The sequence below is a fragment of the Granulicella rosea genome (assembly GCF_900188085.1).
GTDB classification, from domain to species: Bacteria; Acidobacteriota; Terriglobia; order Terriglobales; family Acidobacteriaceae; genus Edaphobacter; species Edaphobacter rosea.
The window spans coordinates 1-57,671 of sequence record NZ_FZOU01000014.1 but is presented as its reverse complement, the minus strand read 5'-3'; the positions used below and the strand labels follow the sequence as shown (position 1 = coordinate 57,671).

Annotated in this window: 28 protein-coding genes and 1 pseudogene (1 of these 29 running past the window's edge); 9 read left to right on the top strand and 20 right to left on the bottom strand. The window is 63.3% G+C overall.

What is annotated here, in order from left to right; translation table 11 throughout:
* The 3 genes from CHB87_RS20955 to CHB87_RS20945 all read right to left on the bottom strand — a co-directional run.
* A protein-coding gene (locus CHB87_RS20955; RefSeq protein ID WP_089410409.1) for a glycoside hydrolase family 31 protein crosses the window boundary here: on the bottom strand, window positions 1–1,674 show its 5' portion. It extends 789 nt beyond the left edge of the window; the window shows 1,674 of its 2,463 coding nt (coding positions 1–1,674); its start codon is at window positions 1,672–1,674; its stop codon lies off the left edge, out of view.
* Window positions 1,675–1,694: 20 nt separating this feature from the next.
* The gene (locus CHB87_RS20950) at window positions 1,695–3,146 is read right to left on the bottom strand and encodes an alpha-amylase family glycosyl hydrolase (protein ID WP_089410408.1); all 1,452 of its coding nucleotides are present in this window, start codon (window positions 3,144–3,146) and stop codon (window positions 1,695–1,697) included.
* 106 nt (window positions 3,147–3,252) lie between these two features.
* Window positions 3,253–6,678, bottom strand: coding sequence for an outer membrane beta-barrel protein (locus tag CHB87_RS20945; protein WP_245818156.1), 3,426 nt, complete (start codon window positions 6,676–6,678; stop codon window positions 3,253–3,255).
* Between the two features lie 248 nt (window positions 6,679–6,926).
* On the opposite strand from CHB87_RS20945, the gene CHB87_RS20940 reads away from it, so the two are divergent.
* Together CHB87_RS20940 and edd are read left to right on the top strand one after the other, a co-directional pair.
* The gene (locus CHB87_RS20940) at window positions 6,927–9,140 is read left to right on the top strand and encodes a winged helix-turn-helix domain-containing protein (RefSeq protein ID WP_245818154.1); all 2,214 of its coding nucleotides are present in this window, start codon (window positions 6,927–6,929) and stop codon (window positions 9,138–9,140) included.
* Window positions 9,141–9,224: 84 nt separating this feature from the next.
* On the top strand, window positions 9,225–11,069 hold the full coding sequence (edd, locus tag CHB87_RS20935) for a phosphogluconate dehydratase (protein ID WP_245818152.1): 1,845 nt from the start codon (window positions 9,225–9,227) through the stop codon (window positions 11,067–11,069).
* Between the two features lie 59 nt (window positions 11,070–11,128).
* On the opposite strand, the gene CHB87_RS20930 is transcribed toward edd, so the two are convergent.
* The 4 genes from CHB87_RS20930 to CHB87_RS20915 all read right to left on the bottom strand — a co-directional run bounded on the left by CHB87_RS20930 (window position 11,129) and on the right by CHB87_RS20915 (window position 18,516).
* On the bottom strand, window positions 11,129–13,240 hold the full coding sequence (locus tag CHB87_RS20930; protein WP_089410405.1) for an RICIN domain-containing protein: 2,112 nt from the start codon (window positions 13,238–13,240) through the stop codon (window positions 11,129–11,131).
* Between the two features lie 521 nt (window positions 13,241–13,761).
* Window positions 13,762–15,267 carry a glycoside hydrolase family 27 protein gene (locus CHB87_RS20925; protein ID WP_245818150.1) on the bottom strand — a complete coding sequence of 502 codons (1,506 nt, stop codon included), beginning with the start codon at window positions 15,265–15,267 and terminating at the stop codon, window positions 13,762–13,764.
* Between the two features lie 209 nt (window positions 15,268–15,476).
* Entirely contained in the window at window positions 15,477–16,904 is a 1,428-nt protein-coding gene (locus CHB87_RS20920) for a PQQ-dependent sugar dehydrogenase (protein WP_089410404.1), read from the bottom strand.
* Window positions 16,905–17,094: 190 nt separating this feature from the next.
* A complete protein-coding gene (locus CHB87_RS20915) occupies window positions 17,095–18,516 on the bottom strand; it encodes a hypothetical protein (protein WP_142988468.1) in 1,422 nt (473 codons plus the stop codon).
* 316 nt (window positions 18,517–18,832) lie between these two features.
* On the opposite strand from CHB87_RS20915, the gene CHB87_RS20905 reads away from it, so the two are divergent.
* Both CHB87_RS20905 and CHB87_RS20900 read left to right on the top strand, forming a co-directional pair.
* Window positions 18,833–22,519: a TonB-dependent receptor gene (locus CHB87_RS20905; protein WP_176441904.1), complete on the top strand. Its 3,687-nt coding sequence runs from the start codon at window positions 18,833–18,835 to the stop codon at window positions 22,517–22,519.
* Window positions 22,520–22,675: 156 nt separating this feature from the next.
* Window positions 22,676–24,298 carry a glycoside hydrolase family 28 protein gene (locus tag CHB87_RS20900; protein ID WP_176441903.1) on the top strand — a complete coding sequence of 541 codons (1,623 nt, stop codon included), beginning with the start codon at window positions 22,676–22,678 and terminating at the stop codon, window positions 24,296–24,298.
* A 66-nt stretch (window positions 24,299–24,364) separates the two neighbouring features.
* On the opposite strand, the gene CHB87_RS20895 is transcribed toward CHB87_RS20900, so the two are convergent.
* The 7 genes from CHB87_RS20895 to CHB87_RS20865 all read right to left on the bottom strand — a co-directional run bounded on the left by CHB87_RS20895 (window position 24,365) and on the right by CHB87_RS20865 (window position 39,175).
* On the bottom strand, window positions 24,365–25,168 hold the full coding sequence (locus tag CHB87_RS20895) for a family 1 encapsulin nanocompartment shell protein (RefSeq protein WP_089410399.1): 804 nt from the start codon (window positions 25,166–25,168) through the stop codon (window positions 24,365–24,367).
* Window positions 25,161–26,249 (bottom strand): Dyp-type peroxidase, encoded by a 1,089-nt coding sequence (locus CHB87_RS20890; protein WP_089410398.1) that lies wholly within the window; start codon window positions 26,247–26,249, stop codon window positions 25,161–25,163. The genes CHB87_RS20895 and CHB87_RS20890 overlap by 8 nt, the downstream gene beginning before the upstream one ends.
* Before the next feature lie 345 nt (window positions 26,250–26,594).
* On the bottom strand, window positions 26,595–27,725 hold the full coding sequence (locus CHB87_RS20885; RefSeq protein ID WP_089410397.1) for an SIS domain-containing protein: 1,131 nt from the start codon (window positions 27,723–27,725) through the stop codon (window positions 26,595–26,597).
* 643 nt (window positions 27,726–28,368) lie between these two features.
* Complete coding sequence (locus CHB87_RS20880) at window positions 28,369–29,838, bottom strand: GH1 family beta-glucosidase (RefSeq protein WP_089410420.1); 1,470 nt, start codon at window positions 29,836–29,838, stop codon at window positions 28,369–28,371.
* A gap of 99 nt (window positions 29,839–29,937) precedes the next feature.
* Window positions 29,938–33,342 (bottom strand): Ig-like domain repeat protein, encoded by a 3,405-nt coding sequence (locus tag CHB87_RS20875; RefSeq protein WP_089410396.1) that lies wholly within the window; start codon window positions 33,340–33,342, stop codon window positions 29,938–29,940.
* A gap of 30 nt (window positions 33,343–33,372) precedes the next feature.
* Window positions 33,373–37,014, bottom strand: coding sequence for a TonB-dependent receptor (locus CHB87_RS20870; protein WP_176441902.1), 3,642 nt, complete (start codon window positions 37,012–37,014; stop codon window positions 33,373–33,375).
* 205 nt (window positions 37,015–37,219) lie between these two features.
* Complete coding sequence (locus tag CHB87_RS20865) at window positions 37,220–39,175, bottom strand: family 16 glycosylhydrolase (RefSeq protein WP_089410419.1); 1,956 nt, start codon at window positions 39,173–39,175, stop codon at window positions 37,220–37,222.
* A gap of 211 nt (window positions 39,176–39,386) precedes the next feature.
* On the opposite strand from CHB87_RS20865, the gene CHB87_RS20860 reads away from it, so the two are divergent.
* Window positions 39,387–40,637 (top strand): hypothetical protein, encoded by a 1,251-nt coding sequence (locus CHB87_RS20860; RefSeq protein ID WP_089410394.1) that lies wholly within the window; start codon window positions 39,387–39,389, stop codon window positions 40,635–40,637.
* A 109-nt stretch (window positions 40,638–40,746) separates the two neighbouring features.
* On the opposite strand, the gene wecB is transcribed toward CHB87_RS20860, so the two are convergent.
* The 3 genes from wecB to gnd all read right to left on the bottom strand — a co-directional run bounded on the left by wecB (window position 40,747) and on the right by gnd (window position 46,593).
* Complete coding sequence (wecB, locus tag CHB87_RS20855; RefSeq protein WP_089410393.1) at window positions 40,747–44,091, bottom strand: non-hydrolyzing UDP-N-acetylglucosamine 2-epimerase; 3,345 nt, start codon at window positions 44,089–44,091, stop codon at window positions 40,747–40,749.
* Window positions 44,088–45,377, bottom strand: a complete 1,290-nt coding sequence (locus CHB87_RS20850) for a tetratricopeptide repeat protein (protein WP_089410392.1) — start codon at window positions 45,375–45,377, stop codon at window positions 44,088–44,090. The genes wecB and CHB87_RS20850 overlap by 4 nt, the downstream gene beginning before the upstream one ends.
* A 193-nt stretch (window positions 45,378–45,570) precedes the next feature.
* Window positions 45,571–46,593 carry a phosphogluconate dehydrogenase (NAD(+)-dependent, decarboxylating) gene (gene gnd, locus CHB87_RS20845; RefSeq protein WP_089410391.1) on the bottom strand — a complete coding sequence of 341 codons (1,023 nt, stop codon included), beginning with the start codon at window positions 46,591–46,593 and terminating at the stop codon, window positions 45,571–45,573.
* A 291-nt stretch (window positions 46,594–46,884) separates the two neighbouring features.
* Between gnd and CHB87_RS20840 the strand changes: the two genes are divergently transcribed.
* From CHB87_RS20840 to CHB87_RS20825, 4 genes are read left to right on the top strand one after another with little or no spacing between them, the layout of a single operon-like run.
* Complete coding sequence (locus CHB87_RS20840; protein ID WP_176441901.1) at window positions 46,885–48,198, top strand: HlyD family secretion protein; 1,314 nt, start codon at window positions 46,885–46,887, stop codon at window positions 48,196–48,198.
* A 35-nt stretch (window positions 48,199–48,233) separates the two neighbouring features.
* Window positions 48,234–49,916: a glycosyltransferase family 2 protein gene (locus CHB87_RS20835; protein WP_089410389.1), complete on the top strand. Its 1,683-nt coding sequence runs from the start codon at window positions 48,234–48,236 to the stop codon at window positions 49,914–49,916.
* Window positions 49,913–51,853: a TolC family protein gene (locus CHB87_RS20830; RefSeq protein ID WP_089410388.1), complete on the top strand. Its 1,941-nt coding sequence runs from the start codon at window positions 49,913–49,915 to the stop codon at window positions 51,851–51,853. The genes CHB87_RS20835 and CHB87_RS20830 overlap by 4 nt, the downstream gene beginning before the upstream one ends.
* On the top strand, window positions 51,854–52,837 hold the full coding sequence (locus CHB87_RS20825) for a hypothetical protein (RefSeq protein ID WP_089410387.1): 984 nt from the start codon (window positions 51,854–51,856) through the stop codon (window positions 52,835–52,837).
* A gap of 201 nt (window positions 52,838–53,038) precedes the next feature.
* Here the strand turns inward: CHB87_RS20825 and CHB87_RS20820 are convergent, their stop codons facing one another.
* The 3 genes and pseudogenes from CHB87_RS20820 to CHB87_RS22395 form a co-directional block, all read right to left on the bottom strand.
* Window positions 53,039–55,366 (bottom strand): glycosyl hydrolase, encoded by a 2,328-nt coding sequence (locus CHB87_RS20820; protein WP_089410386.1) that lies wholly within the window; start codon window positions 55,364–55,366, stop codon window positions 53,039–53,041.
* Window positions 55,367–55,449: 83 nt separating this feature from the next.
* Complete coding sequence (locus CHB87_RS20815) at window positions 55,450–56,496, bottom strand: PDDEXK nuclease domain-containing protein (protein ID WP_089410385.1); 1,047 nt, start codon at window positions 56,494–56,496, stop codon at window positions 55,450–55,452.
* Window positions 56,497–56,684: 188 nt separating this feature from the next.
* Window positions 56,685–57,671, bottom strand: a pseudogene (locus tag CHB87_RS22395) (hypothetical protein); the annotation flags it as partial.

The following is a 57,671-nucleotide window of genomic DNA, read 5'->3' as shown; positions in this document are numbered from 1 at the left end:
GGCTTCTTCCTCGGGTCCGTCGACCCAGGGCTCATGATCGCGCGTGCCCTTGGCGGCGTGGTCGCGGTCGATCGGTTGGAAGGCGGCAAGCATGAGCCAGCGTGTCAGCAACGCGGGCGACGGCGAGCCGGCAAAGCCGCCGACATCCGCGCCGGCCAGCGAGAAGCCGCTCAATCCGAGGTTGAGCAGTTGGGGCGTCGTCTGGCGCAGGTGGTTCCAGGTGGAGGAGTTGTCGCCGGTCCAGGTCGCGGCATAACGCTGACCACCGGCGTAGCTGGCGCGGGTCATCACAAAGGGCCGCAGATTCGGCCGCAGCGCGAGTTGACCGTCCCAGGTCGCGCGCGTGTTCTCCATGCCGTACAGGTTGTGGATCTCCGTGTGCAACGCTGTGCGCGACTGGAAGCCGGGCTCTTCGATGCGATGCTCAACATCATCGGGCATGGTCTTGGTCGGATAGCTGAAGACGGCGGGCTCGTTCATATCGTTCCAGAAACCGGCGACGCCATCGGCGACGAACTGCTTGTAGAGCGTGCCCCACCAGTCGCGAGTCGCCTTGCGGGTGAAGTCCGGAAACACCGAAGGACCGGGCCACACGGGACCGACGTAGTCCTTGCCGCCGCGTTTGACGAAGTGGTCGCCTGCCTTGCCGGAGTCGTAAGGAGCATAGCCCTGGCCGGGCTGCTCCGCGATGTGCAGATCGGTGATGACGACTGTTTGGAAGTTCTCCGCCGTAAGTTTGTGGATGAGGCCGGGAAAGTCGGGGAAGGTTTCGGGGTCGACGGTGAAGGGCCGGTTTCTGTACTGGTAGTCGATGTCCAGCCAGATCACATCGGCGGGGATATGGTCCGCGCGCAGCTTCGCCGCAACCTCTTCCACGCGCGCGCGGGGGGTGTAGCTGTAGCGCGATTGCTGGTATCCCAACGCCCACATCGGCGGCAGAGGCGTCGGGCCGGTCAGCCAGGCATAGGTTTCAATCACCTGCTTCGGCTCCGGACCGTAGAGCAGGTAGTAGTCGAGCGGGCCGTCGGGAGCGGAGAAGGCGTAGCGGTCGGTGCGCTCGTGTCCAAAGTCGAAGTAAGACCGGAAGGTGTTGTCGAAGAGCACGCCGAGCGCACGGCCGGAGTGCATGTCGAGGAAGAAGGGAATCGACTTATAGATCGGGTCGGTGGACTCCTGCCAGCCGAAGTTATCGGTGTTCCACATGACGAAGGACTGCCCGGCGCGATCGAGCGGGCCCGGCTTATCGCCGAGGCCGAAGAAGTGGTCTTCGGGCGACTTCTGCTTGCTGACCTTGAAGCCCGCGCCGTCGAAGCTGACCGGCGCCGCGTCTTCTTGAAGAACATTGCCGGCGAGGTCGGTCACCTTGAGACGCAGGTCCGGGCCGACGATTACTCGCAGGGCGGAGGTGGTGAAGCCATCGCCGGTGGACGTCACCGCGGCATGCGCCGTGCGCGCGGCTTCGAGCACGGCCCAGGAGGCGTCCTCCTTCGGCTGGCCGAGCGGGAAGAGGCGAACACGCAGAACGTCGGGACGCAGTGCATCGACGCGGAGCGTCCTGGCGCCGGACGAAGCCTGAACGCCGGTGGCCGTATGGTCGAGCGCCTGCTGGGCGAATGCGGAGACCGTCAGGAAAAAGCCGCAGACGGCAAGAGTTGGAGCAATGCGAAAGGTCATGCCAAAGGCTCCTGAGTGCATCAATGGCTCGGTGCGGGCTGGGCGGCGCCGTGCAGCGAGCGATGAAAGATTCGAACCCCGAAAGAGTTCAAAGACAGTGCGGGCAGTGCCGGCGCCGGAACGCTGGCCTCTGGCGGCGCGGCTTCGTTCGTGTTTGGCCGCTGGCGTGTCGCGGGCGCAACGACCTCGTCCCACGCACCGGCGGCTTCAAGCGTTCCGCGAAACGGCGTGCCGGAGAGGTTGACCGCGACGAGCATCTCGTCCTCGTTCGTCCGTCGAATATAGCTGACGACATGGGCCTCGTCCGAGTTGTGAATCCACACGGTGGCGCCCTGCCGCAAGGCCGCTTCATGCGCTCGAAGCGCGATCAGGAAGTCGTAGTACCGGGGGAACTCTGGCCGCATCTCGCCAGCCTGCCACCAGATTTTGAGGTTTTCGAACAATGCCGGAGCGCCGGATTCGGTCGTGTCCGAGACCTCCATTCCGTTATAGATCATGGGTACGCCGTCGAGGGTGAAGATGAGCGCCGCCGCGGCGAGCGAGCCGGCCGCGCCGTAACGTCCGAGGGCGCGCTGCTCATCGTGGTCGTCGAACATGCGCATGTGAACGGACTGTTTGGGAAACGCGGCTGCCTCCTGCGCGAGCGTCGTCCGGAGCGAGCTGGCCGACTGGCCATGCTGGAGGATGTCGTTCAGCGCGGCCATCATCGGCCAGGAGTAATCGAGATCGAAGGCGCTGCGGAGCAGCTCCGGCTTCGAGGCCTCGGCAAGCATCAGGATGCCGGGATGTAGGTGGTCGAGCTCCCTGCGCGCGCTCTCCCAGAAGTCGGTCGGAACCTCGCCCGCCGCATCGCAGCGGAAGCCGTCAAGGTTGAAGTCCTTCGCCCAGTAGAGCAGCATGTCGATCATGTAGCGGCGCAGCTTCGGGTTCGTGTAGTCCAGCGCGGCGACGTCGGTCCAGTCGTAGGGCGAGAGGATTTTGCCCTGCGCATCGTGCTTGTAGAAGTCGGGGTGCGACATCATCACGCTGTCGAACGCGGTGTGGTTCGCCACGATGTCGATGATGACGCGCATGTGCCGGCGATGGGCTTCGTCGATCAGACGATGCAGATCGTCCTTCGTACCATAGCCGGGGTCGATCGCGTAGTAGTCGCGCACCGCGTAGGGACTGCCCTGTGGGCCTTTTTTCTGAAGCTGTCCCACCGGATGAAGAGGCATCAGCCAGAGCACGTTCACGCCGAGCTGCTGCAGTTGATCGAGCTTCGCCGTGACGCCGTTGAGATTGCCCGCGGGCGAGAACGAGCGGGGAAAGATCTCGTAGATCACAGCGGATTGCAGCCACGGCTGCGGGGTTCGCGCCGTGGCTGCGGAGGCGGTCGCCGGCGCGCCTACCGGGCCCGCTGGCATCTGTGCAAATGATGCAGCCGCCGTGGAGAGCAGGCAGCAGAGAATATGCGGCAAGAAAGTCTTCATTCCGATCCTGTCTTTGACGTTGTACGGTTGGCCTTCGTTCGATGCAACACGAAGAGCGATGCGACGTGGACCCGAGGCGCCGTGCTGGCGCCTCGGGTCCACGTCGTTAGAACACCAGGCGCGAGGAGAGCTGAATCTCGCGCGCGGAGTTCTGCCGCGTACCCAGCACCTTGCCGAAGTTGAACGTGTCGCTTACGTTGCTGTTGGGGCTGGTGAACTGCGGTGTGTTCAGGGCGTTGAAGGCGTCCCCGTGAAGCTCGAGCGAGATGCGATCCGTCATGTGCAGGTTCTTCTGCAGACCGAGGTTGATGGTGCGGAAGCCCGGCCCGAAGACCTGATTGCGGCCCAGCGTTCCCTCACGGGTGTAGACCGTCACCTGGTTCGCGCCCACGACCACCGGAATGTTGGCGCTCGAGAAGGCCGCCGGATTGAACCATCTGCCGGTGATCTGCTTCGGATACGTGATCGGCCCGACCTTGTCCGGGTAGTTGCCCATGTTGGTCAAGCCGGTGGAGACCTCGAAGGGCTGGCCGGTGGCGAAGAACCCGATGAGGTTCGTCTGCCAGCCGCCGACCACGAGATCCATCACGCGGCTCGCGGAGCCGAGGTACTTCTGATGCTTTCCGAAGGGCAGGCTGTAGACGGCCGAGCCGGAGAAGATATGCCGCTGATCCTCGCCCGAGTTGCCGTAGCTTGCGAGCGGGTTGTTCGGCAGAGCCACGGTCGACCCGATATACGCACCGCCGGAGTCGTCGAGCGCATGCGACCAGGTGTAAGAGCCGGTCAGCAAGGCGTTCCCCTGACGATGCTCGAAGTGCGTCTGCAGCCCGTTGTACCAGGAGATGCCGTTGTACTTGTTCAGCGTGACGCCGTACTGGGCCAGATTCGGGAACTTGAAGCCAGGAAAGTTGAAGGTCGGACTGTTGATCGGATAGTAGGTGGAGAGCCGGTCCGCATGCGCGCCCACATAGGCGACGCTGACGGTGTCGTTCTTCCCAAGCTGCTGCTGCACCTGCAGGTTGAACTGCTGCTGACGGCTGTGCTTGTTGTTCACATCGACCGCGACGCCGCCCAGGCCAGCCGGAGGATTCGCCGCGTTGAAGTTCGGGAAGCCGGGTAGCGGCAGAGCGCCGGTCGCGGCCGTTCCCACGGTATAGCCGGGGCAGGTGTAGGGCGCGCCCTGCGCCGTCTGTCCGGTGAAGGTGATGCAATAACCCTGGCTCGCGGAGTAGTTGGCGGTTCCACCGTAGGGCGGATTCTGGCCCAACTGGTTACTGATGCCGCCGTAGTCCGGGAAGTAGAAGATGCCGTATCCGCCATGAAGCGCGGTCTTGCCGGTGCCGAAGACGTCATAGGCAAAGCCGATACGCGGCGCGAAGAGCAGGTTGTCCTGGTTGACGATCGACCGGGGAACGCCGTTCTTGCCCGCGAGCAGAAGCGCGCCGGTGTTCGGATCGAAGGCGGCCTGCTGATCGTGTTTCTCATACGGCCAGGTGATGAGGTCGTAGCGGACGCCGAGGTTGAGCGTCAGCCGCCGGTTGACGCGCCAGTCGTCCTGGATGAAGAGCGCATCCTCCTGGCTCTCGTTGGCGAAGAAGCCGTTCTGGGCGCCGATGGCGTAGTTGCTGGTGCCGCCGACGAGCAGCTCGGAGGTCTCCCAGCCGGTGTAACCGGCGCCGTTGCCGGCGATGCTGAAGAAGCCTTTGCCGGAGATCGGCCGAAAGAACGCGACCTCGCGCCGCAGATACGTGCCGCCGACCTTGAGCGAATGGTTCTTTAACTGTAGGTTCAGGGTGTCGGTCAGCTCGTAGGTGTTCTGCGGCACGGCGAAGAGGCCGTAGTCGCCGGTGTATTCGAGCTGTCCGTTGTTGCCGCCGATCAGCGCGCCGCCCGAGGTCTCGATGGAGCGGTTGGCGTTGACGATGCCGAGATTCGCGGAGATGTTCTGACCGTAGAACGGCGGCTGGTACCCGTAGTCGTCGCGGTTGTAGGCGAGTCTCGCCTCGTTGACGATGTTCGTGTTGATGGTGCGGGTATATCCCAGGTCGTAGCCGCGGGCATGCACATACGAGGTGCCGGCGTCGTGGGGCAGCTTGGGGAACTTCGACGTGCTGCCGTTGACCGAGTTGTCGTAAGAGAAGCGGAAGAAGAAGAGATCCTTCGGCGACATCGCCCAGTCGGTGCGCGCGTTGAAGCGGTTGTACTTGATCGCCGACTGCTGCTGATAGGAGTAGTTCTGAAGCGCTTCGTTCGACCGCGTCGGCAGAGGATACGCGTTGAGGTAGTTGACCGCGGCCGGGTTCAGCCGGGCAGTTGGAATGATGTTGCCCGCGAACGGCTGGCAGGTCTGCGGATCGTAGATCTGCCCCTTGCTGTTGGCCGGGATGTTGGCGTTCAGGGTTCCTGCGTTCGGCAGGCAGACCGGGAAGGTGGTCTGAAACTGTCCGTTGGTGAAGGTGGGATTGAGCAGCTCGGAGAAGTCGCCCGTACGCATCTTTACCGTGGGAACCGAAGCCGTGCCGAGGTTGCCGGGCAGCGACTCACGCGTTCCCTCGTAGTCGCCGAAGAGGAAGAGGTGATCCTTCAGAATCGGCAGACCCATGGCGCCGCCGTACTGGTTGCGGTTGAAGGGCGGCTTCGGCACGAAGGTCGGCAGGCTCGGGAAGAGGTAGTTGTTATTGGCGGCGAACTTGCCGCTGCGATAGAAGTAAAAGGCCGAGCCGTGATACTGGTTCGTTCCGGATTTGTAGGAGGCGATGATGAGACCGCCGCCGCCGCGTCCGAACTGCGCCGGCGAGACGCTCGTGTTCACCTTGAACTCCTGCGTCGCCTCGACCGGCGGGAAGAAGAGGATGATGTTCTGCAGGCCGTCGTTGTTGTCCACGCCGTCCAGGATGAAGTTGTTGGCCTGCGAGCGCGAGCCGTTGACGGAGAGCTCCGTGCCGCCGTTCTCGCCGTTGCGGTTCGAGGGGTCGTTGCTGGCCTCGCCGACGACGCCGCCGGTGACGCCGGGAGCGAGCAGGGCGAGGTTCAGCGCATTCCGGCCGTTGAGCGGAAGCTCGGTGATCTGCTTGCCTTCGATCGTCTCGCCGAGCGTTGGGTCGGAGGTGTTGACCACCTGCGCGGCGCTCTCAACCTCGATGGTGGTGGTCGTCTCGCCGGGGGTCAGCTTGAAGCTGAGGCTCTGGACCTGCGTCACGACCAGGGTGAAGTTCAGCGATTGCGACTGGAAGCCGGTGGCTTCGATACGCGCCGAGTAGTTGCCCGCGGGCAGGGCGGCGATATTCAACTCTCCGCTGGCGCCCGATTTTTCGACGCGCACGGTTCCATTCGCGACGTTCGTCAGGGTGATCGTCGCGCCGGGGATCAGCGCGCCGGAGGTGTCGGTCACCGTGCCGACGACTCTTCCGGAGTCGGACTGCGCGAACGCGGAGGGATGAAATCCCGCTGCCAGCGACGTGACGAGGACGACGCCACACGCCATCCCGAGGGGCGATCCGTAGTTTAGAGTTCCTGTCTGGGTGCGTCTCATGTGGTCTCCATAGTGCATGAATCGGACGGATGCTTGGATTTGGAACTGTCGCGATCCGGCTGTTCGTTTGCGGAGATCACACTCGCTCCCGGCGCCATATTCCTGCAATGGAATTTGGCTTACATTTACGCGGTTTTGATATTGACTTCCAAGTGGTTCGTTTTCAATAGATTGCGAAAAGATGTCGATTCCGCTGGGCCTGGAAATCGGCGCGTGGAGTAGTATTCCAGTGCGGATGGTATCGCTGCATGTTGATGATCGAACAAACGGATCGCATCTCCTTCGGACTTTTCGAACTGGATCTGGCCGCCGGAGAGCTTTGGAGGGCGGGCCACAAGGTCCGGCTTGCGAGTCAGCCTTTCAAGGTGCTCACGACACTGGTCGCCAAACCCGGCGAGGTAGTGACGCGCGAAGAGCTGCAGGCGAAGGTGTGGGGCGACAACGTCAACATCGACTTCGAACGCGCGCTCGCCGGCGCCGTCAACAAGGTGCGGGAGGCGCTGGGCGACTCCGCCGAAAACCCCCGCTTCATCCAGACGCTCACCAAGCGAGGGTACCGCTTCATCGCGCCGGTCACGTTCGTACGATCCCCGCAGAAGACGGCGGTCGTCGCCCCACCGGGCGAATCCGAGGCGGAGACGCACGAGGCCGCTTACACGCATCCCGCTGTCGCCGAGCATCGGACCGATCCGTTCGTGGGCGAGGTAGCAAGCTCCCGATCCAAGCCGGACCGGCGCCGATTTCTGCCGCTGCTCCTTCCGATCGGACTTGCGGCGTTGGCGTTCGGACTGGCGCTGGTGGTGGTCTGGTTCTGGAAGTTGCGGCCCGATCCGGGACCGCTCGAGATCGATCAACTGACGCACACGGTGGCGATCTCCGCCGGACCGCCGAACCGCGAGAACCTGCTGAATCTGGCGACCGACGGCAACCGCATCCTGACGTCGGTGATGGAGGGCGGCCGGCCTCGCCTGTCGGCGATCTCGATCGGAACGGGCGAGGTGCAGAATCTTCCGCTTCCGCAGGAGCTCGCCTCCAGCGTCCTGACCGATATATCGCGGGACGGAACACGGCTGCTGTTGAAGAGTCACTCGTCCTCGGCGTCCGAGCAGGCGCTCTGGGTGGTGCCTTCGTCGGGCGGCAGCGCGCTGCGCGTGGGCGGTGTACTGGCGCACGATGCCGCGTGGATGCCCGATGGCGCAAGCATCCTCTATGCCAACGGCAACGATCTCGCCGTCATCCGGCTGGACGACGGCGTCTCGACCCCGTTTGCGAAGTTGAACGGCAGAGCGTTCTGGATGCGCTGGTCGCCGGATGGCAAGGTACTGCGCTACACGCTGCAGGATCCCGTCTCGCACAACTCCGGCATCTGGGAGATGCAAAGCGCCGGAGAAACGCCCAGGCGCCTGCTCGGCCTGCAGGAGGAGCAGGGCGCCGCCTGTTGCGGCTCGTGGACATCGGACGGCAGCGCCTACATCCTGCAGGTCGGCGATAACCTGTGGCAGTTGAAGGGACATGGGTTCACCTCCAGTCTTTCGCAGTTGACGAACGGCCCGTTGCGCTATCTTTCGCCGGTAACGGCTCGCATCGGCTCGCGCATTTATTTCATCGGGCTGGACCGGCCCTTCGGCATGCAGCAGTTCGACGCCAGACAGGGCTTTCACCCCGCTCCCGCGTTCCTCGCCAACGCAAGCCGGGTGGACTACTCGCGCGATGGCGTATGGGTCGCATGGACGGACAACGATCAGAAGCTGTGGCGAGCCCGGGCCGCCGATGGGTCGGACAAGGTTCAGCTCACCCCTAGATACCTTGAGGTCTTCATGGCGCATTGGTCGCCGGACAGCAGCCGGCTCGCCGTGATGGCGCGCGAGCCGGGCAAGGTCTGGCGGACCTACCTGGTGAATGCGGACGGAGGCACGCCGCAGCCGGTGCTGAACGAGAATCGCAACGCGGCCGATCCCGGCTGGTCGGCCGACGGACAGAGTCTGGTCTTCGGCCGGGAGCCGGATCTGATGGGCAAGGAGAGCGGCTCGCACGCGATCCAGATTGTCCACCTGGCGAACATGCAGACGGAGATGTTGCCGGATTCGGAGGGCATGTTCAGCCCGCGCTGGTCGCCGGACGGTCGCTGGATCGTTGCGTTGTCGCTCAACCAGCAAAGCGTCATGATCTACGACGTCGCCGCACGGCGCTGGAAGGAGCTGGCCCGGACCAGCGCCGCCGACCCGATCTGGAGCGCGGATAGCAAAGCCGTATACATCCATGCCTTCCTGGCCGAAAAACAGCCGATTCTCAAAATCGATGTGCCCGACGGCGGTATGCATGTGATCGCCGATCTGAATGGCTTCCGCGACCCGGCGATCGTCAGTTATTTCTTCGGCGGCGTCACCCCGGCGAACGAACTGCTGGTGCAACCGAAGAACGGGACCGGCGATCTTTACACGCTCGACCTGAAGACCCGGTAGCGCGGGGATTGGCGCGCGCCCTGCCGTCCGATTATCGGATATAATCCCTAATTGAAATCAAGCTGCACCGATTTCAGATAGAGAATGAATAGGACTTCGATGGACGTGCTGAACCGTGTCTCCGGCGTCACCCGCCGTATTGTTGAGCGCAGCAAGCCTGCGCGCGAACGTTATCTGCAATCGATTGCCGGAGGAAACAGCGCTGGCCCCAGGCGGCAGGCCCTGGGCTGCGCCAATCAGGCCCATGGATTCGCCGCCTGCGGAGAGCACGACAAGTCGCTTCTGCGCTCCGGCAGTGGCGGCAATCTTGCAATTTTGACCTCGTATAACGACATGCTCTCCGCGCATCAGCCGTATGAGCGCTTTCCCGAGATCATACGAGCCGCCGCGCGCGAGGCCGGTGGCGCCGCGCAGGTGGCTGGCGGCATCCCTGCCATGTGCGACGGAATCACGCAGGGCGAGACCGGCATGGAGCTGTCTCTCTTTTCGCGGGACGTGATCGCGCTTTCGACCGCGGTGGCCCTCTCGCACCAGAGCTTCGACGCGGCCGTGTACCTTGGCATCTGCGACAAGATCGTGCCGGGGATGGTCATTGGCGCGCTATCTTTCGGGTCTCTTCCGGCCGTGTTTTTGCCCAGCGGCCCCATGACCTCCGGCTTTTCGAACGACGACCGCAAGCTGATGCGGCAGCGCTATGCCGAGGGACAGATCACGCGCGAGGAGCTGCTCAACGCCGAGGCGCAGTCCTATCACTCGCCCGGCACATGCACCTTCTACGGAACGGCGAACACCAACCAGATGATGATGGAGATCATGGGGCTTCACCTGCCCGGATCGTCCTTCGTCAACGCGAACACGCCGTTGCGCGACGCCCTGACGCGCGCTGGCACGCGGCGCGCACTGGCGATCACCGCTCTGGGAGCGGAGTATACGCCGGTTGGCCGGCTGCTCGATGAACGTGTCTTCGTCAACGGATTGGTCGGTCTGCTGGCCACCGGCGGCTCGACCAATCACACGATGCACATGGTCGCGATGGCCGCGGCGGCAGGCATTGAGCTGCGCTGGGACGACTTTGCCGAGCTGGCCGAGGTCGTGCCAAGCCTGGTGCGCGTCTATCCCAATGGCAAGGCCGATGTGAACCACTTTCACGCGGCAGGCGGCATGGGCTTTCTCATACGTGAACTGCTCGGCGCGGGCCTGCTGCATCCGGATGTTCAGACCATTGCAGGACCGGGTCTCAGCCGATACACGCAGGAGCCGTTTCTCGGCGCCGATGGCGAGCTGGTGTGGCGTGAGGGAGTCGCGGTAAGCGGCGAATCGAAGCTGCTGCGCCCCGCTGCGGAGCCGTTCGAAAGTCATGGCGGACTGGGCGTGCTCGATGGAAACCTCGGCCGCGCGATCGTGAAGACCTCGGCGATCGCGCCCGAGCGCCACACGATCGAAGGGATGGTGCGGACCTTTCACAGTCAGGAGGAGATGCAGGGTGCGTTCCTGGCGGGCGAGCTGCACCGCGACATCATCTGCGTCGTGCGCTTCCAGGGGCCGCGCGCCAATGGCATGCCGGAGCTGCATAAGTTGCTGCCCCCACTGCAGGCCGTGCAGAACCACGGATTCAAGGTGGCGCTGATCACCGATGGCCGTCTCTCGGGCGCATCGGGCGATGTGCTCGCCGCGATTCACCTGACGCCCGAGGCGGCGGACGGCGGTCCGATCGCGAAGCTGCGGGATGGCGACATCGTTCGCATCGATGCGAATACGCACGAGATGAACGTGCTGGTCGAGCCGGCAGAGTGGGAGCGCCGTGAACCTGCCGTCGAAGACCTCTCGGAGTCGGACCACGGCGTTGGCCGCGAACTCTTTCGCATGTTCCGCAGGACGGTCGGCACGCCCGATGCAGGCGCTTCGATCTTCTCTTCCGCCGCGCGTTGACTGCCTGATAAAACGTGGCCTCCGGCTGGTATGCGCGGAGACCACGTATAGGTTGAGGTCTACTGCTTGGTGAGTTTCCACTTCTGTGTGGCGCCGCCGTTTGGAGTGAACTGCACCACCTGGCTGCTTGTGCTCTGCGTTCCGGGCGCGATGTTGTCGTCGTCCAGAGCGAGGGCGCTCTGCGCGCTGATCACCTTGTAGTAGCCGCCGCCTACGCTGGTGATTGTCCAGTCCTTGTCGGTCTGTGTGCCTCCGGACTGAATCAGTCCGGCGCCCGACGTGGTGGAGTTGGCGGTACTGAGGTTGTATCCGTTCTGCTGGTTCGTCAAGGTGTATGTGCTGCCGCTGACCGAGGTGATCTTCCACTGCTGCGTGGTTGTCTCCGGAAGGTTGACGGGCCATTGAATGACCGGGCTGCCGCTGACCGTCGAGTTGCCGCTATCCATGGCCAGGCTGTTGTGCTGGCTGACGAAGGTATAGATGCCGCCGGAGACAAGGCCGTACTGCAGATTGCTCACATTGGATCCGACCGTGATCTTCGACGATGCGTTGCTGCTGGTGATGGCGACGCCATCGATGGTCACATCCTGCAAGGTGATGTTGGAGAGCGCACCGGCGGAGCTGGTGCCTTGAATCAGGCCCATGTGTCCGTTGCTGTTATCGACGGTGACGCGCGACAGGCTTACATCGCTCACCGGTCCGGCGCCACCGCTGCTGTAAGTCCATAACACGAGCGGAGCCACGAGGAACTCTCCCGAGGTGGAGCTTCCTTCGAGGTTTTCCATGTGGATGTCGTTGAAGTGAATGTTGCTCCAGGCGGCTGTGCCCTCGTCATGAGAGATGCTGACGGCACGCTGTCCGGCAACAACCTGGATGTTGCTGAAGAGGATGTTGGTGGCGGCGCCGGTCGACTGGTCGCCTACCTTCGTGCCGTCGCCTTCGTGGCTGTAGCCAACGTCGTTGCTGTAGATGATGTTCGTGACGGGGTTGGTATCGCCGGCCTTGGCGTCGAAGGTGTCGTCGCCGGTGATGCCCAGGCAGTTGTCGATCAGGGCGGTGTCGGTGGAGACGATGTCGTAGCCATCGCTGTGGACCCAATCGAAATCGTCCAGCATCTTCACGTTCTGGATGGTCACGTTCTGCTCATCCTGAATGTCAAAGGTCCAGGTGGTCGCGTCCTTGACGGTGATGCCGATGATCTTAAGTCCGTTGGGCCGGTTGCCGCTGCTGTCCGCGCTGCTCTCGATGATTCCCTTGCGGTAGTTGCCGAAGCCATCGATGGTTCCACCCGTGGTTGCGGGCGTGACCAGGACGGTCGAGTTGGCGTCGATGACGCCTCTGCCGGTGAAGGCGACGTTATTGATCGCGCCGGTAATCAGGAAGTTCTGCGGACCTTGTTCGGGCTGGCCGTTCTGCAGCGTTCCGCTAGTGTTCCAGGTGTAGTCGTTGCGGTTGGAGGAGCCGTGGATGAAGGCGCCAGCGGCGAGATAGATGGTGATGTTGCTCTTCAGTTGGATGTTGTTCGATATCTCGTAGACGCCGGCGGGAAAGTACAACGTGCCGCCGCCCGCGGAGCTGACGGTGTTGATCGCGTTCTGAATGGTGGTGTTCAGCAGCGTATTGCCGGTCTTGTCGGCGTTATAGGGCGAGGCGGTGATGTCGTACACGTTGCCGCCGATGGTCGGTATGTTTGTCTCCTGCGGATCGCCGGCGATGACCATCGGCTCCAGCGCGCCTGCGCTCGTGCTGACGCTGATGATGAGATACGTCGACTTACCCTGCGTGACGGAGAAGGTGAGGCTCGAACCGCTGACCGTTCCGGTGATGCCGAAGTCGTGCGGGCTGATGTTGTAGCTGGTGATCGCCGCTCCGTTACGGGTCGACAAGGTGAACGTGGTCGTGCCTTCGAAGGCGAGATGGCCGAAGCTATAGCGACCGCCGTAGTAAGAGGTAACCGGGATCGTCGTGCTGTCGGCTTTCAGGGTATACGTGCCGCTTGCGCCGTCATAGGGCGCCGCGGGATACGCCAGCATGTAAGTGGCCGTTGCATGAGCTTGAGATACTCCGAAGATGCCTGCGGCGAGGATCGCTAGATAGAGGAACGATCTTACGAGTGAGATGAAGCCCGAGTTACTCGGGAGGGCTTGGTTATGGGAAATCAGTGTCTGCATGGCTTCGCCTTTCAAGGTGGTTCACTGCGGCTGGCCTGAGCCGAACGGTCAAGAGGCTCAAGCATAGGAGGACGGGCGCGACAGCCTGCTCTCCCACGACGGCCGGGAAGCGAATTTACTGTCGAGCCGTGATATGCCGCTTTATCGAAGCTTGTCATGTGTGACACAGTTTCTTACCGTAAGAATCGGTATAAGTGCTTTCGATGGAATGCAGGTAAGAGCCACTTTGCCGGATTATTTTTAAACGCCGCAAATGGTTGTTATGCAGCCATGCGAAGGACTACCTTCCCTCTGTTTTTTGTAGGTTGTTGAAAGATTCCTTTTGCGTGGAGGTGTAGCCGCAGAAATGCAGAACAAACGGCAACCAAGGCGAAAGCCGGTCCTCCGTTGCGCGAAGGATGACAAGCCTTTTCAAGCGAGTGCCGGGCGCCCAGGAACCTACCCCAGAGCTCTTGAAGCTCTCGATATGTTGTTACTTTATTTCACATACCGAGAGCATATTTTCCAGCAGGTCGCGCTTACTACTTATCCTTCAAAGTTACCCGAAGCATCAGCACGCCATGTGCTGGGACGCTCGTGGTATAAACGCCATCGCGAAAGACGACGTCTGTGTGCCGCCAGAGATCGCGCGCCGACTTCACGTGGACGTCGGGATCCAGATCTTCGGCCTTGATCGCGACCGTCGCTTCCGTCTTGCCGAGGTTCACGACACCTACGGCAACGGAGCGATCGGCCAGTGGCTTGACCCACGTCTCAAGGTCGCCATGCTTCACGGGCGTCGCCTGTTTGCCCAGCGCGTCCTGATCGACGGCGAGCACCTCACGGTTCATCAGGATCTCTTTGATCGCCGGCGTCATCGTGCGGATGTCGTTGCCCGCGAGCAGCGGCGCGGCGGTGAGCGCCCACAGGCTCATGTGCGTTCTGTACTCTTCATCGGTCATATGGCCGTTGCCGATCTCCAGCATATCGGGATCGTTCCAGTGTCCCGGACCCGCATAGGGAGCGGTCGGAACCTGCTTCTCGATGTTGGAGATCATGCTGGTCCACGTGTCGCTGATGTCGCCGGTGGTGCGCCAGAGATTGCCTCCGACCTTCGCGCCCCAACGCTCGACGTTGCCGCTTCCGTACTCGCACAGGCTGTAGACGATCGGGCGTCCGCTCTTGAGCAGGGCGTCGCCCATCTTCTGATAGATGGCCTGCAGATCGTCATGGGTGTAGATGAAGCGCGCGCCGCACCAGTCGTACTTCAGATAGTCGACGCCCCATGCGGCGAAGGTCTTCGCGTCCTGTTCTTCGTGTCCGTAGCTGCCTGGGTACTCGGCGCAGGTGCGCGGCCCGGGCGAGGAGTAGACGCCGAACTTCAGGCCCTTCGAGTGCACGTAGTCGGCGAGCGCCTTCATATCGGGAAACTTTTTATTTGAGCCCAGGTTGCCCTGTGCGTCGCGCACGCCTTCCCATGTGTCGTCGATGTTCACATAGACATAGCCAGCGTCGCGCATGCCGCTCGTGACCATGGCATCGGCGATTTCGCGAACCGTCTTATCGTCGATCCTGCTCTGGAAGAGATTCCAACTATTCCAACCCATGGGCGGGGTCCTGGCCAATGCATTGGCCGGGACATCATGCAATGCGGGCGGGGCGATGTGGTCATACGGAGGATATTCATCGCCTGCTTTGGCCAGCGTCGCGACGAAGTGAGAGTCGTCGCGCGTGAGTTGCAACTCGCTGCCGGCGACATCGCCCGCGATCTTCGGCTTGGCGTCCTTCGGGGAGGAGAAGAGTTCGAAGTGCGTTCCCTTCAACACGCCCTTCACCTCATAGATATGGCCGATGGTGGTGACCGTTCCACTGACATCGGCGCCGGTCTGATGAAGATCGAGGAAGACTCGAACGGGCTCGCCATTGTCGAGCACGCGCTGGTTGCCGACCCACTTGCCGGCGATATTCTGCCCCATGACAGGCATGGCGAACGATGCGGCGATGAGGAGGGCGGGGAAGGTGAGGCGCGAAATGAGGCGGACTGCCATCGATGTTCTCCTTGTCGATCCGGGATGAGGCGCAACGAGACGCTCGTCCGGTTGAACGAGATCCGAAGGTGATGTGGCCCGCGATACGAGGGCATACCCCAAGGGCTGAAGCACCGTCGTTGCCGGGTTTCAGCGCCAGGGCTAAAGCCCTGGCTTACCTGAAAGCAACGACGGGCACAGTCATCGCGCTTGTCGAAGATGAGCCGGTTTCATTTGCCGGCATACGTGATGCGCCACACCGAACGGCTGCCATCGTCGGTGACGAGCATGCTGCCGTCATGCGCGATGGTCACGCCCACGGGGCGGCCCCAGACCTCGCCGTCCTTGGTGACGAAGCCGGTGAGGAAGTCCTCGTATGTGCCTTCGGCTTTGCCGTTGTGCATGGGGATGCGGATGACCTCGTAGCCGGCGCGGTTGGCGCGGTTCCAGCTTCCGTGCTCGGCGGCGAAAGCGTCGCCGCGGTAGGCCTGCGGAAAGCCGGAGTGTGCGGTGTAGAAGGCCATCTCAAGCGAGGCCATGTGCGGCTGAACGAGGACGTCGGGGACGCTTACCTTGCCGGATAGATCGACACGCTTGCAGGACTTGCCATCGGGCGAGATGGCGCCGGCCTGCGGATTGGCCGCGAGGCCGTCGGCGCAGGGCGCGGGGACGCGCGGGTCGGCGTGCGAGCCGATGTAGTACCACGGCCAGCCGTAGAAGCTGTCCTCCTTCACCGACGTAACGTAGTCGGGCACGAGGTGGTTGCCAAGGTTGTCGCGCTCGTTGACCGAGCACCAGAGCTCGCCGGTGGTGGGCTCGATCGCCTCGCCGACGCAGTTGCGAATGCCGGAGGCGTAGACCTTGAGGAACTTGCCTTCGGGGGTAAACTCGAGCACGTCGGCGCGATGAAACTCGTTGGGCGTCGTGTCGGGATCGTCGAGGTTCGAACCGGAGCCTACCGAGACCAGCATCTTCGAGCCGTCGGGGGTGAAGACGATGTCGCGGGTCCAGTGCCCGCCGCCGCGAAGCTGGGCGAAGCCGGGAAGCTGCGCGACGACCTTTTCCGCCGGGCCGGAGGCCACGAGGTCGCCCGACTTATACGGGAGGCGGACGACGGAGTCGGTGTTGCCAACGTAGACCCACTTGGGATTGTCGGCCGGGTAGAAGGCGATGCCGAAGGGCAGGTTGAGGCCCTTGGCGAAGGTGGAGACGGTCTGGGCCTTGCCGTCGGGGCCGACGCCGCGCAGGACGAAGATCTTGTCGCCGTGCGAGTCGGACAGGAAGATGTCGCCGTTGGGCGCCGTGCGCAGGAGACGCGGCTCGCGGAAGGTGCTGGGCGCGGCAGGCACGCTGGGCGCCTGGTTGTTCTGCGACGAGGAGGCGGCGGTGGGGGTGAAGTCGCCACCGGCGTAGAGGGTGACCTTGAAGCCGGCGGGCGCGATGGGCCACGCGCCGGCTGGCTTGGCGACGAGATGCGGACCGTTATTGACAGCCTCCTGCGGGGCGGGCGCGGGGAGGTCGGCCGCGGTGATCCTGCGGCGAACGCCGGGTTGCTGCTGGTTCCAATCAGCGAAGGCGGCCTGTCCTGTGACAACCTGCTGAGCGAATGCGGGGGAGGCAGCCGCGATGATGCTGACGGCGAAGAGCACTTTCTTCATGATGGGGCTCCAAATATCGAACGGCGTTGGACAGAGGCGAACATAAGGTCGAAATCCGCCTCGCCCCATGGTTCTGTCGTTACCCCTTGGGAGGCCGCCCCACCTTGATACGTCATACCCCGGTCTGCAATAAGTGTGACACGGTGTCTTACTGTAAGGATACGTTCGGAGGCCGGTTAGGACGCAGAATTTACCAGCTTCCAATGGCCACAACGTGCGGAGGACCTGCCCGTCCCGCCGTAATGTCGGTCGAGACGACGATCTGGAAGTTCTGCTTCTGCAGATTGATCGGCTTCGAATGCAGCGCGCCGGTCAGCTCTTTCTTGTTCGCCAGAAACTCGCTTGCGGCTTCGGTGCCGAAGTGAGAGATGCCCGCGACCTGCACCAGGAACTGTCCGGCCTTTCCGGACAACTGTCGCGTGATCAGCCCGTAATCCCGGGTGATGTTGCCGTCGCGACTCTCCATCTTCCAGACTCGCCTGGAGCCCGCGGTCTCGAGGATCTTCGGCGCGTCGCGCGACTCGTCGAAGACGAAGTTGGACTCCGACGTAAGCTCCGACGCCCACTCGGTATTGATGGCCCCGACGATGACCACGGGCGAGTCGCGCATGTCGGCGTAGGTGGCCTCTTCTCCGAATCGCAGCTCGAAGCGGATGCCCTGCTCGGTGAGCAGCTTGCCGATATTGACGGCGGCCACGACGGCGCCGATGCCCGGCCCCGAGGATCGAACGGGAACCATGTCGCTCCACTGGACGGTGTCGGTCGGCGCCATGGGAAGGATCTGGTCGCGACGCGATTCGCGCGTGGCGAAGGCCTCGGGGTGCTTCGCGGCGTACTGATCGTAGAGCTTCTCGGAAGGGCGATAGACGATCGGCTTGGGCAGGCAGATCAGTACGGGTCTCGCGGAGAGGGAAGCCGGTTGCCAGAAGGTCTTCAGCGTCGAATCCGGCGAATGGCGCAGGTAAGAGAAGGTAAGCCAGGCCACGAGCGCGAGACAGGCAGCGGCAGGAATCGCGAGACGCCAACGCCGGTCGCGCCAGCCGGCATGCTGCGGCGCCGAGGCGACGGGGACCACCGGGGGGTGGTCGTTCTGCCCATGAGGCAACGACTCCGCCGCCGCAGACAGGTGCTCCATCGTACCCGATGGAGCCTCGTCGACTCCTTCGGCTTCGGCGTGCGTCGTCTCGGGCGACGGCCACGGCTCGTAGTGAGGGATGCTCTTGCGGTAGAGAAAGACAGGCGCATAGGAGCCGACCGGAATCTGGATGAGGATGTCGGCCTGTATCTCCGGGTCGGCGTGATAGCTCTCAAGCCGCCGCCGCACATCGCCAGCCTGCACGCGAACGACCGGGTCTTCTCCTGTCGCGTAGTCTGGCTTGCGTCCGAAGAGTTGCACCCCGATGAGCCGCTCCTTCAATAGATCGCCGTGTCCATTGATCTTCTCGTCGACTACATACTGGAGGAACTCCTTGCCGCGACGGCTGGTTCTGAAATGCCGGCTGGCAACGATCCGTTGCAGCTCCTCTCGAATGAGATCCGGCGCTATTGGAACCTCTTCCGATGCGGGAGAAGAGTGGCCGTTTCGATCGTCGAGAATTGCCTCTTTCAACATGCCGGAAATTATACCCCGCGCGGTACACGGAACGTCGTTGCGAATGACTGCAATGAAAACAAGGAGTTAGCGGCATTCTTACAGTAAGAGCACTGTGTCACACATCACAAAGCCTCTCCAAGCGGCGTATCAAGGCTCGTCACTACTTACTGGTTTTCGCGTTCGCCGAGGCGACCGGCGCCAGACGTTTCAGGAGGCTTCACCCATGCAATTTGCTGAAAAAGCATTCACAACAACGAGCGGTCCACTCCGCCGGTTCTTCTCTCCTCCACTCCTTCGGTCTATCGTTCTCGCCAGCATGCTTCCGGGAACGGCCATGCTTGCGCAACTGGCTGGAAAGGGCGCCATCAGCGGCATCGTCGACGACCCGACCGGCGCCGCGATCCCGAACGCGAAGGTAACGGTCACCAACACCGCCACCGGCGTCAGCGTCACGTCCATCACGACCGCCGCGGGCGACTATAACTTCTCCACGCTCGATCCCGGCGGCTACACGATCAAGGTCGAGGCTCCCGGCTTCGAGACGCAGCAGCAGCAGAACGTCAACGTCAACGCGCTTGAGACCACGAACTACAGCCCGAAGCTGACCCTCGGTTCGAGTTCCGAGACGGTCAATATTTCGACCGCCCCGCCCCAACTGCAGACGGCCGACGCTACGCTCGGCGGAACGCTTGAAGCGGAGATGTACTCCGCCCTTCCGGTCGAGATGGGCGCGTTCGGCTCGCAGGATCAGCGTCGCGCGACCGACTTCGCCTATCTGCTGCCCGGCGTGCAGGGCAACCAGACCAGCGGTGGAACCACGACCAACTCGGGCATCGTGAACGGTGTAGGGTCGCGCGGCGGCGCAACGGCAATCTACGTCAATGGCGTGCCGTTTACGAACGTCTCCGGCGAAGGCGATCCGCGATTTGTCTGGTCGGCGATCTCGGTGGATGCGGTCGGTCAGTTTCAGGTGCAGACGTCGGGCTACTCCGCGATGTATGAGGGCGAAGGCGTGCAGAACTACAACGTCAAGCAGGGCGGCAAAGGTTACCACGGCTCTGTGTACGAGTTCTTCCGCAACACGGCGCTCGATTCGTGGGGCTTCGTCAAGTCCAACAACCCCTATACGGGTCTTCCGCAAAAGCCGGTGGAACATCAGAATGAGTTCGGCCTCACGATTGGCGGGCCGCTGCTTCCATTCGGATCGCTGCGCGAGAAGCTCTTCTATTTCGGCAACTACACCGGCTTCCGTAGCACCTCCACTCACCCGACGATTCAGAGTTACCCTTCCGTGGCGGAACAGCAGGGCAACTTCCAGGGCATCGCCAATATTTACGACCCGAATACGGAGACGGCCTGCACCGCGTTTTACGGGTACGAGTGCCGCTACCAGTTCGGATATACGCACGGCACGTCTCCCACCGGTGCAGGCAGCGCGCAGGTACCCACCGGCGCGCCGATCAATGTGATCCCGAACAGCGAGATGAGCAAGGTCGCCCTGGCTCTGCAGTCGCTTCTTCCCAACTCGCAGTTGATCAACGCCAACCCGACCAACAACTTCATCGCCCCGAATGTGAAGGGTCTCAACAACTACTCCACGACGCACCGCATCGATTACATCGCCTCGGGCAAGGATGTGCTGACGATCATCGGCGGCTATGGACGGCAGGTGAGCAGCAGTCCTGTCGGTTCGACCAGCACAACCAACAATCAGGGGCCGGAGCCTTACAACTATGGCCAGGCCTATGCGCCCAAGACCTATGTCGGGATCATCCAGGAAACGCATGTGTTCAAGCCCAACCTGCTGAACCAGTTCAACTACGGGTTCGGCCGCTATGCTTCGCTGGACTTCAACGTCAACCAGACTCCGAAGTACGCGGCGACGACCTTCGGCTATAACGGAGCACCTGCCGGCGAGGCTTCGGGCGCCTTTCCCAATGTGACATTCAGCGGCGTCGACGCGCCCACAAGTTTCGCGGGGTACACCGCCGTCATCGGAATCGCGAACTCGTTTGAGCTGCTCGACAATCTGCAGTGGACGCTGGGCAAGCACTCGTTGACGTTTGGCGGGATGATCAGCTGGCTGGAGTACTCCGATACTCCCGCGGTGGGCGGATCGACCGTGGTGACCATCAGCAATGCGGTGACGGAGACGGCGGGTATTCAAAGCAACGGCTCCCTCATCAGCTCGACCGGTGTGGGATACGCCAGCTTTCTGCTCGGGCAGCCCGACAACGTCAGCTTCACGCAGTATGCGGTGGCCACCACCAACGCGCGATTCCGGCCGATGTCGCCGTATGTGCAGGACACATGGAAGGTGAACAATAAGCTGACGCTCGATCTTGGGTTGCGCTACGACTTTTATCCGACTTACAGGGAAGCTCACGATGTGATGAGCTACTTCGACCCCAACCTGCTGAATCCAGTAACCGGCACAAACGGCGCGTTGAACTTCGCGGGGAGTGGCGCTGGAACGTGTAACTGCCACACCCCGGTGAGCAATTATTTCAAGAATATCGGTCCGCGCATTGGATTGGCGTATCAGGTCGATCCGAAGACGGTCTTCCATGCCAGCTACGGTGTGATTTATTCGCATGGAAATGGCGTGGCGGGTTCGGCTGCGTCGAGTCAAGGTACGAAGACCCTTGGGTTCTCGGCATCGCCCAACTTCCAGGCAAACACCGCAACCTATCTCACCTCGGCGCCGCTTGACGCTGGCGTGCCAGCTTACATTCCCTCCGCTGGCCGCGCTTCCGGCGCCCAGTATGGTACGGGTTACACGACGACCGCAGGGTATACGGGTTCGCCATCGACTGCGTACTACGGTGACCCCTACTACGGCAGCCGGGCGCCGCAGTTCATCAACTACGCGGCCGGCTTCCAGCACCAGTGGACGAGCACCTTCACCTCGTCGATCAGCTATGTCGGCAGCCAGGGTCACTTTCTGGCAACCGACGGCAGCAACCCGCGCGGCTATTGGGCGGATCAGTTGGATCCCAAGTATCTGGGTCTTGGTTCGTGCCTCTCCACGGCGGTCTCGAAGCTGGCCACGACTACGAATGGCGCAGGCGCCAACTGCGCAACCGCGCTGCAGCAAGCTGGAGCTTCGGTTCCGGCCTGGTTCAACACGGGTCAGCAACTGAACGTCGCACTCAAGCCGTTCCCGCAGTATGCCGTAAACGACAACTACAATCAGGTTGGCAACGCACATTACAACGCGCTTCAGTTGGTTGCCAATCTTCGCGTCACGCATGGCATCACGATCATGTCGAGCTACACGTGGGGCCGCGGCATCGACGACACCGGCACCTTCCGTTCGGGGTATGCCATCCCGGCGGCATACTCGAACACAGGCCGTTCGTACAAGGCGGATGCGATCGAGCGCACGGTCTCGTCGGTCAATCAGCCACATCACTTCGTCTTTACCGGCGTGGAGCATCTTCCCTTCGGCGCCGGTCATTTCGGTGGCGAGCATGCCTGGACGCGAGCGATCCTCGGCGGCTTCGAGTTCTCGCAGATCGTGCAGATCTACTCCGGTTCGCCGCTGGCTCTCACGGCCACGTCGTGCCAGACCAACCCCGCGCAGTCAACCTGCGAGCCAACGCTGAATCCTGCGTTTACCGGCAGCGCACGCCTTACGAAGCACTGGTCGGGCTTCGGTCCGAACATCGTGGCGAGCACCGGCAGCGCAACCGTCGCTCCCTCTGGGCCATTCATTGCTCCGGCTCTGGCGAACACGGTGTACATGCCGGCTTACACCTTCGGCAATGCACCTCGTACGGCGCCGTATGGACTGACAGGCCCTGGCTACTTCGGCATGGATATCAGCCTGCGGCGCAGCTTCCCCCTACATATCAACGACAAGACGAAGTTCGATATTCAGGCCGACTTGTACAACGTGACCAACTTTGTGCAGTTCGGAAATATCAACCTCTCCGTAGGCAACGCGAGCTTCGGCGTTCCTTCCACCCAAGCCAACAATCCGCGTCAGGCACAGTTTTCGGGCCGTATCGAATTCTAAGCCTGCGCAACCGTTGAACCGTTGAGGTCGCGGTACGGAACGCTCTTCCTCTTGGAGGAAGGACGAACCATACCGCGACTCTTCTCTCCCATGCGAGAGTTGGCGCTCCCATCTTTCCATTTGCAGCAATGAGTCATGTCCCCAGGAGAAAAGTTTATGGACCGCAGAGAAATGATTGCAGCGATTGGCTGTTTCGGAGCGTCGACCTTGACCGCACAGGCAGCCGTCGCGCCTAAGAGCGACGGCGTACGTCCGACCGTCTTCGATCCCCGCGTCTTCGGAGCGGTTGGCAACGGCCGCGCCAAGGACACCCCGGCAATACAGCGCGCGATCGACGCATGCACGGCAGCCGGCGGCGGCATCGTCTACCTTGCGCCCGGCACGTATCTCTGCGGCACGGTGGTCCTCAAGTCCAACGTCACGCTCTATCTCGAGGCGGGCGCGACCATCCTTGGCAGCGGCGATATCGCCGACTACAAGCAGCTCCATCTCATCTTTGCCAGCAACGCGCAGAACGTAGGCCTCGCGGGCACGGGCAAGATCGATGGCAACGGTCCGGCGTTCTGGGTGCGCACGAACCGGCCGCAGGTATCGGAGGATCTGGCGTGGTTCGACGCGATCCATCTCGACTGGACGCATACGCCAAAGCATCCTTCGCCCATGGTGGAGTTCGAAGGCTGCACCGATGTTCATATCTCCGATGTCCTCCTCACCAACGCTCCAGGGTGGACGCTGCGGCCCTTCAACTGCGAACGCGTGCAGATTCGCGGGATCGTCATCAAGAACCCGGTCTACAGCCCGAATTCGGACGGCATCGATCCGACCTGCTGCACGGACGTGGTCATCTCGGACTGCATCATCGACACGGGCGACGATGCGATCTGCCTGAAGAGCGAGTCGCTCGACGGCGCGCCGGTTCGACCGTCGAAGAACATCACCGTCACCAACTGCGTCCTCAGCGGCTGCTGCAACGGCTTCAAGTTCGGCACGCCAACGTTCGGCGGATTTGAAAACATCACCTTCTCGAACTCGGTGATCTATAACGACGACGTGCCTCTGTCCTCGCGGTCGATCGCAGGCATTCAGTTGAGCGCTGTCGATGGCGGCTGGGTCGATGGAGTCGTCATCAGCGGCATCCAGATGCGGCGTGTGCGGGCGCCGATCTGCCTGCGCCGCGGAACGCGACATACGGACAACGTCACGCCGCAGAACGGCATGCGCGGCGTCGTCATCGAAGGTCTGCATGCGACCGACGCGATCCTGACCAGCTCCATCACCGGGCTGCCGGGCATGCACATCGAGGATGTTCGCCTGTCGGATATTCGCATCGCCACCACGATGCCGGGTAAGCCGGAGTGGGTGTCGAAGCCGGTGCCCGAGGTCGCGCCCGACTATCCGCAGTCGCGCATGTTCGGCTGGCTGCCTGCAAGCGGCCTGTATGTGCGTCATGTGCATGGTCTCTCCATGCGCGACGTATCGTTCTCGGCGCCGGCCGATGAGTGGCGCCCCACGATGGTCTTCGACGACGTGCAGAACCTTCGGATTGACGGTCTTCAATCCACGTCCGCGCTCCATGGCGAACCCATGCTGCAGATGGACGATGTGACCGGCGCATGGGTCTCAGACGCGAAGGCGCCGCAGGGCGCACGCGCGCTGTTGAAGTCGAAGTCGTCGAAGGATCTGCTGGTCACGGGATGCGATCTGCGCGGCGCCGCCGCTGTTGCCGAGGGCGATGCGAGCGCAGTCCACAGCGAGTACAACGTGATGAAGAAGGCGTAAGCGCGATGCAGGAGGGAAGCCGCGCCGGCTGCGCATGGAGCAGGCCGGCGCGCTTCGATGTCGGCTCTACTGCGCGGCTGTGAGGACGACCGACGCTTCACCGGTGAGTAGGCGGAAGGTGAAGGTCTCCTGCAGGTAAAGGCGGACGGTTGTATCGGTATGGCTGAGGTAGCCGATCGAGACGTCCTGGCCGATGTTCAGTTCGAAGTCGCCGCCGCGCGTGGTGAGGACAAAGGCGCCTTCGATGGCAGGCGCCCATACGATGTTGCCGTCGACGATGCGTTTGATATGTTCGAGAACAGGATAGCCGTGGTCGCTCGTCTCGGTGAGCTCGGTGTAGGCCTTGGCGCCGAGCAGCACCGAGTAGGGTCCGTTGACGCCGGCAAGGCGAAGCTGGCCGAGCGCCTGGGCGATTGCGTCGGGATAGGCGCGGACGTCGGCCGGAAGCGTGAGGATGGGGTTGCTCGTGCCTTCGCGAATGCCCTGGATATTGGCCTCGCGATAACCGTTGAAGATAGCGCGGTCTTCGGCAAAGGCGAGCTTGCGTGCGGCGTCCTTGGCGGGTTGCCAGTCGGAGTCGTTCGAGCCTCGCTCGACGTCGTCGATGGCTTCGCGGGTCAGTTCGAAGGGGACGCGGAGCTCGACGAGCGGCATCACCTGCCGCTGGCGGGCGAGGATGTCTTCGCCGGGCGAAGCGAGAGGGAGCAGATGACCGGTGCCGACGCCGGGAAGACCAATTCCAGCGGGTGACGGTACGTCCACGACGCGGCGGCCCGCGAGATATCGCTTGAGCGTGCGGGTGGTCTCCTCCTCGATCTCCGCCCAGGCGGCGTCCGAGATGGGGGCGAGCTCCCGATGGAGGTTATTCATTGCGTTCTCCTTTGAGCGATCCTATGTTGAGCGATCCTGTTCCAGACGAAGTGTCTTTGTTGGATGACGGCGCGACCGGGGCCGATGCAGCGACAGGCGGTGTAGCGAGCGCCGCGGCGGCTGGCTGCTCCTGGCCCACACCTTCGAGGAAGGTCGCCGAGGGCGCGAAGAAGAGGCCTCCGGTAATGGCGCGGCTGAAGTCGAGCAGGCGGTCGTAGTTTCCCGGTGGACGGCCGACGAACATGTTTTCAAGCATCAGCTCCGTGACGCGCGGCGTGCGGCTGTAGCCGATAAAGTAGGTGCCGAACTCTCCACGGCCCGGCTGCCCGAAGGGCATGTTGTCGCGCAGGATCTTGAGCTCCTTGCCATCCACCTCGATGACCGTCAACGCGCTGTGGGCGTTGCTGGGCTTGGTGGCCTCATCGAGCTCGATGTCGGTCATCTTCTTCCGGCCGATGATACGCTCCTGCGCCTCGGTGGTGAGGGCGTTCCAGGCCTTCATGTCGTGGAGGTATTTCTGGATGAGCACGTAGCTGCCGCCGGCGAAGGCCGCGTCCTCGTCCCCGACGAGCGCGGATTGCAGAGCAAGGTCCCCGCGTGGATTCTCCGTGCCATCGACGAAGCCGATGAGATCGCGATCTTCGAAGTAACGGAAGCCCTGGACCTCGTCGGCCACCTCGACGGCATCGGCGATGCGCTCCATGATCTGGGTCGCGAGTTCGAAGCAGATATCCATGCGACCGGCGCGAAGGTGAAAGAGAATGTCGCCGGGAGTGGCAGGGGCATGGCGGTTGCCGGCATGGAACTCGCGGAAGGGATGAAGCTCCGCCGGTCGCGGAGATCCAAACAGCCGGTCCCAGACGCCCGATCCGAAGGCGGTAATACAACTGAGGCCGGCATCGATATCGCGGAACTCCACGGCGCGGACGATGCCCGCAAGGTCGCCGGTGAAGGAGCGTATGGTGTCGAAGCTCCCGGCGTCGTTCTTGATCGTAACGACGAGGAAGATTGCCGCACGGGTGAGCGGCGCGAGCACAGACTGTGGAAGCGGCAATGGGTCTGGCCCTTGGGATATCGTCATACGTTCTCTCGTTCGACCGCTGTGCGCGCGGCAACTTGCCCCATCCTCGCACATATGGTCTGTTGAAGAGTTTATCGCGAAAGCGCATGCCTCGACGCCCTCCATGGCGCCACGCTCCGCCCCCTCAATCGAGGGATAGGGTCGAAGGTGCATCCTGTCTGATCGACAACGGAAGATCAAGGCTTTCGCATCGAGTAAGACCTTTCCAAAGCTCACGGCCAGCGGTTCCGACGGTCTCTTCTACACGCAGGAGCAGGCTCGAGAGGTTGTGGCCTGCGTGCGAGAGCGCGGCATGGCTCGTCGCTTATCCAGAGTTAGCCAGCGGGACAACTCATCGCGGCTCCGTTACTCGGCGAGTACAGCCTTGGTGAGGTTGCGTGGGTTGTCGACGTCGATGCCGTTCTGGATGGCCATGCAATAGGCGAAGAGCTGGAAAGGGATGACCTCGAAGAGGGGCATGAGCGGCTCGCGCACGGGGTCGACGAAGACGGTGTGGGTGGCGAGGCCCGCGATGGTGAGGTCGCCTGTGTTGGCGATGGCGAAGGTGTTGGCGCCCTGATCGCGCATGTCGCGCAGCAGTTGGACGACCTTCTCGTAGCGCTGGATGGAGTCGGGGTCGGCGCGGTCGACGGTGGCGATCATGACCAGCGGCGTGCCTTCGGCGACGAGCGCGTTGGGGCCGTGTTTGAGCTCGCCCGAAGGGTAGCCCTCGGCGTGGAGATAGGCCGATTCCTTGAGCTTGAGCGCGCCCTCGCGTGCGATGGGGTAATGGACGTTGCGTCCGAGGAAGAGGAAGTTCTTGGCGTCGCGGTGCTGCTCGGCGGCGGCGCGGATGGCGATCTCCCAGGCGGGCAGTTGCGCGGCTACCTGCGCGGGGACGCGCGCGACTTCATGCAGGCGGGCGCGGAGTTCTTCGGGCGCAATCTCCTCGGCGACCTCGGCGGCGAGCAGCGAGAGCAGGTAAAGATTCAGCAACTGCGCGGTGAAGCTTTTGGTAGCGGGGATGGCGCGTTCGCGACCGGCGGCGGTGGGGAAGGAGACGGTCGCCTCGCGCGCCATGGTCGAGCCGGGGACGTTGGTGATGGCGAGCGTGACGTGTCCGGCGTGGTTGGCGCGGCGCAGCGCGGCGAGGGTGTCGGCGGTCTCGCCGGACTGCGAGATGACGAGGACGGCGGCGTCGCGGCGGCACTTTTCGGTGCGATAGGTATACTCGCTGGCGTACTCGACGTCGACGGCGATGCCGCTGAGGTCTTCGATCATGAGTTCGGCGACGAGGCCGGCATGGCGGCTGGAACCGCTGGCGGCGACGACGATCTGCCGGTGCGACTCGCGCAGCCACTGGCGGATGGGCTCGCAGGTCTCGGCGATGAAGGTCGCGCCGGTCAGATAACGCTCGAGCGTGGCGGCGAGAGCCTGCGGTTGCTCGTGAATCTCCCTAAGCATCCAGTGCGGGAAGGGTTGGGGCGTGTCGGACATGATGGACCTCGCAGATGGCTTAGTATCAGTATAAATCGTCATTTGGCGGCTATACGATCAAAATATAGTGTTTTTTGAGAAATTTTGCCCATCATGGTCGGTCTGATTGTCGGCATCGACCTGAATCGGCACGGAGACGGAGGTGGAATGCGCTGGCCTATGCCAGGGGCGACGGTGGTCGCAAGCGAGTTGAGCCCGCAGAGGGTGAGCCGCGAGGGGGGCGGTCTCCGGCTTACCGAGGGCGCCGACGCAGCAACATCTGCGTGACCAGCACAGGAAGTCATAACCCGGATACAGGCCTGCCATGTTTGTGGTTTACACCAAGTAACTCGCACTGTCCGGCAAAGCAACTAAGATCAACTGCATGTGTAACAATTCCAGTTGCACACGTCCGATAACGGAGTCTCTGTCTCATTTACGTGTAGGCGCAAAGTTGAATTGTCCGGGCTGAAGGTTAGCGGCAGTGCGGTGGCAATGTGAGATCGATCCCAAATGTACTTTAGAAAGGTCATGCGCCAGTGCATGATGGAGTCGGCACAGGGGCTCCGACGTTGGCTTGTGGCAGGTGGATAGCCTCTCCGTAAGATGTCGCGACGGTGATGGTGGAGCCCTGATAACCATCACCGTCCAGCGATGCGGCGATCTAAAGATTCTTTCCGTTCCCCTCGATCACCTTCTGGTAAAAGCGAGCGCTCAGTTTGGGCGTCCGCTTTTGCGTCTTGAAGTCGACATGAACAATGCCGAAGCGCTTCCCGTAGCCATCCGCCCACTCGAAGTTATCGAGCAGGCTCCAGACGAAGTACCCCTGCACAGGAGCGCCATGTGCGAGCGCATGCTCGAGCTGGCTGAGGCAGTTGCGCAGATACATGATGCGGCCCGTGTCGAGACACTCGCCGTTCGCATTCAGCCCATCGTCGGCCGAACAGCCATTCTCCGTAATGTAGATGGCCTTCGGGCGCCAGCACTCATGCACCAGCCGCGGTCCCCAGTGAACGCACTCCGGGCTCACGGTGAGCCAGGAACTGGCCATATGGGGAAAATCGGCCGGTAGCGCAAGCGTCTCGTACGATGCTGGCGAATGGCTTGCACGCACATAGGTCGAGGTATAGAAGTTCAGACCCAGCACATCGAGCGGGGTTGAGATGATGCGCATCTCCTCGGCGGTGAAGTGAGGCGCATCGACGCCCAGACCGGCAAGGTAACGATCGGTATAAACGCCTTCGAGGATCGCCGTAAGGTATGAAGCATTCTCCTCGCGCATCGCCGTGCGCGCGGCGGCGATGTCGTCCCCGGAGGGAGTTACAGGGACCGGCGCAATGGGGTTCTCCGCCACGCCAACCTGTACATCGCCCACTGCGTGTGCCCGTATAGACTGCACGCTGAGCCCATGACCGAGCAGCGCATGATGGTTGAGCTGCGCAAGGCGTTTGCGACCAACCTTCAGTCCCGGCGCATGCGTCCCGTTGCCATAGCCCAGCTCGACGAAGGTGCGAATCTCATTCATGGTGAAGAAGTGCTTCACACCAACCGCGGATAGTTTGCCCGCGACATACCCGGCGTACTCCGCCAGCCGATACGCGGTGTCGCGGCTCTCCCATCCCCCGCGATCCTGTAAAGCCTGCGGCATATCCCAGTGATACAGCGTGCAGAAGGGTTCAATTCCATGCGCATGCAACTCTTCCACCAGCCGCAGGTAGAAGTCGAGACCCTGTGGATTGGGCATGCCACCGCCCGTAGGAAAGACGCGCGGCCAGGCCACGGAGAAGCGAAAAGCTTGAATGCCCAGTCCGTTCATAAGCTGCACATCGTCACGATAGCGCCGGAAGAAATCGTCGGCGACATCGCCCGTGTCATGGTTGGCGACCTTTCCCGGCGTGTGAGAGAAGGTATCCCAGATCGAAGGTCCGCGACCTGCATCGTTCACAGACCCTTCCACCTGATACGAAGCAGTCGCGGAGCCCCAGAGAAAACGATCCGGAAAGCCCTCGGACCGACGACCCATCGGAGAAACCGATGGAGCATTTTCGAGAGCGAAAGAAGAGGTTGCAGTTGAAGCAACGGCCGATGCGCCAAGCAGGCGGCCAAGGTCACGTCGTGAGAGAGAGGTTTTCATGCGCCCCATGGGTTCGTTCGAATCGTTGCATCTGTCGCGTGATAAGAAGAGACGATACGGCGCGGAGTCGCGTTTCCGCGAGGCTCCGCGCCATGGTCGTTACTGCACGTTGAGCGTGAAGCTGAAGCTCTTCACGATGTTGCCCGTGCCGTTGGCCGGAGTCGTCGTCGTGCCGTTTGGCGTACCGGTGAGCGTCACCGTGACCGTCGATGAGCCCTTAGGGGTGGATGCCGTATTGCCGCCGCATCCGTTCAACGAGACCAGCGCAGCGCCCGCAATCAGCACGCACGCAAGCGTCATGGCATAACGAGGCATACGCTTGCGCCACAGACCGAGCAGCAGCAGCGCGGCAAACGGCGCCATCCATGCCGCCACCGTGGTTGGCGGCGGAGTGTAGGTCGCGATGGTGAGCTGCACGCTCTGCGGCGCAGTGCTGCCGTTCAATGCGACCGTTGCCGGCAGGAAGCTGCATTGCGTGTTGGCGGGCAGTCCAGAGCACGCCATGTCGACCCCACCCACGTAGCCGCTGATCGGTACGATACTGAAGGCAGTGCCGACCGATCCAGGCGCCGATACGTTGAGAGTCGTCGGCGCGCTGCCGATGTCGAACTGCGGTGTGCGTATTGACACGGTGATGGAGGCTGAGGATGACGGCGCAAATCCAGCATCGCCGCTATAGACCGCAGTGATGGCATAGACGCCGGTGGGCAAGGTGGTGGTCGTGACGACGGCAACGCCGGTGGCCGGGTTGACGGTGGCCGTGGCCAGCGTCAACCCGCTCCCCGTGAAGTTCACCGTGCCCGTTGGCTTTGCGCCTGTAACGCTTGAAAGAACCGTCGCAGTGAGGGTCGCGCTGGAGCCGGGAGGAACTGCCGTTGCGCTTGTGATGGAGCTGGTGAAGGTGGTGGTCGACGCCAGAAGCGTGACCGTGATGGTCTGCGGCGCACCTGAGCTTGCCGCGTAGTTCGCATCCCCGCTGTAGCTTGCGGCGATCGTGTTGGCTCCACCGGGCAGACCGCTGATGACTGCGGAGACAGTGCCGCCGGACAGTGCGACTACCTTGTACGATGTGCCGTTGAGCAGAAAGGTGACCGTTCCCGTAGGGGCGATGGTGGAGCCAGTTGGCGCGGCGACCAACGCGGTCGCGGTCACGTTCGTTCCATAACTGACGGTTCCGCTCGGATTGGTCGTGAGGGTGAGCGTGGTCTTCGGCAGGTTGATGCCTGTGCCCGTGAAGGCGCCGGTGATGGCGGTTGCATTGGCGGCATTGGTGCTGAGCGCAAGGGTCTCAGTGCGTGTGCCGATGACGTTGGGTGTGAAGGTTCCCGAGATGCCGCATGCGGCGCCGGAGATGAGTGAGCCGCCATTGGAGCAGGCGTTTGAAGAGGAGTTGCTCAACGCGAAGTCCGTGGTGTTGCCCGATGCGACGTAAAGCGGCGAACCAAGCGTGAGCGAAAGATCGCCGTCGTTGCTGAGGCTAAGGCTTTGCGCGGAACTAGAGGAACCGACATTGATCCTGCCGAGGTTGAGTGAGCCCGCCGTGCGGCGGATCGAGATCACAGCGGGTGCGCCGGAGTCGGCAACGTAGAGATTGCCAGCGCTATCCGCGGCGAAGGAGGCAAGCGTCGTGAGCCCGTTGCCAAGCGCCGTGGTGCTGTTGCTGCCGTAGTTGCCGTTTGTATAGGGGATGCGCAGGACGGTGGCGATGCCGGTTTGCAGAACGTACAGGCTGCCGGAGTCATCGACCGCAACGCCCGCAGGCGAGGTAAGGCTGGTGGCCACGGTGGTGGTCGTCGTGCCCGCTACCTTGAAGATGCTGCCTGCGGACGCATCTGCGACATAGAGGTTGCCGCCTGCGTCGAAGGCCAGTCCAGTGGGCGCTTTGAAGCCGCTGCCCACCACGCTCGGCGCCGCGAAGTTGCGCGTACCGCTCTGGTTGGGATAGCGAAGCACCGTGCCCGCGCCGGTGTTGGCGACATAAAGACTGCCGCCCGGTCCGATCGCGATGCCGCCTGGCGACTTCAGGCCAGTGACGACAACCGCTGCCGTGCCGTAGGCCGCGCCGGTATAGGGCGCCTGCAAAATTGTGCCGTTGGAGGTTGCAATATAGGCTGTGCCATCGGCGGCGATGGCGATAGCGCCAGGCTGCGTCAGCCCGGTTGCAATGACCACGGCGGACGTGCTGCCCGGAGCGAAGTAAGACACCGTGCCCGCTGTCTTATCCGAAACCAGTACCTCCCCGCTCGGCCCAACCGCCACGCCCGCAGGCGACTGCCATGCGCTGCCGACGTTCGACTGCGTGCCTGGGTCGAGCACCAGGCCTGCGCCCGAGCCCTGTCCCGCAATGGCAATCGAACCGATGACGCCCGACGCGGACGACAGGATGACGGCTCCATTGCGTGCGCCAATTCCCTGCGGCGTGAAGCTGAGATTGATGGTGCAGGTCGATCCTGGCGCATAGCTCTGCCCGATGGCGCAGCTTCCCGTGCCCGCGTTGACGATCTCGGTCGAGATCCCCGCGCCGGCGGCGTAGCGTATGCCGCTGAGCACCTGCGTGCTGTTGAAGACGGCAGTAACGGTCTGCGCGGCAGATGCGGTTCCTACGGCAGTCGCGCTGTATCGTGTCGTACCCAGTGTGTTCTTGAAGATGTTCGTTCCGTCGGTCGTATAAAGCGTGCCGCTCGGCGCCACCGCGACATCGTTCTGCGAGCTTCCTGCAAGCACCGTGAAGGCTCGTGTGCCGTCGAGCGCTCCGCCGAGGAACGGGACCTCGACGATACCGCTGTAGGTCGTGACGAAGACATCGCCGGCGCTATCCGCGCGCAGGCCGATGATGCTGTTGAACGTGCCTGGTACGGCCACGCCTGCGGTCGCTCCCACGGGCATGCTGTAGAGCACGCCGTTGGTCGAATAGGAGAGGTCTCCCACGGCATCGGCGGAGACGTGCGAGTTCGCGTCGAGCGTTACGCCGCTCACGACCGAGCATGCGCCAGCCTGCGTGATTTTGAAGAGCGTCGTCTCATTGTTGCCCGCTACGTAGACGTTTCCAAGGCCATCGACCGCAACCTCCTGCGAGCCGAGATATCCGTTGTCGATGCCGCTGCATGAGCTGAGAATGTCGGTCGCGGCGCCGCCTGCGATCGCGACCTGCCAGAGATGTCCGGCATAGTCCGTGAGGTACGCGTACGTGTCGTTTGCGGCGACGCCCTTCGGATAGCCGCCGCCGCCGGAGGGCGCTGTGTACAGTGTAATCTCCGCGCCGCCGTTTGCAGGCTTCTCAGCCAGGATGCCCGAGGCCGGACGCGAGAAGAAGATGTTGCCGCTCGAGTCGACCGCAATCGCCTGCGATTGCACCAGGTCGCTGTAGGGCATGGTAGTGGTGGATGTGGCGGCGGCGGGCGGAGTGAAGCTCTGCGCGCTGGCTGCCGTGCCTATGCTTGCCCCAAGGCTAAGCAGGAGAGTCGTGGCCGTTGTAACTATATTCGTTACATATCTATTACGCATATCGATCCCTCAAATCTTCGGTGGTATGGCTTAGAAGGTGTACTTTGCCGCGATCTCTACAACACGGCGGCCCTCTTTGATCGTCGACACGCCGAAGCCCGGCGCCGGTGTAGCCGTCGCGGGATTTGCGGTGTAGCCGGTCGAGGAGAGGTTGCTCAGATTGAGCTGCACCTGTTGGGGAAAGGAGGTTGAGAAGCTCGTAAGCGGATGGTTGAGGAAGTTGAACGCCGCGAAGCGAAACTGCAGGTTACGCTTCTCACCCATCGGTATGTTGCGCGCCAGAGTCAGGTCGCTGTTGAAGAAGGCAGGCCCATGAATGTACGGATAGTTGAAGGGACCGTTCTGCCCGATCTGCGGAAGCTGGAAGCAGTTGCCGTTCACGAACTGATTCGGCGCGGTGTGTTGGCCGGGGTTGCAGGTAGTCAGCGGCTGCAACTGCACGTCCGGCGTGCCGAGGAAGGTCTTGTTGTCCACATTCAACTGTGTGCCGCCGCTGGGTCCGAGCTTGCCGACGAGGTTGAAGTTCGCATAGTACGTCGCCTGCAGATTCGGTCCACTCTGTAGACCCGTGATGCCGGAGACGGCCCAGTTGTTCAGCACATACCGCAACACGCGTTCGCCCTTGTAAGGCGCGCCTTCATCGTAGCTGTAGCTCGCGTTGAAGATGTGCGTGCGGTCGAAGGAGAGCACGCCATAGTTGTTGCGCAGGTTCGTGGCGTCGACGGCATTGCCGTTGTAGAAGCCATCCTTGATGCCGAGCGCCTTGCTCCACGTATAGTTGACGCCGTAGCTCAGGTGGCCGCTCTGCTTGTTCAGGCTGGTCTGCAGACCGTTGTAGTAGGAGTAGAGATTGTGGCGCGGCTCGTAGATGTTGCCGAGCTTGCTGTAAGGGCGATAGTCGTTGACCTGCGCCGTGCTCAGGCTGTCGATGGCGCCCAGCGGCGTCACCGCACCGGTGACCGGGTCGGGCTGGAAGAACGCGCCGCGCGGTACGGGGTTGATGTTCTGCAGCGAGAGCGTGAGGTTGTTCACATTCTGCGCGGTCTGGTAGCGTCCCTGGTTGCCGGTGTAGGCGATTTCGAAGTGTACGTTCTTCGGCAACTCCTGATCGACCGTGAAGCTATAGGTATAAGTGAGCGGCTGCTCATTATCGTTGCGATCGACCACATAGTTGTTGGCCGACGCGGAGCCGGAGCTGAAGTTGCCCGCGCCCACCGTGCCCGAGACGTTGCTCGCGCCGATCTGCTTCAGGTCGATGCCCGCGCCGCCGGAGACGCTGGTGACGGTTACCCCCTGCGCCTGCGCGGCAGGAAGCTGAATGACGTTCCAGTTGTCATGATTGCGGTACATGCCCCAACCGCCGCGGATCATGGTCTTGCCGTTGCCGTAGGGATCGAAGGCGATGCCCACGCGCGGCTCGTAGAAGGCGAAGCGCGCGGCTACGCCTGAGTTGGGAACCGTCTTATCGATGCCGTGGTAGGTGTAACCCTGATGGGCCGCATTGGGATTGCCAGCCGTGGTTGGATCGAAGACTGCGATTCCCTGCCCATGCGCGTCCTGCCAGGGGCCGAGGTGCTCGAAGCGGATGCCGTAGTCGACCGTGAGGCGCGGGACGATCTTCCACGAGTCGGTGACGTACCAGTTGATATTCCAGAAGTAGAGGTTCTGCTGTGGCTCGATATTCTGCTGGTTGAACTGCTCGACCATGCCCTGCAGAAAGTTCGCAAGGTAGTTGCCGCTGGTGAAGACGGTCGTGCCATCGGGATCCTGGAAGGTCGACCCGAAGTAGTAGTTCGCGATGCGGCCGCTCGTGCTCGACACCGCCGACGAGAGCCGCTGATTGTTGATGACCTTCTGCACATAGGCGCCGGCCTTCAGCGTGTGCGACTTCACCGCAAAGGTGAAGTTATCCGCGACCGAAGGCAGCGTCTTCCTCGCATACGGCTCGCCGACGGAGAAGTCTGGCGCGAGGTTCAGCGGCAGACCATCCGTGCCGTAGTCGCTCAACTGCGGGAACTGCGTGCTGTTGCTGATGGGTTTGCCCGTCGTCGGATCGGAGAGCCCGTAGTACGACGTGGGATAGCCGATGGTGGTCTTCAACAAGGCGCTCGGCGTCTTCGGCACAAAGGCCTGGTGCAGCCACGTCATGTTCGCCTGCAGCTCGTTCGTCATGCGCGGCGAAAGAATCACGGTAAGGTTGAGGCCGCCGGTCTGCGAGTTGACCGTGCTCAGCAAGCCGCCACCCGGCGTGTCGATGCCGCCCATGGGCGCCGTCTGCGAGGGCGAGTAGTAGGGCACCTCCGGAACGCCCTGGCTGCCGCGCTCGATGTTATACGTCGCGAAGAGCTTCACCTTCTCGGAGAAGGAGTAATCCACGCGCGTGCGTCCCTGCCACAGGTTGTTGTTGACGAGGTTCGTTTGAAAATAGTTGAAGCCGTTCAACGGCGCGCTGTTCGGCAGGGGCAGCGTATTCAGCAGCGCCAACGCGCCAGGATCGAAGTAGGTTGAGGCGATCTGTCCATTGCCAACGGTATGCGCATCGCGCGTCTGCGTCGGCACGGTGGCGATGTTGTTATAGGAGGCGTTCGCGATGGTCGACGATCCGTTCGCATTGCATCCGCTGATGATGCTTGAGCCAAGATAGGCCTGCAACGACGTGCAACTGAAGTCGCCCTTGCGCATCGCCGCTGTCGGCACAAGCGCGTGCGCGATGGCCTGCGACGCGCTGCCATAGGCATAGATGTTGCGCTGCGCGTAGTCCTCCGCGCCCGCGAAGAAGGTGAGCTTCTTCGCATGGTTGAAGTTCGTGCCGGGAATCACCAGCGGCCCGCTGATGTTGCCGCCCGGATAGACATAGCGGTCGGCTGGCTTCAACTGTCCTTCGTACTTCGAAAGCCAGTCCTGCGCGTTCAACTGATAGGTGCGCGCATAGGCATAGAGCGCGCCGTGAAAGTCCTTCGTGCCCGACTTGCCGACGGCATTCACGACGATGGGACCGTTCGAGGTCTCGGCGGTGAAGTTCGAGGTCTGCACCTTCACCTCTTCGACCATGTCGGAGTTCACGTTCTGCGTGGAGTCGCCGTAGTTGCCGGGGTCGGATACGTTCGCGCCATCGGAGAGCAGCGTCACGCCGTTCGCCGCGTTGCCGTTGGCCGCATACGAACGCAGCGCGCCCGTCACGCTCACCTGCCCTGGATCGTACGCCGTGTTGTCAATCGCGCCCGAGGTCTGCGCAATGGCGAAGCCTGGCAGCATCTTCACCAACTCACCCACATCGCGGCCTTCGACCGAGAGCTTCGCGATGTCCTTGGCCGTGATCAGCGTGCTGCGCTCTCCGGAGTCGCTCAGGCCCGCATCGCTGGTCGTGACGTCGATCACCTGCGTCACTTCGCCGACCTGCAGCATGATCTTCGTGAGGTTCTGCGTGTCCTGCGGATTGAGGTGGATGCCCTTGATGACGTTGCTCTTGAAGCCGTTGAACTTGACCGTCACGGTGTAGTCGCCCGTGGGTACGGCGGCGAAGACGAACGAGCCGCCGGAGTTGCTCTTCGTGCTGCGCACGCTGCCATTGCCGGCGTTGACGAGCGTTACATCCGCGCCCGGAACGATGGCGCCGCTATCGTCGACCACATTGCCGCTGAGCGTAGCCGTGGTGGTCTGAGCGTATGCCATGATTGGCGCCAGAGTCGCACAGGCGATGGGTAGCACAGCCAGTCCAAGCGCTGCCGTTCTGACCAGGGAGCCCGGTCCGCGCTGCTTATCGGCGCGGTAGCGGCTGAGTGTTGAGTTGAAGTTGCGCATTGCAATTGCCTCCATACAGGGGTTGAAGCGTGAGTTGCGAAGATCGTGAACGGATGGTGAGCGATCGCCGGCCCGGCTATTGCGGACGAACCGCGAAGAGATCGATGTTGGCCAGCACGCCCGATGCGCCGGCGGTGTCCGTCACCAGGGCGAGCGTATGCTGGCCGGCGGCCAGGTGAACCGTGGGCGATTTGACCTCGCGCCACTGGTCTTCCCCGCCGGTATCGGGCAGCACGAACGGCTTCGACAGAGGCTTCTGGTCGAGGTTGAAGTGCAGCGTGCCGCCGGCGCCCGCCGAAGCCGCCCGCACGAAGATCGTGTAGTCGCCTTCCCTGGCGACGTTCACGGAGTAGTTGATATATCGGCCGGCCTTCAGACCGCGCAGGGTGTAGCCTCCAGCGCTTGCCTCGGTTCCAGCCGCATCGGGTATGCGCTCGATCTGCGGCCCCGCCTCGCCGAACTCGGCGCTGAAGGTATAGCCCACGCCACCGGTATCGAAGCGTTCCGCCTGCACGACGCCAGGCAGCGGAGCGGCCTCGCCATCGAAGGCCGCATCCGTCGGCGTCACGTCGAGATGGTCGAAGCGCACGGTATTGGCGGCCTTGTTATCGCGCGACGTCGCGATCATTCCAGCGATCAGATCGTGCCTCACGAACAGCTTCGCATTGCCGATCGCCTCCCACTTCTTTCCATCGGCCGAGACGTAGCCTGTAAAGACATCGCCCACGCGCCCGACCTTCAGCCACGCAGCCGCGCCCCTGTACAGCACCTCGCCCGGAATCTCTCCGCGCGTCGTCCGAAAGCGAAAGTGTACGCTGCCATCGGGCGAGACGAACGCCATCGCGTACGGCGCCGCCGCTCCCCGGCCCTCGCGGAGCATCACGCCAGCCTTCGCCTGCGCAACCTTCGAGCTCTGGTCGATCACATGAGCGGTCACTTCCCCGTCGCCCGCCAGCGGTTTGTAAGCAAACTGAAACTGGTCGAATCGACCGGAGATCCCCGCGCCGCCGCCCGCCACCGTGTGAACGCCGTCGCGCAGCACCGCCGAACCCGCCTCGCCAGGCCCGCCGATATCGGCGTTCGACCATCCCGGCCCCAGCAGCTTCTCCGCCGGTTGGTAGACCCGGACATAGTCGACCACCATCGTCGGGGTCGCGCCGGTCGTCGCATCCGGATAGCCGAAGAAGCCGCCTCCCATCGCCAGGTTCAGCAGCAGGTTGAACGGCCCGCGATCCTGCTCCCAAAGCTCCTTGCCGGTCATCGAGCCGACCGACGTCCGATGGTAGAGCGACCCATCGACGTAGAAGTCCACCTCGCCCGGAGCCCACTCCACCGCGTACTGGTGCAGGCCGGCGGACGGCAACGTCGGCAGGACGAAGTCCGCGCTCTGGTCTAGAAAACCCGTCTCCGATCCCGGCGTCACCGGGCCATGAACCGCTCCGTGAATGGTCGCTCCATCGATCTTGTCCGGCGCGCCGGGCATCGGGTTCCACTGCTCCATCACGTCGATCTCGCCCACCGCCGGCCAGTGGACGCCGCCGCTCTCCTGGCCCAGCGCCCAGAACGCCGGCCAGACGCCTTTGCCCGCAGCCGGAATCCGGATGCTGGCCTCCATCCGCCCATAGCGAAAGCTCTGCACACTGGTCATGCGGGCGGAGGTGTAGACCGGCGAGACGACCTTCTTCGCCCCCACCGTGATGCTGGCGCCGGTCCGAACCGCGACGAGGACAAGGTGGCCGTTGCCGTCGAGGTAGGCGTTCGGCTGGTCGGCCCGGCAGGGCGGCGCCGATTCGCGCGCACAGTAGACCTCTGCTTCATCGTTCCCGGCGACCGCGGCGCCAGCGCCGGTCTGGAACTTCCACTTGCTTGCGTCCGGCGCGGCGCCCAAGGTACCGTTGAACTCGTCGCTCCAGACCAGCTTCCAACCCGAGGTCTGCTGCTGCGCGATGCCGGCCGGCGAAAGCACGATCAAGGCCAGCGCAAGGAGCGGCAGAGCCGGTCTGGTATGGTTCGTGCGAGGTGCGAAATACATGATCATCCTTATATAGAGCGCTCGAAAAACTGCTGTACAAGAGCGAGAGCCACACTACGGACATGGAACGACGATCGGATAGGTGTACTACTGCATGGACCTTCAATTTCCATAAAAGTCTTTTGCAATGTGCATCTTACAAATTCAGTTCGAACCCCGATGGGGGAGTATGATACCTTTCATCGGGCTGGCAGTCAGGTCGTATTGAGATATGGAAACGGAAATCAACGGCATTTCGACCGAGATCATCGAGCGTCAGCTTGGCCGGCTGCGCAGCAGTCCCCTGTTCAGTCATAGCCGTCGCTACCCCATCTTTCTGGACTATGTCGTCCGCAAGACGATCAGCGGTCATGGCGACGAATTAAAGGAACGCACCATCGGACTCGAGGCCTTTGGCCGCGCCTCGGACTACGATCTGAACACCGATCCGGTCGTCCGCGTCACCGCCGGTGAGGTGCGCAAGCGGCTCGCCCAGTACTACTACGAGCCCGATCACCGCGATGAACTCCGCATCGAACTTCGTCCCGGCTCCTACATTCCGGAGTTCCGTCTGGCGGACTCCGCGGCCGAACACGCCCCGGCCCTTACAGAGGGCAAGACCGAACCCCGGCTCGACATCGCCCTCGCCCCGGCGACGATCACCGTTCCGGCGCAGCCGGCTGATCGCTCGGCGATCCCAGACGAGACCGCCGGAGTATGGAGAAGGATCTCTTTCGGTCTGGCCGTGGCGTTGGTGCTGGCCGTTGCCGCCGCCCTGGCGCCGCGCCTGCACCGGACCACCGCGACCGATCTCTTCTGGCAACCGGTCATCGATGCGAACGGTCCGGTGCTGATCTCGGTCGGCTCCGTGGTGGCGATGGTGAACGGCGGCGCGGTCGCCCCGGCGCCCTCGACCGTCAGCGGGCATCCGCTTGCCTCCGATCCCATCGCGGTCTCGGACGCGACGGCCCTGTCCAGCATTCAGCAGGTGCTCTCCGCGCGTTCGAAGACGAGCACGCTCGAGTCCTCGACCGGCACCTCGTTCTCCGATCTGCAGAAAGGGCCGGTCGTCCTCATCTCCGGCTTCAACAATCCGTGGACGATGCGCATCACCGATCCGCTGCGCTTTCACCTCGTCCGCACCTCGACCGACGACTACACCATCCAGGACCGCACCGACCCGGAGCATCGCCGCTGGAGCATCAACACCGCCGATCAGTTCGTCAAGATGAGCCACGACTACGGCATCGTCGCCCGCTTCCACGACTCGACCACCGAGCAACTGGTCGTCGTCGCCGCCGGCATCGGCGAGAACGGCACCGTCGCCGCAAGCTGGGTGCTGACCGACGACCGTTACCTCGCCGACCTCAAGCGCAACAACCTGCTTCCCCGCTCGAACCAGAACTTCGAGGCCATCGTCGAGACGCAGATCATCGACGGCAAGCCCGGGCCGCCGCGCATCGTCGCCAGCTACATCTGGTAGACGCGCCCGTCCCAGGAACAAGCAAGAACGAAGGCCAAAGCAGATCCTTCGCGACGCTCAGGTTGACAAACATTGAGCGCGGTCGCCGTATACCTCAACGAAATTTGCCTTAAGTCCGAGCCGCCACGGCCAACCGGGGATTTTCGCCGGCACGCTCGAACGAGTCCAGATTCGCGCCGAACTCCTGCACGGGCAGCCCAGCGAAGAAGTCCGCGATCCGGCCCGCGGCGTGTCCATCTCCGTACGGATTGGCCTTCGGGCGAAGCTGCTGCAAACTCAGCGTAAGCCGTTCGACTGCCGCGACGATGCGGGTCGGCTCCGTGCCGACCAACCACGCAACGCCTGCCTCCACGCCCTCCGGACGCTCCGTCGTCTCGCGAAGAATCAGCACCGGCTTGCCGAACGATGGCGCCTCTTCCTGGATGCCGCCGGAGTCGGTCATGACGAGGTCGCAGTCGTTCAACAGTTCGAGCAGGCGGTCGTAGGAGGCGGGCCCGGTCAGCGCGACGCCGGACGTCTCGCGCAGAAAATGCCGCGCGCGTTCGCCGACCTGCGGGTTCGGATGCAGAGGCCACACAAACTGGTAGCGTCCGGGATGATTCGCCGCCAGCGCGCGGATGGCGCGGCAGAGATTTTCAATCCCCTGCTCGAGATTCTCGCGGCGATGCGCCGTGACCAGAACGCGCAGCGGCCGCGTGCCGATCGCGGAATTCGCGGGCTGACCCTGCAAGGAGATGCCGAGCCGCTGGGCGTTGCGGCGAAGCGCATCGATGCCCGTATTGCCGGTCACGACGATCGTGCGTGGCGCGACGCCCTCGCGGAGCAGGTTCTGCCGGGCCATCGGGGTAGCGGCAAAGTGGACGGTCGCGAAGATGCCGACCATGCGCCGGTTGAACTCCTCCGGAAACGGGTTGCGCAGATCGTTGGTGCGCAGCCCCGCCTCGATGTGCGCGATCTTGCAGCCCGCATAGAAGGCGGCGAGTCCGGCCATGGCCGTGGTTGCGGTGTCGCCCTGCACGATGACCCACTCCGGCCGGATCTCCGCGAGCACGGTCTCGAAGGCCGTGAGTACTCGGGCGGAGATGGCGGCCAGCGACTGGCCGGGCGTCATCAGCGCGAGGTTGCGATCGACCCTGACGCCGAAGAGCGAGAGCGCGTCGCTCACCATATCCATATGCTGGCCGGTCGCGCAGACAAAGACCGGATCGGGCTCCTTCATGATCTCCGCGCGAAGCCGCAACTCGCGGATGACCGGCGCCAGCTTGATGGCCTCGGGCCGTGTGCCGATAGCCACGACAAAGCGGCGGCTCTGCATGGTGGGAGTCCATTTGGACGCGACGGAGTGGAGCACGGAGAACCTCTTTCCAATGGGTGCGGCAGGTACGATGCGGGTCACGGCGGTGCGTGGATTGCGCAGATGTTCGCGCGAGGCGTTCGACTGTGCCGGAGCGGGCGCCGGCGGCTGCATGCTAATCACAACAGGCGTTGGCGGCTTGACGGAGGTGACCGGGCGCTGCGCGGCGGGCTTCGCCACGGTCGGCATGGCGACGACCGGCACCGCGGCCGGCTCCGTGGGAGGCGCCGCATGCACGAACTCCGGCGGATGGGCCGGCGGCGCAGGTGTGGCGACGGGAAAGATCTTGATCTCGCCCGAGGCCAGCCGCGCCGGGGCGACCGTGGTAAAGGTCGCTGCGGGTGCAGCGGCCGGCTGCATGGGAATCTCGACCGCAGCGGGCACGACGGATTGCACGGACTCGGTATAGATCGTGCGCAGGCCCGAGGGGAGATCGGCGCTGAGGTCCATCTCAGCCAGGTGCGACGCCGGGAAGGCCGCGCGTGCATCCGCGCCGGTCGCCTCGTTCATCGCCGCACGCGACTGACGTTGCAGGTTGAGCACCATCAGAAGCTGGTCCTTCGTGATGGCGCTCTCCGCCAGCAGAATCTGCCCCAGCGGCATATTGCGATCAGTGGTGCGGCTTTGAATGCCGAGCGCCTTGCGCAGTTGCACGGGCGAGATGAAGCGATGTTCCAGCAGCAGGTCGCCCAGCGGACGATGCCGCTGTAGCAGCGCCTCCACGTTAGGAAACTCGTGCGCCGTCTTCAGCCATTTCAGCGGCTTGCCCGAATAGATCGAGTGCGTGAACCGCCGGATCGCATGATAGGTGCAGTAGAAGTCGATGATGTTCGACCACACGATGCGCACCGGCGCAAGCAGCATCTGGCGCCGGCTGGCGATCTGTCCCACGCAGCGCGCGCGCTGGAAGATGCGGTTCACCAGCAGGATCAGGTTCGCGTCGATCATCAGCGAAAGCGCGTGGTGCGGATAGTAAGGCGGCAGACTCTGTGACCACGTGAGATGGTGCGCAAGCCCCCAGCCGATGTTGAAGCAAAGCTCGAAGAAGATGAACGCGGCGCCCAGGTTCAGGATGCTCGTCAGCACGCCGATGCGGTCGCGCATGAGCATGTAGCGCTCGCGCCAGCCCGTTCCCCAACCCAGCTTCTGCGCGCCCTGGAAGGCGATGCCCAGCATCCAGCGCTGCTTCTGACGCACCGCGTCGCCGAAGATCGCCGGGAAGAACTCGCGGATGGCGACGAGCTCTTTGATGTAGCGGCCCTTGGCGTCGGTACGATCGACCCACACCTCCGCGATGCCCGATTTGCGTGCGTTGCGAAAGAGCCGGAAGGAGAAGTCGTAGTCCTCCGTCAGCGAGACCGGCGGAAAGAGAATGTGGTTCGTCTGCTCGGCAAGTTCATCGCACGCCGCGCGCGAGAAGGCCGTGCCGACGCCCGCCGAAGGCACCATGCCGCCGACCGCGAGGCGCGAGGTCAACCCCTTCAGGTGAACCTCCGCGAACTCATCCAGATACGTGCCGCCGGTCAGCTTGTTCAGGCTGCGCTCATACGGAATGACGGGAAGCTGAACCAGGTCGTACTCCGGCACGAAGCGGTTGAAGACCTTCAGCGTCAGCGGATGCACGACGTCCTCCGCATCCTGCAGACAGAAGATCTCGTATCGCTCGCCGGATTCGCGCTCGCGCAGCTTGATGGTCTCGACGATCCAGTTCAAGCAGTCGGCCTTGCTCGTAGGCCCATCGTTGGGGCACACGACACGGTGGATGTGCTTTCGGTCGAAGGCCGCGCGCGCCACCTCCATCTGCGTGGCCTCATCGTTCGGATAGGTGCCGACGAAGATGTCGTAGTTCTCATACTCCAGCCGGTCGCAGGTGCTCTCGAGCATCGCGCCGATGACCGCCGACTCGTCCCAAGCAGGCACCATGATGGCGATGCGCTTCTCCGGAATGCCGTGCAGCTCCGCCTCTTCGCAGGTGGGATTCTCGCGCCCCTGTCCGATCAGCCGGCGCAACGGCTTCACATAGAAGACGAGGTCGAGGAAAGCGTCGTTCAGGCCGCCGAAGAGATACAGCACGGCCAGCACCCACATCAGGGCGATCAATGCGGGCCTCCGGCGGGCGGCTCGACCGCCGATTCACCCCGGTCGCTGTGCTTCAGGAAAAAGAGCTTGTCGAAGGTCAGGCGGACGCGGATGTCGTTGTACTCCGAGCCGTAGGGATTGACGGAGTTGGTGTGAAACGGCAGGTAGTAGCCCCGCACATACTCCGCCCGCAGCGCGGCGCCCGGAAACCGCGCGAGCGAGAACTGCACCCCGGGGATCATCTCGGCGATGTTGTTGTAGAACTGCTGGTTGACGTCGAAGGCAAAGCTCTGCTGGAAGAAGGGCGAGATACGCAGCGCGCCGGTCGTCAGGTCGTAGGTCTCCTGCGGCTGCAGGTACGCGATGATGTTGTCCTGATACCGCGAGTAGAAGCCCACAGAACCATTCGCCTGCACCGAAAGCCGATGCAGCGGCGAGCCCGCGCCGGGCCGGAAGAGGTTGTAGTAACCGGCCACCATGCGAAAGTCGGGGATCACCGCCGCCGTATGGTTGCGTCCGGCATAGAGCGCATAGGCTGCATTCGCCTCGGTCGAGACGAAGTAGTGCGCGCCCTGCGGCTGATAGGCAAGCCCCACGCCACTGAGAAAGGCGTTGTCGGAGAAGATCTGCGGCAGCGGTCCGTTCTGCGAGGCCGTGTCGCGCAGCAGACGTGCGCCCACATACGCACGGATCGGCGAGTCCTTGCCGCCCACGCGTTCGAAGTACCGGGCATAGGCGTCGACCACGCCATCGTCGAAGCGGTTCAGATATTGCCCGTCGACCGCGATCTCCAGCGTGTGATTCGGAAACTGTGCGTCTATCACCGCGATAGCCTGCCGGGCATGCTCGCGGATCAACGCATCGTCGCCCGCCATGGCGCGGACAAAGGCGGCGCGCGCCTGTTCGTTCTTCTTCTGGTGAAAGAGGATGTAGCCTTCCTGCGCCTCGAAGGTCGGCGTGCTCGCATTCATCCCGCGCAGCGCGTCGATGTCCTCGACAGCGCCGCTCTCGTCGCCGGCATTCAGATCCATGTAGACGATCTGTCGCAACGCCACCAGATCGGACGGATTGACATGCAGCGCGCAGCGCATCAGGTGACGAGCCTCCGCCTGACGGCCCGCGCTCAGGGCTTCAAAGGCCAGCTTGCGAATCGGATAGGTCGTATCGCCGGTCTCCGCGGCGGCGGGGCATGCATCCGAGGCGTCGTTCGCCACCGGCAGCTTGGACTGTTGGGCATGCCCCCCAACCGTGAAGGCCAGCGCCGCGAAACAAACGGCCCCGAAGATACCGCGCAAACGAAACGTCATCAACAATACACACACCTAAATATCTTCCACGGACGAGTGAACGAAACGCACGTCACCCACTCCAAATGCCTGTCCTGCCGAGCTTGGCGAAGGATCTTCGAACAAGAACAGCGCTCGTCATGAAGCTGGCAGGCGCCCTGCTTTCCCGGAACGTCGGAGAAGAAGTGGCGCCTGCCCTTCGAAGACCATCGCGCTACTTGTCCTTGGGCTTCTCCAAATGGCCGCCGAACTCATACCGCATCGCGGAGAGCAGCTTGTTCGAGTAGTCCGCCTCTCCGCGCGAGCTGAAGCGCTCGTAGAGCGAAGCCGTGAGCACCGGCGTGGGCACGCCCTCGTCGATGCCCGCCTTGATGGTCCAGCGACCTTCGCCCGAGTCCGACACGCGTCCGCCGAACTTCGACAGCTCCGGATCGGAGATCAGCGCGGAGGCGGTCAGGTCCAGCAGCCACGATGCGATCACGCTGCCGCGGCGCCAGACCTCGGCGATCTCCGGCAGGTCCATGTCGTACTGGTAGTGCTCCGGATCGCGCAGCGGGGTGGTCTCGGCGTCGATCTCGCCCACATGCTTGCCGATGTTCGCGGCCTTCAGCACGCCCAGACCCTCGGCGTAGGCGGCCATCATGCCGTACTCGATGCCGTTGTGAACCATCTTCACAAAGTGACCGGCGCCGTTGCCGCCGCAGTGCAGGTAGCCTTCCTCGGCGGTGCCCTTGCCGGGCGCGCGGCCGGGAGTCTTGTCCACATTGCCGACGCCGGGCGCAATCGTCTTGAAGATCGGGTCGAGGTGCTTCACCGTCGCCTCCGAGCCTCCGATCATCATGCAGTATCCGCGCTCCAGCCCCCAGACGCCGCCGCTGGTGCCTACGTCCACGTACTCGATGCCGCCGGGACCAAGCACCTTGGCGCGGGCGATGTCGTCGATGTAATACGAGTTGCCGCCGTCGATGAGGATGTCGCCCTTTTCAAGGTGCGGGGCGATCTGCTCGATGGTCTGATCGACCACGCCAGCCGGAATCATGAGCCAGATGGCGCGCGGCAGCTCCAGCTTCGCGACCATGTCCTCGATGGAGGTTGCGCCGGTGACGCCCGGAGTCTTCGCGAGATCGTCGACGGCCTGCTGCGACCGGTCGAAGACGACGCAGGTGTGCCCGTGGGCGGCCAACCGCTTCACCATGTTCGCGCCCATACGACCGAGTCCTACCATTGCCAGTTGCATGAAACCTCCTGTGTGCCGTTCCGTTCTGGGTTAGATGTCGCAAAAGCAAAAGTGTAGGTACAGATTCTCGTCGCTTCCGGCCAGTGACCGGTTTTCGATCGCTCCCACGGCGATTCTATCGGAGCCGCGTGAAAAGACGTACCCGAGCAGCGATTCCGGATGGACAACTCACCGAATGTCGCCATACGACCCAGACCGGTAGTTACCAAAAGTTTATTGACGAAAGGGATTCCATGCGGTCTTCTGAGGTGGTTACCCATTTATCCAGAAAGCCTGTCCCTCAGGAGAACCATGTCTAACCTCATTGAGTCGCCGCCCCAGGAGCTTGCCGCGGACAACGAGATACGACTCTCGGCGCCGCCGACGCCCACCCAGTTGCCGAACGAGCCGGTGCGTTGGCGTCTGATCCGGCTCCTGGTCGCGCTTCCGCTGCTGGTCGTCTCGCTGGCGGCGCTCTTTCCGCTTTCGGTGGTCCCCGTAAGCACGCAGGCCGTGGTGAACGCACGTCTGTCGGAGGTGAAGGCGCCGATCGAAGGGCAGGTCGGCGAGGTCAGGCTTGAGACCGGCGACTCGGTTGTGACGAACCAGGTGCTGGCGACGACCACGGTTGCGCCCTCCATGCTGCACGCGGAGGCGGTTGGCGATACCCGCCGGCGCAGCGATTTGAAGGAAGAGTCCGCCAAGCTGAACGCATCGCTGATTGCGGCGCAGTTGGAGAAGGCTCGCTACGACAAGATGTACAACGATTACATGCAGCACACGGGCGCGGACCTGACGCTGCAGGTGCGCGAGGCGCAGACCGCGTACGACACCGCGCAGAAGCGGGCGCAGTCGGCCGCCGATGACCTCGAACGCAACCGCCAGGCGCTGAAGGAGCACCTGATCTCGCGGCCGATGCTGGACCAGGCGACGGAGAAGGCCGACGCGGCGCAGAGTGAGGCCGATACGCGCGGCGCCAACCTGCGCCGGCTGAAGCAACAGGCGTCCGATGTGAAGGCCGGCTTCGTACTCGATCCCAGCAAGACGCCCGCGTTCCTGAGCGCGCGCGACAACGCCGCGGCGCAGGTCGACCGGTTGCGCGAGGAGAAGGCGGCGCTCGACGACCAGCTTCTGGGCAGCGACGGACTCCCCACACCCGTGACCGGCGCGAACGGCGAACCCGTGAAGGGCGCCCGGACGACGATCTACAGCCCGGTCTCGGGCACGATCTGGTCCCGCACGGTGGCGACCGGTCAGGCGGTACAGGAGGGCGACGACCTCTTCCGCATCGCCGACGCGAACTCGATCCACGTCGAGGTGTGGCTGGACCGGCGGTACGGGCCGCAACTCGCCATCGGCGATATCGCGCTGGTCTACCTGAACGGCATGGGCAAGGAGCTGCGCGGCCGCGTGACCTCGTTCGAGGGCACGAGCCGCCGCCGGCTGGATGAAGAGGTCAACGCAATCGACCTGCAGGCCGTCCACCCGGACCAGTACCACGTGAGCATCGAGCTCGATCCGGTCGACCGCAGGGCCGAGTACATCGGGCAGTCGGCCAAGGTTCTGTTCCCGGGTTCGAAACATCCTCTGCGGGCGAGCATTTATTTCTGGATCACACGCATGTAGCTCGCACCGTATGAGCTGCCGCTGAGGAGTACCTCTTGATCGACCTCTTTCCCGGATTTCTGGGATATCTGATTTTTCTGGTTGCGGTGCTGATCATCGCTCCGATGCTGCCCTGGAAGGCGCCGTTTGTCCGGGCGATCGGCGCGTTCATCGTCGTTTATTTCAATCTGCGGTACGAGCTCTGGCGGTTTTCGGACACGCTGCCGGCGGCGGGCTTCACGCTCCAGTTCTTCTGGAGCGGCATCGTCTTCATCGCCGAACTGGTGGCGGTTCTCCAACTGAGCTTCCAGATGTTGCTCTTCATCCGCCTCTCCGACCGAACGGAGGAGGCCAATCAGCGCGAGGCGCAGTTGATGGCTTCGGGCGTCTTCCCTACGGTCGACGTCTTCATTCCGACGGTGAACGAGGGCTGGGAGATTCTGGAGCGCAGCATCTATGCCGCGCAGCAGCTTCGCTGGAAGAACCTCGAGATCTATGTGCTGGACGACGGCGACCGGCCGTGGCTGCGTCAGCGCTGCGAGGCTGGCGGCGTCGGCTACATTCGCCGCGACGGCAACAAGGGATATAAGGCAGGCAACGTCAACAATGCGCTGGCGCAGACCTCGGGCGAGTTCATCCTTTCGATCGACGCGGACTTCGTCGTCTATCCGCACTTTCTCGAACGCACGGTCGGGTTCATGCGCGACCAGAAGATCGCGCTCGTCCAGACGCCCGGCAACCTGACCAACGCCGACCCGATCCAGTACAACCTGAAGGGCGAGGACGCGTGGCCGGAGGAGCAGCGCGTCTTCACCGACATCGTGCAGCCGGGCCGCGATACCTGGGACAACGCCTTCTGCTATGGCGGCTCGTTTCTGGTGCGGCGCAGCGCGCTCGATAAGATCGGCGGCATTCCGGAGGACAGCATCACGGAGGATCTGTACTCGTCGTACCTGCTGCGCGCGGCGGGCTACACGGTGCGGTATCTGAACGAGACGCTGAGCGAAGGGCTGGCGGCGGAGAGCCTCGCGGGCTTCATCCGGCAGCGCAGCCGCTGGGCGATGGGGACGCTGCAGTGCCTGTACCTGCCGGGCGGACCGCTGCGCGCGCGCGGCCTCAGCCTGCTCGACCGCCTGTTCTTTCTCGACCCCATCCTCTTTTATCTCAGCTACTTCTGGCCGTTCCTGATCCTGACCGCGCCGGGCATCTATTGGTGGACCGGGATTCCGCCGTTCAACGCCGAGGTAGGCCACCTGATTACGATGATGGTGCCGCGCATGGCGCTGAGCATGATCGTGCTCTACTGGCTGACCGGTCGGCGCGTGGTGCCGATCGTCTCGGAGCTGGGCCGCATTGTCGGCATCTTCTACTTCATTCCGACCATCGTCCGCGGCCTGATCCATCCCTTCGGCCACCGTTTCCGCGTAACGCTGAAGGGCGAGACGCGCGACAAGTACGTCTTTCAGTGGCAGGCCGTGCGCGGCTTTCTGGCGCTGCTGACGCTGACGATTCTGGGAATGCTCGTGAACCTGACGCCGTACGGCCCGCGCTGGCTGGTGTGGGACACCAACACGCCGCAGGTGCTGGCGTTCTCGATCTTCGACTTCTGGCTGATCTTCCTGGCGCTGATTGTGTGCGTCGAGCGGCCGAGCGACGACAGCACACGGTTCCGGCACGCCGTTACACAGGGCGGCTTCCTGAAATCCATGTACGTGCTCGCCCGGAGGATCCTGAGTTGAGCGCGAATACACATAAAGTCAACGTTCTGGCGGCTGCGTTCCTCTGCGGCGCGGCGGGTTTGGCGCGCGGCCAGCAGGCGGCGCTGCCCGCCGGCCCGGCGCCCGCGAAGACGGCGACCGCCGGGTACGGGGTTGGGGCAAACGCTCCGTCGCGGTTCGACTCGCTCTTCAGCCGGTACGCCTTCAACTACAGGGCGACGACGCTCGAACCAATGCAGTTCACCGATTCGATGGGCGACGCGGAGCGCGCGGCGCTGCTGGTCTCGGACGGGGCGATCCGGCTATCGCTGAAGGACGCCATCGCGCTGGCGGTGGAGAACAATCTCGACGTGGAGTCGGTGCGGCTGTTGAACCCGATGGCGCGGGCGGACCTTGCGCGGGCGCGCTCCGGCCAGTTGCTGCGCAATCTGCCCAGCAACACCAACCCCGGCGCGTCGAGCGCCTCGGGCACGCTGGCGACCGCCTCGCCCTTCGGCTACGAGGGTACCGGCGCGCCGGGCGGCACGCTCCTGAGCGGACTGAACGTGCAGCTTGCGGGCTCTCAGATTCCGAACACCGAGCCGGTGTTCTTCGCGACGGGCCGGATCGTCGCCGACCAACTGCCGCTCGCCAACCTGACGGTGACGGGCACGAACTTTCTCGACAGCCACATTCAGGACTACCAGGCCGGGCTGCGCAAGGGTTATCTGACCGGCACGACCCTGACGGCGGCCTTCGAAGACATCCGCACCAGCCGCAACGCGCCGTACGACTCGATCAACCCGTCCCTGGCGGCGAACGCCTTCTTCCGGGTGGACCAGCACCTGCTGCAGGGGTTTGGCTGGAAGACGAACACGCGGGCGATCCATATTGCGAAGAACAACGCCAGGTTGGCGGATTCGGTCTTCGAGCAGCAGTTGATTCTTACGGTCGCCGAGGTGCAGGGACTCTACTACGATCTCATCTCGTTCGTGGCGCAGCGGCGCGTGCTGGCCGAGGCCGTGGATCGCGACCAGCATGTGCTGGAACAGACGAAGGGCCGGCTGGACCTGGGGCTGGCGGCGGAGTCGGACGTCATTCAGGCGCAGATACGCGTGGACGGCAACCACCAGGCGCTGACGGATGCGGACGCGCAGATCGCCGAGCAGGAGGCGACGCTGAAGAGCGTGCTGACGCATGCCGGGCTTGAAGATCCCAGGATCGTCAACGCGCGTCTGGAGCTGACGGACGACTTCAGCGCCGTCGACCCGGCGCTGCTGACGGCCGACGTCAACACGCTGGGCGACCGGGCGGTTGCGGCGCGCGTCGAGATGAAGGAGGCCGATCTGGCGCTCGAGAACGCCCGCCTGAGTCTGCAGGGCACGCGCAATGCGGTCAGGCCGGTCTTCGACGTCTACGCCCTGGTGCAGGGCAACGGTCTGGCGGGGCGTTTGAATCCGCTGGCGCCGGCGAATATCCAGACCGCGACGGACCGGAAGTTCGTCGGCAACTTCGGGTCGGCGCTGAGCCAGATCGCGCAGGGCGCGTTCCCGGACTACGAGGTAGGCTTCCAACTGAATGTGCCGCTGGTGAACCGGGCGGCGCAGTCGGACCTGGCGCGGGATCAGGTGGAGCTGCGTCAGCGGGAGATCGCGCGGCAGTCGCTGCGCAATGGCGTGCGGCTGCAGACGATCAAGTCGGCGCTGGCGCTGCGGCAGGCGAAGGCCCAGTACGACCTGAGCGTCGGCGCGCGCAAGCTGATGGAGCACAATCTCGCGACCGAGAGGAAGATGTTCGACTTCGGAACCTCCGATCCGACGCGGCTCTATGCGGTGCAAAGCGCGCTCGACCGCAGCCGGATTCAGGAGATCACGGCGCGCAACACGCTCGCACGCGCGCAGATCAACCTGCAGGCCGTCTTGAACCAGACGCTTGAGGTAAACGGCGTGGCGGTCGACGCCAGCAGGACCGGACACTAGATGCGGCACGATCGCCGCGTGGCTGCGCTGGGTGTGGCGGCTTTACTGGCGCTCGCCGCTTTGCTGGGGGTCTCAGGCTGCCGGCGTCAGCCGAAACTTGCTCCGGCAAGCACGGATTTTCGCGGCTACATCGCCGACCCTTCGGCGCGGATGATCGCCTACTCCCCCGTTGGCGCGGTGCTGCAGGATCCTTCGCATCGCGTGCTGAGGGATCAGCTTGCGTTGCTGCGGACGCGCTTCGACGGCCTGTCGCTCTACCAGACGACTTCGGACACGGCCGCACTGGTGGCCATCGCGCGGGAGCTGGGTTTTCGCGCGGTGCTCTTCACGATCTGGGACCCGAAGGCCGAGCCGGAGCTGGCGACCATCTCCAGCATCCTCGCGCAGCAGCACGGCGCGATGGCCTTCGCGGTGTCGATCGGCTCGGAGGGTCTTTCGGAGAAGCGGTACGCCCTCTCCGATCTCGGCGCGGCACGGTTGCAACTGCGGGAGCGCACGCGCGGGGCGAAGCCGGTCGAGATGACCACGACCGAGCCGTGGTGGTTCTACGGCACGCCGGAGGGACGGCCGGCGGCGAGCTTCGGGGAGTTCACCTCGGCGAACGTGCATGTCGTCTGGGATACGGATATCGTCGATCCGGCGCTGGCTGCGTCGTGGACGCGCGACCGGGCAAACGAGCTGAAGGCGTCGGTGGGGCATCCGGTGCTGATTCGCGAGCTGGGCATGCCGGGTGGAGGGACGAGTCCGCGTCCGCTGGGCCCGCGCCACGACCGGGAGCTGCTGTTCTCGCGCGAGCTGCAGGCGCAGTTCTGGAGCGCGTGGCAGGGATTGCCGGGGAGACCGCCGGCGGTGGTGTTTGAAGCTATCGACAACCCGGAGAAGCATTGGCGCGACTTCGAATCGACATGGGGGCTGCTGGATGAGTCGCTGCGGCCCTGGCCGGGGTGGGCGGTGTTTCCGGTGCTGGAGCGGGCGAGGCCTTGAGGCCAGAGCAAGCAACAGCCAAAGCCAGACGCGGGTCCTTCGCTACGCTCAGGATGACAAGAGGTTGGATCGGCCAGCAGATGTCAGGATAACAAGCGTTTGGACGGGCCAGTAGAAGTATGCTGCCACAGACGCCTGTCATCCTGAGCACAGCGAAGGATATGCGTCTTGTTTGAATGAGCGAAAATCTTCTCCATTGGCTCACGGCATCTGCAGCAGCCTGCCTTCGGCGCTCATGGACCTAGGGGGCAGTTTCAGGCTGGCGCCGTCGGAGAAGTGGACCACGAGCGGGGTCTCGCCGGGATTGAAGGCGATGTGGGTCTTTGCGCCGCTGGCATTGCGAAAGACGGCGTAGAAGGGCGCGTCGGCCAAAGTCGCGGAGTCGACCTGGCCATACGCCGCCAGGCTTGAAAGCCACGCCAGCTCGTGCGCCCGCGTCTCGCCGTCGAAGACGTATGGCGTGTTGCGAAGATCGGCGAGCGCGGCCTTCGGATCGTAGAAGCCCTGGTAGAGTTCGAGGAGATCGGGCCACTTGTCGGAGGCTGTGGCGATGTGGCCGTGGGTCTCATCGGTAACCTCACGCAGGTTGCGCCGCACGTACGCGGGATGCCGTCCGAGGTAGAGCGAGGCGCCCGTAAAGGGCAGGAACTGGATGCCGTGTTCGTAGGCGCCATCGGCGCCGAACCAGGTGGCGGAGTCGGCCTTGCCGTCGAAGACGTTCGCGATCTGCGTGCGGGTGAAGTTCGCCGGGAAGGTTCGGACCGGGCCGTCGTCGAACCAGTAGCTCTCGGCCGCGGTGGTCTCGAGCGTGTACATCCAGACCGCCGCGTCTTCGAGGCGGGCGTCGTGGATCTCGGCCGCGTAGAGGATGAGGCCGGCCCAGGCGTGGATGGCCTCGGAGCTGGACTCGGCATTCTGACCGTCGCCGAACGGCGCGGCGCCGGCTGCCCAGGAGTGACCGGCGTAGGCGTCGAAGCTGCGAAGTACCGGGTACCGGGTATCATCGGGGTCGATGTTGGCGATGTCCTTCGTCAGCTCGGCGATGAAGGCCCGGTTGCCGGGATCGCGGAGCCAGGCAGGATCGGCAAGACCGAGCTTCGCGGCGGCGTCGATCCAGTAGCCGTAGTGGAAGTGATGGTCGTTCAACTGGGTGTTGCTGCCGTAGGACGCGGGGTAACCGATGAGCGTCTGCCAGTCGGGGTTGTAGCGGAAGTGCGGCAGGCTCTGCTCGCGGGAGCCGCTCCACTGCGCGAAGTGCTGGCTCATCTGTCCGGCGATCTCATGCGCCAGGCCGGTCTGGCCGCAGTTTTGAGCGAGCAGCAGGAGCTCGGCGAGCTTGCCGAAGCTCTTGCCCTGTCCGTAGGTGTCGGGCGCGGCGAAGTCGGCGGGATTGTGGAGCGACTGGCGGATGAGGTTTGCCTCGCCGGCTGTGTCGAATTCGCGCGGCAGAGGCAGGAACGGCAGGATGCCGTGGAAGGTGTTGACGGTGGTGAACGAGCTGCCTTCGAAGACGCGCATGGGTCCGCGGGCCGAGATGTAGCTCGACTCGGCAAGGCCGCTGGGGGTGTCGAGCGCGGTGTACTGATGGGGATAAAGCGCCTGCAGGAAGCCTGCGGCGGCGCCCTCCTTCTGCTCGGTTTCGACGTTGAAGCTGGTCGTGGCCTCGCTCTTCGAACGGTTGTAGGCCCAGTGGAGCGGCGTGGCCGTGGGGAAGGCGAAGGCGAAGCGGCTGTACTCTTCGAGGTCGGACTCCTGGGTGAGGAGCGCGGCGGAGAGGTAGTGGCGGCCGGCGGGCAGGGCGCAGGCGAAGACGGTCTTCCCCGCCGCATCTGTGCGCTCCGACCAGCTTCCGCCCGTGGGGCAGAAGAGTCCGTAGCGGTTCTGTCCGATGTCGACGCCGAGCCGGGTGGCGCCGCGGGAGAAGATGTGCGGGGGCGCGACAAAGGTGAGCGTCACCTCGGCGTCGTTCCCGGCGGTGACGTAGACGAAGGGCATGCCGCGGCCGACGCGTGTGCGGAGCGGGCCGAAGTCGAACTCGACCAGACGGTCGGTGGCGAGGGTCACATCCACATGCTTCGCCTTGAGACCCGGCGCCCCGATGGTGAAGTCGGGCTGTATCGGGTGGACGAAGAAGTTCTTTTCGACCGTGATCTGGTTCGAAGCGCCGATCAGGAGGCCGGTCTCGGTCGTCTGTACGGCGAGCGGCTCGGGAAACATCGTGTAGGCGCCGCCGGAGTCGGTGCGGTTCAACGGAAACCAGTTCTTCGCGGCCCAGAACCGGTGCGTCACGAGGGGCTGATGCGTGCGGTTGAACCTCGGCGGCGGAGGGACGGTAAGCGCATCCGCAGGCAGGGCGGGGGCGGATGCGGCGAGCACGCGGACTGGATCGAGAGACGCCGCGTGCGGCTGGGCGTCGGCACGAAGCTGCTCCTCCGTCGGCGGATGGGCATGCACCATCAGGCCGACGGCGAGGATGAGGCCAGCGCAAAAGCCTGGCAGGATGAGCTTCTGAGTTCCGGGCAGAGACATTCCTCTTCCAGTATCGGCCCTGAAGGCCGCGGACGAGAGGGTATTTGCCGAACGGTCGCCGAGGTACCCGCGATGTCACAGGGCTACTCGGCGGGCCTTGAAGCCAGCATCTCGCGTTCGCGGTCCAGCTCGGCGCGAAGCTCTTCCTCCGACGGAAGCACCAGCTTGTAACGACTGGCGAAGATCTGCTCGTTTTCATGAAGGATGGAGTAGCGCACGATGGAGGCGTCCTTATGCGTACACAGGATGATGCCGACCGTGGGGTTGTCGTCCGGGCCGCGTTTTCGGTCGTCCATCAGGCGCACGTACATATCCATCTGGCCGATGTCCTGATGCGTGAGTTCGCCCGCCTTGAGATCGAAGAGGACGAAACACTTCAGGACATAGTTGTAGAAGACCATATCGAGGTAGAAATCCTTCGATTCGCTGCTGATGCGGACCTGCCTTCCAACGAAGGCGAAGCCGCGCCCCAGCTCCAGCAGAAACGCCTGCAGGTGGTCGAGCAGCGCGCGCTCGAGGTCGGCCTCAAGCAATCGGCCGACGCCGGGCAGGCCGAGGAACTCCAGCATGACGGGGTCGCGGACGAAGTCCCGCGGGGCGGCGACCGAGGCGATGCGCTCCTTCGCCTCCTGCTCGACGGCGTTGCGATCCTGGCTCGAGAGCAGCCGCTCGTAGTAAAGCGTGCCGATCTGGCGGTCGAGCGCGCGCGTCGTCCAACCCTGTGCGGCGGCCTCGTCCATATACCACTGCCTGGCGGCGGGACTTTCGACCTTCAGCAAGGTGCGATAGTGCGTCCAGCTCAATTCGTCACGCAGTGCGTGATGAATTGGAAACGCCTGATAGAACTGCCTCATGTAGCGAAGGTTCGAGACACGGAAGCCCTGTCCGAACTCCGCGGTCAGCGCGGCTGAGAGAGTCTGGAGCAGCGCCGCGCCGTAGTCTGCCCGTGCGAGCCCGTGCTGCTCGAACTCGACGATGTGGCGGCCGATCTCCCAGCAGGTCTGCACCTGGATGACGTCGACCGAGCGCAGCGCCTTTTGCCGCCCGCTCAGGATGAGGAGGCGAAGCTCGCCGAGGAGCGAGCCCGCGCCACGATCCTCGTTGAACGGCGATTTTAGCTCTGCATCCATCCTGATACTTTTGCTCCTCTTTACAGGTCCGCGAATCGCGACAGCTTCAGGGTACACGCTCCCACATGCGGATCGTAACGAAGGATGGACCGGCCCCTCAGTTTCCCATGTGAATTTTGAGTGGTTATGACAACGATATCTCGGCAATTTTCAGGAAACAAATTTCTTGCGCGAGAGGGATCGACATCTCACGGCTCCATCGGCTTGACCTTCGGCGACGTTACCGTCACCGCCGGCGATTTCTCGCTGCTACCGTTCGGCCCTACCGCGACGATCCTGTAGTGCGCCGACTCTCCACGCTCGGGCGCGGGTTCCGTGAAGTAGAGACTCGTAAGTCCGGTTGCGATCGTCTTCTCCTCCGGCTCGAGCGTGCTGCTGCGCGAGACGCGATAGATCCGCGCTCCCTCGACTCGATTCCAGGTGAGCGTCAGCATGCCTTTCGCGACGGACGCCTTCGCGCCGGCCGGAGCTGCCAGCCTCTCGGCGTCCGGCGTCGGCAGCAGACCGTAGACGCAGAACTGACCCGTCCCGACATTCTCCGAGCCGAAGCTGGCGAGATAGACCTGTCCATTGGCGATCGTCGGCGGCGCCATCTTGGAGTACTCGCCACAGTCGTCGCGCGATGGCGTTTCGAGCGAGTTCCAAAGCTCGCGCCGGATATCGTTCGCATCGTATGCGTGCAGAATTCCTGGCCGCGACTCATGCCATGAGTCCCCTGTCGCGTGAATCGCGGCCCACAGAATGCCGTCCTTGTCGCCGTTCGCGGAGAGCGACAGCATGGCTCCCGGATGCCCCTGGTTTGGGATGTCGCGCATGATCCACGGCGTCTCTCCGAGCTTGTCCCCGTCGAACCTGTAGACCTTGGCCTTATCCCGTTGCCCCCAGATGTAAAGCAGGTCGCCGGCCTTCGCGCTGTGCCAGAAGACGAGGCTATGCAGATGCGAGGCCGTCGCCTTGAAGTGCTGGATCGCGTGCTCATCGCCCAGATGCCCGAGATGGCGGGCGTCCAGCGTATACAGGACTCCCTCCTTGCCACCGCCGAGCACGAGATGCGTGCCGGGAATCAGAGTGGCGCCGGAGGAGTCGAGATCGTTGTCGTGCTTGTCGAGTTCGAAGTGATTGGTGGGCGTGAACCAGTCGAGCAGTTGCAGCCGCGGCGTCAGCTTCATGAAGCT

What these genes read in the sequence shown, in the direction of transcription:
- CHB87_RS20950 (WP_089410408.1), bottom strand. Translation starts at nt 3,146, where the DNA reads ATGAAGACTTTCTTGCCGCATATTCTCTGCTGCCTGCTCTCCACGGCG.
- CHB87_RS20945 (WP_245818156.1), bottom strand. Translation starts at nt 6,678, where the DNA reads ATGAGACGCACCCAGACAGGAACTCTAAACTACGGATCGCCCCTCGGG.
- CHB87_RS20940 (WP_245818154.1), top strand. Translation starts at nt 6,927, where the DNA reads ATGTTGATGATCGAACAAACGGATCGCATCTCCTTCGGACTTTTCGAA.
- edd (WP_245818152.1), top strand. Translation starts at nt 9,225, where the DNA reads ATGAATAGGACTTCGATGGACGTGCTGAACCGTGTCTCCGGCGTCACC.
- CHB87_RS20930 (WP_089410405.1), bottom strand. Translation starts at nt 13,240, where the DNA reads ATGCAGACACTGATTTCCCATAACCAAGCCCTCCCGAGTAACTCGGGC.
- CHB87_RS20925 (WP_245818150.1), bottom strand. Translation starts at nt 15,267, where the DNA reads ATGGCAGTCCGCCTCATTTCGCGCCTCACCTTCCCCGCCCTCCTCATC.
- CHB87_RS20920 (WP_089410404.1), bottom strand. Translation starts at nt 16,904, where the DNA reads ATGAAGAAAGTGCTCTTCGCCGTCAGCATCATCGCGGCTGCCTCCCCC.
- CHB87_RS20915 (WP_142988468.1), bottom strand. Translation starts at nt 18,516, where the DNA reads ATGTTGAAAGAGGCAATTCTCGACGATCGAAACGGCCACTCTTCTCCC.
- CHB87_RS20905 (WP_176441904.1), top strand. Translation starts at nt 18,833, where the DNA reads ATGCTTGCGCAACTGGCTGGAAAGGGCGCCATCAGCGGCATCGTCGAC.
- CHB87_RS20900 (WP_176441903.1), top strand. Translation starts at nt 22,676, where the DNA reads ATGGACCGCAGAGAAATGATTGCAGCGATTGGCTGTTTCGGAGCGTCG.
- CHB87_RS20895 (WP_089410399.1), bottom strand. Translation starts at nt 25,168, where the DNA reads ATGAATAACCTCCATCGGGAGCTCGCCCCCATCTCGGACGCCGCCTGG.
- CHB87_RS20890 (WP_089410398.1), bottom strand. Translation starts at nt 26,249, where the DNA reads ATGACGATATCCCAAGGGCCAGACCCATTGCCGCTTCCACAGTCTGTG.
- CHB87_RS20885 (WP_089410397.1), bottom strand. Translation starts at nt 27,725, where the DNA reads ATGTCCGACACGCCCCAACCCTTCCCGCACTGGATGCTTAGGGAGATT.
- CHB87_RS20880 (WP_089410420.1), bottom strand. Translation starts at nt 29,838, where the DNA reads ATGAAAACCTCTCTCTCACGACGTGACCTTGGCCGCCTGCTTGGCGCA.
- CHB87_RS20875 (WP_089410396.1), bottom strand. Translation starts at nt 33,342, where the DNA reads ATGCGTAATAGATATGTAACGAATATAGTTACAACGGCCACGACTCTC.
- CHB87_RS20870 (WP_176441902.1), bottom strand. Translation starts at nt 37,014, where the DNA reads ATGGCATACGCTCAGACCACCACGGCTACGCTCAGCGGCAATGTGGTC.
- CHB87_RS20865 (WP_089410419.1), bottom strand. Translation starts at nt 39,175, where the DNA reads ATGTATTTCGCACCTCGCACGAACCATACCAGACCGGCTCTGCCGCTC.
- CHB87_RS20860 (WP_089410394.1), top strand. Translation starts at nt 39,387, where the DNA reads ATGGAAACGGAAATCAACGGCATTTCGACCGAGATCATCGAGCGTCAG.
- CHB87_RS20850 (WP_089410392.1), bottom strand. Translation starts at nt 45,377, where the DNA reads ATGACGTTTCGTTTGCGCGGTATCTTCGGGGCCGTTTGTTTCGCGGCG.
- gnd (WP_089410391.1), bottom strand. Translation starts at nt 46,593, where the DNA reads ATGCAACTGGCAATGGTAGGACTCGGTCGTATGGGCGCGAACATGGTG.
- CHB87_RS20840 (WP_176441901.1), top strand. Translation starts at nt 46,885, where the DNA reads ATGTCTAACCTCATTGAGTCGCCGCCCCAGGAGCTTGCCGCGGACAAC.
- CHB87_RS20825 (WP_089410387.1), top strand. Translation starts at nt 51,854, where the DNA reads ATGCGGCACGATCGCCGCGTGGCTGCGCTGGGTGTGGCGGCTTTACTG.
- CHB87_RS20820 (WP_089410386.1), bottom strand. Translation starts at nt 55,366, where the DNA reads ATGTCTCTGCCCGGAACTCAGAAGCTCATCCTGCCAGGCTTTTGCGCT.
- CHB87_RS20815 (WP_089410385.1), bottom strand. Translation starts at nt 56,496, where the DNA reads ATGGATGCAGAGCTAAAATCGCCGTTCAACGAGGATCGTGGCGCGGGC.